Annotated in this window: 44 protein-coding genes and 1 pseudogene (2 of these 45 only partly in view); 25 read left to right on the top strand and 20 right to left on the bottom strand. The window is 69.3% G+C overall.

Going from position 1 to position 57,671, the window contains the following annotated elements; all coding sequences use genetic code 11:
• The 4 genes from mqo to MFF26_RS09920 all read left to right on the top strand — a co-directional run.
• Window positions 1–1,378 carry the 3' portion of a malate dehydrogenase (quinone) gene (gene mqo / locus MFF26_RS09935; protein ID WP_137830143.1) on the top strand. 284 nt of this gene lie to the left of the window's left edge, so the window shows 1,378 of its 1,662 coding nt (coding positions 285–1,662); its start codon lies beyond the left edge, outside the window; it ends in the stop codon at window positions 1,376–1,378.
• 210 nt (window positions 1,379–1,588) lie between these two features.
• Window positions 1,589–4,633: a penicillin-binding protein 1A gene (locus MFF26_RS09930; protein WP_137830097.1), complete on the top strand. Its 3,045-nt coding sequence runs from the start codon at window positions 1,589–1,591 to the stop codon at window positions 4,631–4,633.
• A gap of 43 nt (window positions 4,634–4,676) precedes the next feature.
• Window positions 4,677–5,771 carry a hypothetical protein gene (locus MFF26_RS09925; protein WP_137830096.1) on the top strand — a complete coding sequence of 365 codons (1,095 nt, stop codon included), beginning with the start codon at window positions 4,677–4,679 and terminating at the stop codon, window positions 5,769–5,771.
• A 17-nt stretch (window positions 5,772–5,788) separates the two neighbouring features.
• Entirely contained in the window at window positions 5,789–6,148 is a 360-nt protein-coding gene (locus MFF26_RS09920) for a winged helix-turn-helix domain-containing protein (RefSeq protein WP_137830095.1), read from the top strand.
• Window positions 6,149–6,281: 133 nt separating this feature from the next.
• On the opposite strand, the gene MFF26_RS09915 is transcribed toward MFF26_RS09920, so the two are convergent.
• From MFF26_RS09915 to ptsP, 4 genes are all read right to left on the bottom strand, one after another.
• Window positions 6,282–7,793 carry a carbohydrate porin gene (locus tag MFF26_RS09915; protein WP_238307930.1) on the bottom strand — a complete coding sequence of 504 codons (1,512 nt, stop codon included), beginning with the start codon at window positions 7,791–7,793 and terminating at the stop codon, window positions 6,282–6,284.
• Window positions 7,794–8,070: 277 nt separating this feature from the next.
• Window positions 8,071–9,786: a fructose-specific PTS transporter subunit EIIC gene (locus MFF26_RS09910; protein ID WP_137827595.1), complete on the bottom strand. Its 1,716-nt coding sequence runs from the start codon at window positions 9,784–9,786 to the stop codon at window positions 8,071–8,073.
• Window positions 9,787–9,865: 79 nt separating this feature from the next.
• Window positions 9,866–10,813 (bottom strand): 1-phosphofructokinase, encoded by a 948-nt coding sequence (pfkB, locus tag MFF26_RS09905; protein WP_137827594.1) that lies wholly within the window; start codon window positions 10,811–10,813, stop codon window positions 9,866–9,868.
• 3 nt (window positions 10,814–10,816) lie between these two features.
• Window positions 10,817–13,381 (bottom strand): phosphoenolpyruvate--protein phosphotransferase, encoded by a 2,565-nt coding sequence (gene ptsP / locus MFF26_RS09900; RefSeq protein ID WP_238307929.1) that lies wholly within the window; start codon window positions 13,379–13,381, stop codon window positions 10,817–10,819.
• A 181-nt stretch (window positions 13,382–13,562) separates the two neighbouring features.
• On the opposite strand from ptsP, the gene MFF26_RS09895 reads away from it, so the two are divergent.
• The 3 genes from MFF26_RS09895 to MFF26_RS09885 all read left to right on the top strand — a co-directional run bounded on the left by MFF26_RS09895 (window position 13,563) and on the right by MFF26_RS09885 (window position 15,232).
• Entirely contained in the window at window positions 13,563–14,549 is a 987-nt protein-coding gene (locus MFF26_RS09895) for a LacI family DNA-binding transcriptional regulator (RefSeq protein WP_137827592.1), read from the top strand.
• A gap of 70 nt (window positions 14,550–14,619) precedes the next feature.
• Complete coding sequence (locus MFF26_RS09890) at window positions 14,620–14,814, top strand: type II toxin-antitoxin system HicA family toxin (RefSeq protein ID WP_137827591.1); 195 nt, start codon at window positions 14,620–14,622, stop codon at window positions 14,812–14,814.
• Window positions 14,815–14,824: 10 nt separating this feature from the next.
• Complete coding sequence (locus MFF26_RS09885; protein ID WP_137827590.1) at window positions 14,825–15,232, top strand: type II toxin-antitoxin system HicB family antitoxin; 408 nt, start codon at window positions 14,825–14,827, stop codon at window positions 15,230–15,232.
• A gap of 173 nt (window positions 15,233–15,405) precedes the next feature.
• Here MFF26_RS09885 and MFF26_RS09880 read toward each other — a convergent pair whose 3' ends face one another.
• From MFF26_RS09880 to MFF26_RS09845, 8 genes are all read right to left on the bottom strand, one after another.
• The gene (locus MFF26_RS09880) at window positions 15,406–18,570 is read right to left on the bottom strand and encodes an efflux RND transporter permease subunit (RefSeq protein ID WP_137827589.1); all 3,165 of its coding nucleotides are present in this window, start codon (window positions 18,568–18,570) and stop codon (window positions 15,406–15,408) included.
• Between the two features lie 210 nt (window positions 18,571–18,780).
• The gene (locus MFF26_RS09875) at window positions 18,781–20,055 is read right to left on the bottom strand and encodes an efflux RND transporter periplasmic adaptor subunit (protein ID WP_137827588.1); all 1,275 of its coding nucleotides are present in this window, start codon (window positions 20,053–20,055) and stop codon (window positions 18,781–18,783) included.
• Window positions 20,056–20,255: 200 nt separating this feature from the next.
• Window positions 20,256–21,713, bottom strand: a complete 1,458-nt coding sequence (locus MFF26_RS09870) for a carbohydrate porin (protein WP_373324402.1) — start codon at window positions 21,711–21,713, stop codon at window positions 20,256–20,258.
• Between the two features lie 287 nt (window positions 21,714–22,000).
• Window positions 22,001–23,806 carry a translation elongation factor 4 gene (lepA, locus tag MFF26_RS09865; protein ID WP_137827587.1) on the bottom strand — a complete coding sequence of 602 codons (1,806 nt, stop codon included), beginning with the start codon at window positions 23,804–23,806 and terminating at the stop codon, window positions 22,001–22,003.
• Between the two features lie 288 nt (window positions 23,807–24,094).
• Entirely contained in the window at window positions 24,095–27,085 is a 2,991-nt protein-coding gene (locus tag MFF26_RS09860) for a response regulator (protein ID WP_137827586.1), read from the bottom strand.
• A gap of 167 nt (window positions 27,086–27,252) precedes the next feature.
• Window positions 27,253–29,061, bottom strand: a complete 1,809-nt coding sequence (locus MFF26_RS09855) for a DEAD/DEAH box helicase family protein (protein ID WP_137827585.1) — start codon at window positions 29,059–29,061, stop codon at window positions 27,253–27,255.
• A gap of 24 nt (window positions 29,062–29,085) precedes the next feature.
• Window positions 29,086–29,367, bottom strand: a complete 282-nt coding sequence (locus tag MFF26_RS09850) for a hypothetical protein (protein WP_137827613.1) — start codon at window positions 29,365–29,367, stop codon at window positions 29,086–29,088.
• 47 nt (window positions 29,368–29,414) lie between these two features.
• A complete protein-coding gene (locus tag MFF26_RS09845; RefSeq protein WP_238307927.1) occupies window positions 29,415–29,801 on the bottom strand; it encodes a CBS domain-containing protein in 387 nt (128 codons plus the stop codon).
• A 307-nt stretch (window positions 29,802–30,108) separates the two neighbouring features.
• Here MFF26_RS09845 and oxlT (MFF26_RS09840) point away from each other — a divergent pair, with 307 nt between their 5' ends.
• A complete protein-coding gene (gene oxlT / locus MFF26_RS09840; protein ID WP_137827584.1) occupies window positions 30,109–31,404 on the top strand; it encodes an oxalate/formate MFS antiporter in 1,296 nt (431 codons plus the stop codon).
• Between the two features lie 172 nt (window positions 31,405–31,576).
• Here the strand turns inward: oxlT (MFF26_RS09840) and MFF26_RS09835 are convergent, their stop codons facing one another.
• Complete coding sequence (locus MFF26_RS09835) at window positions 31,577–32,275, bottom strand: glutathione S-transferase family protein (protein WP_137827583.1); 699 nt, start codon at window positions 32,273–32,275, stop codon at window positions 31,577–31,579.
• A gap of 111 nt (window positions 32,276–32,386) precedes the next feature.
• Between MFF26_RS09835 and MFF26_RS09830 the strand changes: the two genes are divergently transcribed.
• From MFF26_RS09830 to MFF26_RS09815, 4 genes are all read left to right on the top strand, one after another.
• The gene (locus tag MFF26_RS09830) at window positions 32,387–32,962 is read left to right on the top strand and encodes a TetR/AcrR family transcriptional regulator (RefSeq protein WP_137827582.1); all 576 of its coding nucleotides are present in this window, start codon (window positions 32,387–32,389) and stop codon (window positions 32,960–32,962) included.
• A 322-nt stretch (window positions 32,963–33,284) separates the two neighbouring features.
• Entirely contained in the window at window positions 33,285–34,595 is a 1,311-nt protein-coding gene (gene oxlT / locus MFF26_RS09825; RefSeq protein ID WP_238307926.1) for an oxalate/formate MFS antiporter, read from the top strand.
• A gap of 274 nt (window positions 34,596–34,869) precedes the next feature.
• Entirely contained in the window at window positions 34,870–36,627 is a 1,758-nt protein-coding gene (gene oxc, locus MFF26_RS09820) for an oxalyl-CoA decarboxylase (RefSeq protein WP_137827580.1), read from the top strand.
• A gap of 177 nt (window positions 36,628–36,804) precedes the next feature.
• Complete coding sequence (locus tag MFF26_RS09815; RefSeq protein ID WP_137827579.1) at window positions 36,805–37,524, top strand: alpha/beta hydrolase; 720 nt, start codon at window positions 36,805–36,807, stop codon at window positions 37,522–37,524.
• Window positions 37,525–37,702: 178 nt separating this feature from the next.
• Here MFF26_RS09815 and MFF26_RS09810 read toward each other — a convergent pair.
• From MFF26_RS09810 to MFF26_RS09800, 3 genes and pseudogenes are all read right to left on the bottom strand, one after another.
• Window positions 37,703–38,657, bottom strand: a pseudogene (locus tag MFF26_RS09810) (IS110 family RNA-guided transposase).
• 330 nt (window positions 38,658–38,987) lie between these two features.
• A complete protein-coding gene (locus MFF26_RS09805; RefSeq protein WP_137827578.1) occupies window positions 38,988–39,947 on the bottom strand; it encodes an ROK family protein in 960 nt (319 codons plus the stop codon).
• Entirely contained in the window at window positions 39,913–41,310 is a 1,398-nt protein-coding gene (locus MFF26_RS09800; RefSeq protein ID WP_137827577.1) for a dicarboxylate/amino acid:cation symporter, read from the bottom strand. The genes MFF26_RS09805 and MFF26_RS09800 overlap by 35 nt, the downstream gene beginning before the upstream one ends.
• A gap of 563 nt (window positions 41,311–41,873) precedes the next feature.
• Here MFF26_RS09800 and ileS point away from each other — a divergent pair.
• The 8 genes from ileS to bioD all read left to right on the top strand — a co-directional run bounded on the left by ileS (window position 41,874) and on the right by bioD (window position 52,110).
• Window positions 41,874–44,870 carry an isoleucine--tRNA ligase gene (gene ileS / locus MFF26_RS09795; protein WP_137827576.1) on the top strand — a complete coding sequence of 999 codons (2,997 nt, stop codon included), beginning with the start codon at window positions 41,874–41,876 and terminating at the stop codon, window positions 44,868–44,870.
• Window positions 44,867–45,346, top strand: a complete 480-nt coding sequence (gene lspA, locus MFF26_RS09790) for a signal peptidase II (protein ID WP_137827575.1) — start codon at window positions 44,867–44,869, stop codon at window positions 45,344–45,346. The genes ileS and lspA overlap by 4 nt, the downstream gene beginning before the upstream one ends.
• A gap of 189 nt (window positions 45,347–45,535) precedes the next feature.
• Complete coding sequence (locus MFF26_RS09785) at window positions 45,536–46,237, top strand: hypothetical protein (protein WP_137827574.1); 702 nt, start codon at window positions 45,536–45,538, stop codon at window positions 46,235–46,237.
• Between the two features lie 240 nt (window positions 46,238–46,477).
• Window positions 46,478–47,860, top strand: coding sequence for a M16 family metallopeptidase (locus MFF26_RS09780; RefSeq protein ID WP_238307925.1), 1,383 nt, complete (start codon window positions 46,478–46,480; stop codon window positions 47,858–47,860).
• Between the two features lie 69 nt (window positions 47,861–47,929).
• Window positions 47,930–49,213 carry a M16 family metallopeptidase gene (locus MFF26_RS09775; protein ID WP_137827572.1) on the top strand — a complete coding sequence of 428 codons (1,284 nt, stop codon included), beginning with the start codon at window positions 47,930–47,932 and terminating at the stop codon, window positions 49,211–49,213.
• Between the two features lie 144 nt (window positions 49,214–49,357).
• A complete protein-coding gene (locus MFF26_RS09770) occupies window positions 49,358–50,290 on the top strand; it encodes a ring-cleaving dioxygenase (RefSeq protein ID WP_137827571.1) in 933 nt (310 codons plus the stop codon).
• A gap of 167 nt (window positions 50,291–50,457) precedes the next feature.
• On the top strand, window positions 50,458–51,231 hold the full coding sequence (locus MFF26_RS09765) for a ferredoxin--NADP reductase (protein ID WP_137827570.1): 774 nt from the start codon (window positions 50,458–50,460) through the stop codon (window positions 51,229–51,231).
• 207 nt (window positions 51,232–51,438) lie between these two features.
• The gene (gene bioD / locus MFF26_RS09760; RefSeq protein WP_238307924.1) at window positions 51,439–52,110 is read left to right on the top strand and encodes a dethiobiotin synthase; all 672 of its coding nucleotides are present in this window, start codon (window positions 51,439–51,441) and stop codon (window positions 52,108–52,110) included.
• Between the two features lie 7 nt (window positions 52,111–52,117).
• On the opposite strand, the gene MFF26_RS09755 is transcribed toward bioD, so the two are convergent.
• On the bottom strand, window positions 52,118–52,474 hold the full coding sequence (locus tag MFF26_RS09755) for a photosystem reaction center subunit H (RefSeq protein WP_137827568.1): 357 nt from the start codon (window positions 52,472–52,474) through the stop codon (window positions 52,118–52,120).
• Between the two features lie 31 nt (window positions 52,475–52,505).
• Entirely contained in the window at window positions 52,506–52,934 is a 429-nt protein-coding gene (locus MFF26_RS09750) for a response regulator (RefSeq protein WP_137827567.1), read from the bottom strand.
• Window positions 52,935–53,099: 165 nt separating this feature from the next.
• Here MFF26_RS09750 and MFF26_RS09745 point away from each other — a divergent pair, with 165 nt between their 5' ends.
• The 5 genes from MFF26_RS09745 to MFF26_RS09725 all read left to right on the top strand — a co-directional run bounded on the left by MFF26_RS09745 (window position 53,100) and on the right by MFF26_RS09725 (window position 57,051).
• Window positions 53,100–53,777: a YoaK family protein gene (locus MFF26_RS09745; protein WP_238307923.1), complete on the top strand. Its 678-nt coding sequence runs from the start codon at window positions 53,100–53,102 to the stop codon at window positions 53,775–53,777.
• A 17-nt stretch (window positions 53,778–53,794) separates the two neighbouring features.
• Window positions 53,795–54,796, top strand: a complete 1,002-nt coding sequence (locus MFF26_RS09740; protein ID WP_238307922.1) for a WD40 repeat domain-containing protein — start codon at window positions 53,795–53,797, stop codon at window positions 54,794–54,796.
• A gap of 6 nt (window positions 54,797–54,802) precedes the next feature.
• Complete coding sequence (locus MFF26_RS09735) at window positions 54,803–55,081, top strand: hypothetical protein (protein ID WP_238307921.1); 279 nt, start codon at window positions 54,803–54,805, stop codon at window positions 55,079–55,081.
• A gap of 81 nt (window positions 55,082–55,162) precedes the next feature.
• Complete coding sequence (locus MFF26_RS09730) at window positions 55,163–55,693, top strand: DUF2937 family protein (protein WP_238307920.1); 531 nt, start codon at window positions 55,163–55,165, stop codon at window positions 55,691–55,693.
• 125 nt (window positions 55,694–55,818) lie between these two features.
• Window positions 55,819–57,051: a peptide ABC transporter permease gene (locus tag MFF26_RS09725; protein ID WP_137827562.1), complete on the top strand. Its 1,233-nt coding sequence runs from the start codon at window positions 55,819–55,821 to the stop codon at window positions 57,049–57,051.
• A 47-nt stretch (window positions 57,052–57,098) separates the two neighbouring features.
• Here the strand turns inward: MFF26_RS09725 and MFF26_RS09720 are convergent, their stop codons facing one another.
• Both MFF26_RS09720 and MFF26_RS09715 read right to left on the bottom strand, forming a co-directional pair.
• On the bottom strand, window positions 57,099–57,527 hold the full coding sequence (locus MFF26_RS09720; protein WP_137827561.1) for a metallopeptidase family protein: 429 nt from the start codon (window positions 57,525–57,527) through the stop codon (window positions 57,099–57,101).
• Window positions 57,524–57,671, bottom strand: the end of a protein-coding gene (locus MFF26_RS09715) for a pyrimidine 5'-nucleotidase (RefSeq protein ID WP_137827560.1). It continues 593 nt past the right edge of the window; 148 of the gene's 741 nt are visible here — the last part of the coding sequence; its start codon lies off the right edge, out of view — the gene reads right to left on this strand; its stop codon occupies window positions 57,524–57,526. The genes MFF26_RS09720 and MFF26_RS09715 overlap by 4 nt, the downstream gene beginning before the upstream one ends.

The raw sequence follows: 57,671 nt of genomic DNA, 5'->3' as shown, positions 1-57,671 counted from the left end.
CCCCGAGGATTCGAAGGGGAACGTGAAGATCGAGAAGGCGGTCGAGATCAACGAGGCCTTCCAGGTCACGCGCCAGTTCCTCGCGTGGCAGGTCCAGCAGGGCGTGCTGAAGAACCCGCGCTCCTTCATCAACTCGACCCCGCATATGAGCTTCGTCTGGGGCGACGAGAACATCGCCTATCTGAAGAAGCGCCACGAGGCGCTCAAGGCGAGCCCGCTCTTTGCCGGGATGGAGTATTCGACCGATCCCGAACAGCTGAACAAGTGGGTCCCCCTCATGATGGAGGGCCGGGATCCGAAGCAGACGATCGCCGCGACCTGGACGCCGGTCGGCACCGACGTCGAGTGGGGCGAGATCACCCGCCAATACGTCGCCTCGCTGGCAAGCCGCCCGAATTTCTCGTTGCGCACCTCCACGGAGGTGGAGAGCATCGAGCGCAACAAGGACAACACCTGGCGCATCACCTCCAAGAACCTGAAGGACGGTTCGCGCCAAGTCGTCGACGCCAAGTTCGTGTTCATCGGTGCGGGCGGCGGCGCGCTGCACCTGCTCCAGGCCTCGGGCATCCCGGAGGCGGCCGATTACGGCGGCTTCCCCGTCGGCGGTTCGTTCCTCGTCAACGAGAACCCGAGCGTGGCCATGCGCCACCTCGCCAAGGCCTACGGCAAGGCCTCGGTTGGCTCGCCGCCGATGTCGGTGCCCCATCTCGACACCCGCGTGCTCGGCGGCAAGCGCGTGATCCTGTTCGGGCCGTTCGCGACCTTCTCGACCAAGTTCCTGAAGGAGGGCTCGTATTTCGATCTGCTGACCTCCACCACCACCAGCAATGTCTGGCCGATGGTGCGGGTCGGCGTCGATCAGTATCCGCTGATCGAGTATCTCGCCGGTCAGGTGATGCTCTCCGACGAGGACCGCTATCAGGCCCTGCGCGAGTATTTCCCCAACGCCAAGAAGGACGAGTGGCGCCTCGTCCAGGCCGGTCAGCGGGTGCAGATCATCAAGCGCGATCCGGAGAAGGGCGGCGTTCTGAAGCTCGGCACCGAGGTCGTCGCGGCCAAGGACGGCACCATCGCGGCGCTGCTGGGCGCTTCGCCCGGCGCCTCGACCGCCGCGCCGATCATGCTGACCGTGTTGGAGAAGGTCTTCGCCGATCGGGTGAAGAGCGCCGAGTGGCAGGAGAAGATCCGCAAGATCGTCCCGAGCTACGGCACCAAGCTCAATGCCGATCCGCAGAAGGCCTACGAGGAACTCGCCTATACCAGCGAGCACCTGCAGCTCACCCCGCCGCCGAAGCCGGCCGCCGTCACCGTTCCGGTGAACGCCGCCCCCGAGACCACGGGCGGCGTGGTGAAGGCCGTGCCGGACATGGCGCCGTAAGCGCTCTGGCTCTCCCGCCGCCCCCTGCTGCGGGGGCGGCGACGGGCGCGGGACGCTCCGTGGTGCCGCCGGCGGCACCCTCACCCTGACCTCTCCCCACACGGGGGAGGGGACAGGCTGCGTTTCATCATAAATCAGCCGCGTTGTGCGCCGCATGATCGGCGTTTCGGGCGTTGAGGCCCAATCGCCCCGGGTTCCCGCGCAGGCTCGATGAACGCCATCCTGATCAAGCTGTTCGCGACCGCGCTGACGCTGAGCCAAGTCACGACGCGGCCCGACGCCGTGCGCACGCAGTTCGACCCGGCGACCGACGGGCCGGAGGTGGTCCGCATCCTGCGCGACGGCTGCGCGCATATGCGCAAGAGCTTCGACATCGAGGACATCAACCTCGATGAGCTGATCACCACCGCCATGGAGGATCCGAGCGCGGTCGCGGGCGACAATGCGCCCAAGATCCTGCACGGGCTCGACATCAACGAGCTGAACACGAGCTACAAGCAGTTCTGCAAGGGCGAGAGCCCGACCAATTCCCCGTTCGAGGCGGGGGCGGTGATCGCCTTCTACAACAACGCCGTGAAGGACCTGCCCTCGGCCGAGGCCCTGCGTGACATCAAGCTCGCCAGCGCCAGCGTGATCCTGGATGCGGCCGGCAAGCCCTATTCGGAGACCTTCGAGCCGAACGGGCGGCGCCTCGTCGTGCCGATCGAGGGCGTGCCGGACCTCGTCCGACAAGCCTTCGTCGCCGCCGAGGACAAGCGCTTCTACACCCATCACGGCATCGACGAGCGCGGCGTGATCCGCGCCTTCGTCGGCAATCTCGCCTCGCCGGGGCGCCCGGCCGGCGGCTCCACCATCACGCAACAGGTGGTCAAGAACCTCTCGGTGGGCGACGACGTCACCTACGAGCGCAAGATCCGCGAGATGATCGTGGCCTCGCGCCTGGAGCGCCTTCAGACCAAGCCCAAGATCCTCGGTCTCTATCTCAACGGGATCTATCTCGGACGCGGCGCCTACGGCATCGAGATGGCCGCCCGCTCGTGGTTCGGGAAATCGGTGGGGCAATTGACCGTGCCGGAGGCGGCCCTGCTCGCCGGCCTGCCCAAGGGGCCGAACTACTACAGCCCCGACAAGTACCCGGACCGCGCCCGCGAACGCCGCGCCTACGTGCTGACCCGCATGAAGGAGGACGGCGCGATCACCGAGGATCAGATGAACGCGGCGCTGAGGAGCGACCTCGGCATCAAGCCGCCGGACACGGCGCGACGCGAGTCCGGCTTCTACCTGGTCGATCATCTGGCGCGGGAATCCCGCACCTTCGCCGGGCTGGAATCGCTGACGAACGCCTCCTACACGGTCCATGCTACGGTCAATGCCGGGCTCCAGAGTGCGGTCGAGGGCGCGATTCAGGAAGGACTCTCGACCTATGAGCGCGGCACCGGCCGCGCCCGCTACGAGGGGCCGGAGCTGAACCTTGCCGACGCCGTCAAGCGCTTCGAGGCCGCCGCGCCGGTGGCCGAGCCCGCGCCGGAGACGCCGCCCGCCGTGCCGCTGCCGAAGGGCGTGAAGGGGGCCAAAGCCCTGTCCGTGGCGAAGGCGCCCGTCGTCAAGCCCGCATGGCAGCGGGCGCTGGAATCGACGCGGGCCCCCCTCTACGATCTGCGCTGGCCGCTCGCCGTGGTGCTCCAGACCGGCAAGAACGGCATCAAGGTCGGCTTGGCGGACGGCCGGGTCGCGAGCCTCGACCCCGGTCCCGCCCGCGGAAGGCTTCAGCTCTACGACGCGGTGCGGGTGCGCCTGCGGGAGGGCAAGGGCAGCCTGCGCGCCGACCTTCGGGTGCGTCCCTCGGTCCAGGGTGCGGCCATCGTGCTGGAGAATCGCACCGGAAAGATCCTGGCGATGACCGGGGGCTTCTCCTATCCCCTGAGCCAGCTCAACCGGGTGACGCAGACCGTCCGCCAGCCGGGATCCACCCTGAAGCCGCTGACCTATCTCGCCGCGCTGAATGCCGGGATGCAGCCCAACACCCTGGTGATGGACGCGCCCGTGACGCTGCCGCCCATCGGCGGCATCGGCGCCTCGTGGTCGCCGAAGAATTACGACGGCGGGGGCTCGGGGGCGACGACGATCCGGCGCGGCCTCGAATTCTCGAAGAACCTCGTCACCGCACGCCTGCTGGAAGGCGGCATCGCCAAGAACGCGCCGCAGAGCCTGCAACGGGTCTGCGACATCGCGCTCGAAGCGCAGCTCTACGCCGAATGCGAGCGCTACTATCCGTTCGTCCTCGGCGCCCAGCCGGTGCGGATGATCGATCTGGCGAGCTTCTACGCGGCCATCGCCAACGAGGGCGCGCGGCCTTCAGCCTACGCGCTCGAATCGATCGAGCGCGACGGCAAGCCTGTCTATGCCCGTCCTCCCAAGGCGCCGGTGCGGATCGGCTCGGCCGACCGGGTCGCGTTCTATCAGCTCAAGACCATGCTGCAGGGCGTGACGCAGCACGGCACGGCGGCTGCCCTGTCGGGCGTCTCCGCCTATGTGGCGGGCAAGACCGGCACCTCGGAGAACGAGAACGACGCATGGTTCGCCGGCTTCTCCAACGAGATCACCGTGGTGGTCTGGGCCGGCTACGACAACGCCGACGGCGTGCGCAAGACGCTGGGCCGTGGCCAGACCGGCGGGCATGTGGCTGTGCCGATCGCCAGGACGATCTTCCAGGCCGCCTGGGCGAACGGCGTGGCGCGCACGCCGCTGGCCCCGCCCTCTCCGGAGGCGAAGGCCCTCATCGCCGATCTGCCGATCGAGCCCCGCAGCGGCCAGCGGGTCGCGGGCGGCGGCTTCATCGAGCATTTCCGGCTCAAGGACGGGCGCGTCGCCGACACGCAATATGCCCTGGTGCCCCGCGAGACGCTCTACGCCATGCGCCCCGATGCGGAGGACGGCGATTTCGGCAATTCGGAGGACGGGGCGGACGTGGCCGGCGACATCCTCGGCAACATGATGGGCGAGGGCCGGCGTGACGCCTACGACCCCTATGGCCGCGAGTCGCGCTCCGCCGATCCCCAATATCCCGATCGGCGCACTGACGATCCCTGGGGCCTGCGCCGCGACCGGCGCGAGGAGGAGCGCCCCTGGCCCGGCCGCGACCGCTACGGGCAGGCCAATCCCTCGCCGTTCGGCTCGCCCTTCGAGGACGAGCCGCGCCCCCGCCAGCGCCGCCGCGATCCCGACTACTTGTTCGGCGACGACCCGCGCTACTGACGCGGGCCCGGTCCCGCCTCCCATCGTCTTCCCGAGGTCCGTTGTGTCCAGGCATTTCCCGGCAACCCTGCTCTTCGCCTTCGCCCTGGCAGGCCCGGCCCACGCGCAGGAGGCGGCGAAGGGAGCGACCACGGGGGCGGCTACGGGGGCGACAACCGGCGTCCCGATGCCCGCCGCGATCTCCGAGCGGGTGAAGGATGTGGCGGCGCTCAGCCCCGCCGACGCCACGACCCTCAAGCCCGGCACGGTGCTGTTCCGCGATTCCCGCGAAACGGCGTCCACCAATCCCGAGAACGGCCTCATCGCCTTCGAGGCATGGCGGAAGGCCCGCCCCGCGGAGGCCGCCGCGCTGTCGCCCTGGCCCAATTACAGCGAGCCGGACTACGTCCAGACGGTCAATGGCGTGACCAAGCAGCGCCACGAGACCCTCAAGGTCTACGTGGCGGAGGGCCGCTTCGTAGTGGCCAAGCCGGCCTCCGCTATCGACCTGTCGGCCTTCGCCAATCTCGACTTCCTCGCCAGGATGGACCCGGTGATCCGGCACAAGCGCCTGGAGCCGGCGGATGCCACGCCGACCAAGGATCCGGCCGCCAGCTTCGCCAAGCGCCCGGACCGGCCCTGGTGCGGCGGGGGCGGCAGCTGCATCGAGTCGCGCTACGATCTGGAGGGCAAGCTGCCCCTGGGGGTGAAGCTCGCCAACAAGCTCGAACTCGGCTCGTCCAAGAAGATCGCCGAGTTCGTCTCTTTCCAGAGTGAATTGCGGGTGCTACCGCCGGCCGAGGCGGCGGGGCTGACCGCACTCACCCGGATCGAGACGCCGGTGGCGGGCGGGCTCGAACAGACGATCTTCTGGGTCAACCAGATCCTGCGCTTCGGCAAGTTCCTGGCGGTGCTGCAACCGGTCCCGAATGATCCGAACGCGACCGTGGTGACGACCTACATGGCTCTGGCCATCAAGGCCGACGTGCTCGACCGCAAGCAGGAATATGCCCGTGTCCCGGTGCTCAAGAACCTGCTGCCGGTGCAGGTGCTGATGGGCAATTCCTCGTTCAACACCGGCTCCTCGATCAGCGCGGGCGTGCCGACCTATGCCCGCAACCGCATCGTCGCCTTCGCCGACGCCCTGGCGAAGAAGTAAGCGCCGCGGGACGGGTCGTGGCACGGCTGAGCATCCGCATCGATCTCGGGCCGGATCACCGGCTCGGGCCGGGCAAGGTGCGGCTCCTCGAGGCCATCGCCGAGCATGGCTCGATCTCCGGCGGAGCGCGGGCGCTGGGCATGTCTTACCGCCGCGCCTGGATGCTGGTGGAGGCGATGAATCGCGGCTTCGGCGCGGCGGTGGTCGAGTCCCAGGCCGGCGGCCGGGCCGGGGGCGGTGCGCGACTCTCCGATCTCGGCACCGAGATCGTGGCGGCCTACCGCGCGGTCGAGCAGGCCGCGGAGGATGCCACGGCAGCGGCGCTCCACCGGCTCACGGCGGCGTGCCGGGTGGGGCCGGCGAACACGGAAACGTGAGAAATCGTTCCGAATGTTACTCCGGGCGGTGGACGCCTACTGGTATATTGCATACTGTTCCCGCACTCGTTCCTGAGACCGCGAGTCACCTCAACCGGCGCGCCCTCGATCGGCGCGCCGTTTTTCGTGGTGCTCACCGGCTCCCGGGGCCCTGGGCGAGCCCGGCCAGCGTGAACAGATCCACCGAGAGCTTGGCGCCGACGACCAGCGCGTCGGGAATGTTCCGGGTGCGGTACGGGAAGCGGGTCTGATCCGGGTTGACGATGTATTGAAGGTTCGGCGTCAGCCGGATCGCGGGCGTGACCTGGATCCCGTAATTCAGCTCCATCATGATCTGGTGCTCGGGGATGTTTCGCGCCACGCCGAGCGAGGCTTGGGCGGCGTAGATGTTTGAGAGCGCCAGCGGCGAAAACTTCTGCGTATTGATGACGAAGCCGACGGTGTCGTAGGGCCGCCCGGCGAAGGTGCCGGTCTGCAAGGCGCCGATCTCCAAGAAATAATCCTCGACGAGCCGGCCCCCGGTGCCCGTCATGGCGACGCCGAACAGGGTCAAGCCCTGGATGGCGGTCGGGTCGGGGCGCCACACCATCTGGTCGAAGCGGGCATACACACCGGAGCGCCCGAACCGGGTGCGTGGATCGAGCCCGGTCAGTACCGCGCGACCGCCGGTCACGTCGCGCACGGGGTCGGGATAGTCGGAGCGGTCGATCCAGCCGCCGACGCCGTAATTGCGCGGCAGCACGTCGTTGGCGAACGTCGTCGTGTAGCCCAGTTCGAACGGCACGATCGCGCCCGTGGCCCCCTTGGTCGAGAAGTCGAGGCCGTTGTCGCCGGGCTGCTGGTGCAGCGGGTTCACCTCGTAGGCACCGACATGGAAGAACACCTTGTCGGTCAGCCATGCCTTGGCGTGTCCACCCCAGCTCGACACCGGCCAGAAGGTGAAGTTCGAGGTCTTGAACACGAAGGTCGGGTTGCCGCAGGCCGAGTTTGTCTGAAAATTGCAGTAGATCGGCGAGTTGAGGAAGTTGATGTTGGCGACCAAGCGCCCGACCTCGATGTCGAGGCGGTTGTCGAACAGCTTCTGCTGGTAGGACAGCAGCGTGAGGCGGGTGGTCTGGCCACCGCCATAGATCTCTTGGACGCTGGTGTTGTTGCCGATCAGGTCCTGGGCCAGGCTGCGGCCGTGGCGATTGGTGACCGCGATGTGGACGGAGGCACCGTCGAGCCCGGCCAAGCGGCTGAGATCGGCGTCGATGCCGAAGAACAATTGGCCCGCCCAGGCCGTGCCCTGACGGATACCGCCGACCGGATTGGCCGCACCTTGGCCAGTGTAGTTCAAGAGAAACGACAGGCCATTGCCGAGATCGAACGTGCCCGGTGGCAACGTCGGGGGCGTCGCGCTCTGGCCGAGCACGTCGGCGGCGGCCGCCGCGCTGCCATCGTCGCCAAAGGTGCGGCGGGGGGGAGCCCGGCGCACGACGCGGCGGAGCGCCGGGCGACGCAGGGCGGCGGGACCGGCGACGGGGGCGACGGCGAGGGCGGGTAACGGGTCGTTGGGCGCGGGCGCAGCCTCCTGAGCGTGAGCCGGTCCCCCGAGCACGGCGCCGAGGCCGAGCATGGCCCAAGCTGCTGTCACCGCCTTCATGTCGTCCCCCTCACGTAAGCGAGTTCTTGCGTTGATGTGTAAGAGTTCCCGATCTGTGCCGGATGCTCTGATGAGAGCGGGCGATGGGCGCGGCACGTGTCACCTTCGCCGGACGTCCCGAGCCGTTTCGGGCGTGAGGGCGGACGGCTCCGGTTGCTGCATTCACGATCGCGGCGGATAGGCTGCTCACCGTTCCGGGCGGGGTTGAGGGAGGCGCCTGGACAGTGCCGCCCCTCAACGGGCCGGTTTCACCCCACCTTCCCTCGGTGGGAGATGCTTACGCCGCCCGTTTCTTGAGGAGGCCCACCAGCAATCCCGTCACCAGCGTGCCGGCGACGAGGGCGATGAGGGCGCCGGGCAAGTTCGTGACCGCGTTCGGGATCGGCAGGACGAACAGGCCCCCATGGGGCACCTTCAGGGTCACGCCGGAGGTGAGCGCGATGGCGCCCGCCACCGCCGAACCGGCGACCATGGAGGGGATCACCCGCAGCGGGTCGGCGGCGGCGAACGGAATGGCGCCTTCGGTGATGAAGGCCGCGCCCAATACGGCGGCCGCGCCGCCGGCCTCGCGCTCCGGCTTCGTGAAGCGGTTGGGGAACAGGCGGGTGGCGAGCGCAATCCCGAGCGGTGGGGTCATGCCGCCGAGCATCACCGCGGCCATCGGGGCGTCGACGCCGGACGAGAGCAGCGCGGCGGAGGAGGCGTAGGCCGCCTTGTTGATCGGTCCGCCCATATCGACCGCCATCATGCCGCCGAGGACGAGGCCGAGCACGAGGGCACTCGCCCCCTGCATGCCCTTGAGCCAGTCGGTGAGCGCGGCGAGCACGGCGGCCACCGGCACACCGACGACGTAGACCATCAACAGGCCGGTGATCGTGGTGGCGAGGAGCGGCAGGATCAGGACGGGCTTCAGCCCCTCGAGGTTCCGGTGCAGGCGGATCTGCTTGTTGAGGAAGGCGGTGACGGTGCCGGCGATGAAGCCCGCCGCGATGCCCCCCAGAAAGCCCGCCTGAAGATTGGCGGCGAGCATGCCGCCGATCATGCCAGGCGCGATGCCGGGCCGGTCGGCGATCGAGTAGGCGATGTAACCGGCCAGCGCCGGGACGATCAGGGCGAAGGCCGCCTTGGCGCCGATTTCCCCGAGCGCGTAGCCGAGCGTGCCGGCATTCTCCGGCTTCATCGCGTCGATGCCGCCGAAGGCGAAGGCCAGCGCGATCAGCAGGCCGCCCGCCACCACGAAGGGCAGCATGAAGGAGACGCCGGTCATCAGGTGCTTGTAGGCGCCGGCCTTCTTCTCGGCGGCGGCCGGGCGGGCCGGGCCGGCGGCTTCGGCGGCAGCGCCCGTATCCTGAAGCTGCGCCTCGGCCAGCGCGGTGGCGATCAGGCCCTTGCCGTCCCGGATCGCCGCCTTGGTGTTCGTGGCGTAGAGCCGTTTGCCGGCAAATCGCGCGCGGTCGACACCGGTATCGGCCGCGATGATGACCACATCGGCGGCCGCGATTTCCGTGGGGGTCAGGGCGTCGCGGGCGCCGACCGAGCCCTGCGTCTCGACGCGGATGTCGTGGCCGAGGGCCTTGGCGGAGGATTGAAGCCCCTCCGCCGCCATGAAGGTGTGGGCGATGCCGGTGGGGCAGGAGGTGATCGCGACGATTCTTTTGGGGGCGGCCGCCGCCGCCGCGCCCGGCGCCGCGGATGCTCCAGCGAGGAGCCGGTCGAGCACGGCGTTCACGTCGGTGAGCACGTCGTCGATGGCGGCCCGCGCACGGGTCAGCGCGCCGAACCGCCCCTCACCGAGATCGCCCTCGCCGACGAGGAGCACGGCCCTGGCCTGCGCGATCGTCGCCTCGGGGATCGGGTTGCCCCCGCCCTTGCCGCGGATCTCCAGCGCCAGCGGCGCGTTGCGCCGCCCCGCCGCCTTGCGCAGGGCTTCGGCCGCGAGAACGGCGTGGGTGGAGAGGTCACCGCCTCCCACCACGGCCAAGAGCTGTGCCATGGGTTCCTCCTGTCGCCTGTCGTTCGTGCGGGGCGTTCGCCGACCGCCGGGTCCATCGCGCCCCTGAGGGCGGCCTTGTTCAGTCGAGAGGGTCGACCCGGATCTCCCGGGCGATGCCGTCCACGGTCTCGCGCCCCGGCAGGTTGGCCCCCGTGCGGCTGAGCTTGCCCGCGGCGAAGGCCAGGGCCCGGCGGGCGAGCTCGGGCAGCGGCAGGGCGTCGTGGAGGCCGGCGACGAGGCCGGCGACCAGGGCGTCGCCCGCGCCGACGGTGCTCGCCACCCGTGTCGCCGGGGGGAAGGCATGCAGCGCGCCCTCGCCTGAGACGAACAGGGCGCCCGCCTCGCCCAGCGACACGCAGACCAGCGCAATGCCCAAAGCCTGAAGCCGTCGGGCCGCGTCGAGCAGGGCGGCGGGCTCGCCGAGCGGGCGGCCGGCCCATTCCTCGAGCTCGTGCCGGTTCGGTTTGATGGCGTAGGGGAGGGCGCCCGGGCCGGCGGCCAGAGCCGCGGCCAGGGCTGGGCCGGAGGCGTCGAGAACCACACGGGCGCCGCGGGCCCGCACTTCGCCCGTCAGCCGGGCATAGGTCTCGGGGGGCAATGAGCGCGGCAGACTGCCGGCCAGCACCACGAGGCTGCCGTCGCGGGCAAGATCCAGGAGAACGGCCCGCACCGCCTCGAGCGTGGAAGGGCCGATATCGAGACCCGGCAGGTTGATGTCGGTGGTGTCGCCCGTGCCGGCATCCAACAGTTTGAGGTTGGTGCGCGTCTCGCCCGGAATCCAGACGAAGCGGTCGTCGATGCCTTTGGCCGAAAGAGTCTGGGTGAAGGGAGCGGCGTTGTCCTGACCGAGGATGCCGGTCGCGGCGACGGGCAGGCCCCAATCGGCGAGGCAGCAGGCGACGTTGACGCCCTTGCCCCCGGCATCCGACCAGACCGAGCGGGCGCGGTGGACCGATCCGGGCTTCAGGGCGTCGAGGGTGACGGTCTGATCGATCGCCGGGTTGAGGGTGAGGGTGGAAATCGTCATGGCTCAGGCTCCCGGCGCGAGGGAGGCGTCGAGGGCGCGGACAGAGGCCGCGTCCTCCTGCTCGCAGGCGCGCAGGGCCAGCGCCTTCAACGCGGCCATGTCGGAGGCCCGCAGCCGCGCCTTCACGCCAGGCAGGTCGCGGGGCGTCATCGACAATTCGTCGACCCCGAGCCCGGCCAGGAGGCAGGCTCCGAACGGATCGCCCGCAATGCCGCCGCAGACGCCGACATAGCGTCCGTGCCGCGCCGCGCCCTCGCAGGTCATGTGGATGAGCCGCAGCACCGCCGGATGGAGCGAATCCGCCTCCGGGGCGAGGTCGGTGTTCTGCCGATCGATGGCCAGAGCGTATTGCGTCAGGTCGTTGGTGCCGATCGAGAAGAAGTCGCAGTGCCGCGCGAGTGCGTCGGCCTGGATCGCGGCGGCGGGGACTTCGATCATGATACCGAGGGGCACCGGCGGCGCGCCGACCTCGCCGCGGATGCGCTCGCAGATCTCGCGGAGCTTCAGCACCTCGGGCACCGAGGTGATCATCGGCATCATGATCGAGAGCGGCGCGTCCTTGCCCGTCGGTGCGTCGGCGGGCACGTGGTCCTTGGCGGCGCGGTAGAGGGCGCGCAATTGCGGCTCCATCAGATCGGGCCGGCGCAGCAGGAGGCGGGCGCCCCGCACGCCGAGGAAGGGATTTTCCTCCTTCGGCAGGTGCAGGTGGGCGACCTGCTTGTCGCCGCCGATATCGAGGGTGCGCACGATCAGCGGGCGCCCGGCGAGCGCCTTCAGCATGGCCGCGTAGGTCTCGTACTGGTCGTCCTCCGAGGGCGTGTCGCCGCGCTCCAGGAACAGGAATTCGGTGCGCATCAGGCCGACGCCTTCGGCGCCCTGATCGAGGGCGAGCGGCACCTGATCCGGATTGTTGACGTTGCCGCCGATGGCGATGCGGTGGCCGTCGCGGGTCTCGGCGGGCTTGGCCCGCTCCCGCGCCTCGGCCTCGGCCTGTTCGCGTTGCCGGGTTCGCCACGCCTCGGCCGCGGCGATGTCGGCCTCGCTCGGATCGAGGTAGAGGCGGCCGGTGGTGCCGTCGAGGATCGCGCGGGTGCGGTTCTCGACCGCGAGCAGGCCGGGGCCGCCGGCCACCATCGCCGGGATGCCCAGCGTCCGCGCCAGGATCGCGGTATGCGAGGTCGGTCCGCCCTGGGCGGTGGCCAGCCCGATGACGCGGGTCGGGTCGAGTCCGGCGGTGTCGGAGGGGGCGAGGTCGGGAGCGATCAGGATGCAGGGCACGTCCGGCAGATCGTGGCCGCTCGTCAGGGCCGGGTCGATCTGCGCGAGCACCCGGCGGCCGACATCGCGGAGATCCGCGGCGCGGGCGGCCAGCACGGGGTTGCCCAGAGCCGCGAGCCGGTCCGCCATCCGCTCCACGGCTTCATTCCAGGCAAACGCCACGCCGTGGCCCTCGACCATGAGCTGGCAGGCGAGCGTGATGAGGTCGGTGTCCGCGATCAGCTCCGCCTGCGCGGAGATGATGCCGGCATCCGCCTTGCCGAGGCGGCGGGCGGTGTCGTCGGCAAGCGCCTCGAGCTGGCCGCGGGTGACGGCGAGCGCCCGGTGCAGACGGTCTGCGCCGGAGGTCAGGGGCTCGGGCGCGTCCGGCACCACAATCTCGGCGGCGGCGAGCACATGAACCGGCCCGATGGTGAGGCCGGGGCTCGCCCCGATGCCGGCCAGGGTCTGCGGCCGATCCGACGGGTTCCAGCCGGCCACCGGGGCGGCGGCCTTGGCCGCGGCCTCCGCCGCGCGCTGCGCCGCCGCCTTCTCGCCCGCGCTCAGGCCGGTCACCGCGGCGCAGATCCTGGCGAGGGCCCCGGCCTCGTCGTCGCCTTCCGCCGAGATCGTCACCTCGTCGCCGCAGCGCAGGCCCAGTTGGAGGAGCGCGATCAGGTTCTTGGCATCGGCCACCTGATCGCCGTGCCGGACCTGGATGCGGGCCGGGCAGGCCCGCGCCGTCTCGACCCAGTGAGAGGCCGGCCGGGCATGCAGGCCGGTCGGATAATCGACCGTCCAGTCGAAGCGCTGGCGCAGATCGGTGGCCGGGCCCGTGCTGGCGGGCGCCGCCGAATCCTCGGTCAGGGCCGTCGCGATCTCCGCCTCGCTCGCGGTGGAGCGCAGGCGTTCCAGCCGGTCCTCGTCCTGGATGAGGCGGGTGAGGCGGCGCAATACGGTGATGTGGGCGTCGGACTGCGCCGCGATGGCGACGATGAGATGGGCGATCTGCCCGTCGTGCCATGCGATGCCGCCGGGCACTTGCAGGACGGCCAGCCCGCTCTCCCGCACGAGATGACGGTCGTCGACCATGCCGTGCGGAATGACGACGCCGTGGCCGAGATAGGTGTTCGATACGCCCTCGCGGCGCAGCATGCTCTCGCCATAGGGCGCTTCGATGCAGCCGGCGGCCGTTAACAGCGCGGCCGCCTCGCGGATCGCCGCTTCCTTGTCGGCAGGCGCGGCGCCCAGGCGGACGAGCAACCGCGGGCTCGTGCGGAGGCTCGGAAAGTGCGGCGTCGGTGCGAGCATGGCGTGCTCTCCTCCCTGTCGCACCGGGCGGCACGGAGGCCGTCGGCGTTGTTGTGCCGAATGAAAACGTTTTCACAAGTTCTGTCAAGCGTACTCAGCATGAAAGTGCAGGGGGGCCGCTTGCTGTGCTGGTCACGGGGTGGCAGAACATCAATATGCATCTGAAAACGTTTTCCCGCGGATGACCGTCGGTATCCGCGATGTAGCCCGCGCGGCGGGCGTCTCGACGGCGACCGTGTCCCGGGCGCTCGGCCGTGGCCCGGTCAGCGACGCGGTGCGCGAGCAGGTCGAGGCGGCGGTGCGTGCCACCGGCTACCGGCCGAACCTCTCGGCCCGGCGGCTGCGCTCGAAATCGGCGCAGACGATCGGCCTGATCGTGGCCGACATCCGCAACCCGTTCTTCACGGCGGTGAGCCGGGCCGTGGAGGATGCGGCTTACGCGGCGGGCATGCGGGTGATCCTGTGCAACACCGACGAGGATCCGGCCCGCGAAGCCCTGTATCTCCGCCTGATGGAGGAGGAGCGCGTCACCGGCGTGATCTTCGCTCCCACCAAGGCGACGGCCGACGCGCTGACCTCCGAGAGTCTCGGCTTCCCCACCGTGTTCATCGACCGCTCGGGCCTGCCCGGTGCCCATGACAGCGTCGTGCTCGACAATGTCGCTGCGGCGGCGGCTCTGGTCGATCACCTCGCGGCCCAGGGCTTCTCGCGGATCGGCGGCCTGTTCGGCTCGACCAGTTCCACCGCGCGCGAGCGTCAGGCCGGTTACGAGGCGGCCATGAGCCGCCACCGCCTCGCGCCGCTCGTCCGTTCGGTCGCCCCCAATGCCGCCGCCGCCGAGGCGGAAGCCACCCGCTGGCTCGGCCAGTCCGACCGGCCGGAGGCGCTGATCCTGTCGAACGGCCTGATCCTGATGGGTGCCGTCCGCGCCGCCCGCGCCCGTGGCCTCGCCGTGCCGCAGGATCTCGCCCTGGCCGGTTTCGACAACGAGCCCTGGACCGATCTCGTCGAGCCCGGCCTCACCGTGATCGAGCAGCCGGTCGCGGAGATCGGCGCCCAGGCGATGCGCCTGCTGTTCGAGCGCATCGAGAGCCCGGACCAGCCGGTGCGCAAGGTGGTGCTGAGCGGACGGGCGGTGTTGCGGGGTTCGACGCGGCGGCAAGCCTGAGCAAGGCAACTGACGGGAGATTGTGGATTGGCCGATTTGGCGTGTAGATTTAAATACACACGAGAAGGCCATGCCGAAGGTTGAGACCAGCTTCAGGGCCATCATCGACCGCTTGATGGCGGAGGGCTGGGTGAGCGAGGGCGGAACCAAGCACGAAAAGTTCGCCCATGCCGCCAAGCCTGGCACCAAGATCATGGTGCCGCGCCACCGCGTCCTGTCGCCGGGTGTCGCCCGCAATATCGCCAAGGCTGCCGGCTGGCTCTGAGGAGGGAGCGATGGCCCGCTATATCGCACTGATCGACGGGGAGGCAGGCGCCTACGGCGTCGCCTTTCCCGATTGTCCCGGCTGCACCGCCATGGGTGAGACCGTGGACGAGGCTTTGAGCAACGGGGCGGAGGCTCTGCGGGAATGGATGATCGACCGCGTCGCGGCCGGCCTCGCGCCGACCCCTGCGCGCTCCGCCGATGCGATCCTAGCCGATCCGACGGAGGCCGAAATGGTTGAGGGCGCCGTCATGGCGAGCGTGCCGCTGTTCCTCGACGCCGGTCGCGCCGTGCGGGTCAACCTCTCGCTCGATGCGGCAGCCCTCGCCATGATCGACGAGGCGGCGGGCAAACGCGGGCTCACCCGCAGCGCGTTCCTCGTCTCCGCTGCGCGCGACAAGGTACTGGCAGAGGGTTGAAAGCCTGTCGGACAGGCTCATCCCATCCATCCCCTCATCCTTAGGGGCCCGCGTGTTGCGGGTACGTCAGGATGAGGGTGGGGGATTGGAGTTGGCGCAGCATCGCACGGATCTGACCTCGGAAAGGCAGCCGCAGCGGCTCCGAGACGCCTCCCGCCGCTTTCCCTCTGACCTCAATGCGCCGAAGCAGGGGAGGGCGCCTGCATCGATGCGCGCTCCGCAGCCACCGGACGGCCCGGCTGGCGCCGGGAGAAGGTCAGGATCAGCACCGGCAGCACCAGCAGGATCAGCAGCGGCGCGAGGCACATGCCGCCGACCACCACCAGCGCCAGCGGCTTCTGGACCTGGGAGCCGACGCCCTGCGAGAAGGCTGCGGGCAGGAGGCCGACGCCGGCCACCACGCAGGTCATCACGACGGGCCGCATCTGCGTGTAGCAGGTGCGCAGCATGGCCGGCACGCGCTCGACCCCCGCCGCGATGAGCCCGTTATAGTGGGTGAGCACGATGATGCCGTCCATCACCGCGATGCCCAGCAACGCGATGAAGCCGATCGCCGCCGAGACGCTGAACGAGGTGCCGGTGACGCTAAGGGCGACGATGCCGCCGGCCATGGCCATCGGAATCACGCTGAGCGCGAGCAGCGAGTCGATCACGGACGAGAAGTTCATGAACAGCAGGATCGCGATCAGCCCGATCGCCACCGGCACGGTGACCGAGAGCCGGGCGATGGCGCCCTTCATGTTGTTGAACTCGCCCACCAGCTCCAGCCGGTAGCCCGGCGGCAGCGGCACCTCGGCGGAGACCCGGCGCTGCGCTTCCTCGATGGTGCTGCCGAGATCGCGCCCGCGGACGGAGAACTTGACCGGCAGGTAGCGTTCCTGGCCCTCGCGATAGATGTAGGCGGGGCCGGAGACGAGCTGCACGCTCGCCACCGCGCTCAGGGGCAACTGCACCGGCGGTCCGCCGCCGGGATTCTGGCCGGCGATGCGGAGGTTGGCGATCGCCTCGATGCTCTGCCGGTATTGCGGGGCGAGGCGCACGACGATCGGATAGTGGCGCTCGGAGCCCGGATCGTAGAGATCGCCCGCCGAATCGCCGCCGATGGCGGTGCGCACCGTGGTGTTGATGTCGCCCGGCGTCAGACCGTAACGGGCGGCCCGCACCCGGTCGACATCGATCTCGATGGTCGGCTGGCCGAGGGACTTGAACACCGCCAGATCCTCGACGCCGTGGATCGAGGCCAGCACCTTCTCGACCTGCTTGGCCGTCTCGGTCAGCTTCCGCAGATCGGGCCCGAACAGCTTGAACGAGTTCTCGCCCTTGATGCCCGAGACCGCCTCGGCGACGTTGTCCTGGAGGTATTGCGACAGGTTGAACTCGACGCCGGGGAAGGCGGCCTGCAGCTTCTGCAGCATCTCCTCGGTGAGCTTGTCCTTGTCGATGCCGGGGCGCCACTGCTCCAGCGGCTTCATCGGGGCGAAGAACTCGGCGTTGAAGAATCCGGCGGCATCCGTGCCGTCGTCGGGGCGCCCGTGCTGGGAGACGACGCGCTCGACCTCCGGGATCTGGGCGATGATCTTGCGCATCTCGTTGACGTAGCCGTTGCTCTCGCGCAGCGAGATCGTCGCCGGCATGGTCGCGCGGACCCAGAGATTGCCCTCCTCGAGCTTGGGCAGGAACTCCGAGCCCAGATTGCGGGCGGCGACGCCGACCCCCACCGCGATGAGCGCCACGATCGCGACCGTGACGAGGCGGGCGCCGAGGGCGGCGCGCACCGCCGGGCGATAGAGCCGGTCGAGCACGCGCACGAGCAGCGTCTCGGTCTCCTTCACATGGGCGGGCAGCAGGTAGGAGGCGAGCGCGGGCGTGACCGTGAAGGTGGCGATGAGGCCGCCCAGCAGCGCGTAGGCGTAGGTCGTCGCCATCGGCCCGAAGATGTGGCCCTCGACGCCGGTGAGGGTGAAGAGCGGCAGGAAGCCGGTGACGATGATGGCGGCCGCGAAGAAGATCGAGCGGGAGACGTCGCTGGCGGCCAGCGCGATGCGCCCATCCTTCTCGCCCAGTCCCTGCGGGGGATAGCCGGGGATGCCGTGGCCGGAGAGGCGCCGGAAGATCGCCTCGACCATGATGACGGTGCCGTCGACGATCAGGCCGAAATCGAGCGCGCCGACGGAGAGGAGGTTCGCCGACTCGTCGCGCGCCACGAGGATGATGACGGCGAAGAACAGGGCGAAGGGGATGGTGGCGACGACGATCAGCGCCGAGCGGAGGTTGCCGAGGAACAGCCACTGGATCGCCAGGATCAGCAGGATGCCGACCACCATGTTGTGCAGCACGGTGTGCGTCGTCACCGCGATCAGGTCGGCGCGGTCGTAGATGCGCTCGATCTTGACGCCGGGCGGCAGCAGGCCCGCGGCCTCGATCTCGGCGACCTCGGCCTTCACGGCCTCGATCGACGGCGTGCTCTTCTCGCCGCGGCGCATCAGGACGATACCCTGGACGATGTCGTCCTCGTCGTTCATGCCGGCGATGCCGAGCCGGGGCTGATGGCCGATGGTGACGGTGGCGACATCCTTGACCAGCACCGGCGCGCCGCCGACCTGAGCCAGCACCGTGCCGTTGATGTCGTCGATGTCGCGAATGAGACCGACGGCGCGCACCACCGCCGACTGGCCGCCGATGGCGACGCGGTTGCCGCCGACATTGAGGTTGCTGTCGTTGAGGGTCTTCACCACGCCCGACAGGGTCAGGCCGTAGGCCATCAGTCGATCGAGATCGACCGACATCTCGATGGTCTTGGTTTTGCCGCCCCAGCCGATGGCGTCGATCACCCCCGGCACCGAGCGGAAGCGCTTCTTCAGCGTCCATTCCTGGAGCGTGCGCAGGTCGAGCACGCTGTAGCCGGGCGGCGCGGTGAGCTTGTAGCGGAAGATCTCGCCGATCGGGCTCATCGGCGAGATGGTGGGCTTGGCGCCCGCGGGCAGCGGATCGAGCTGCTGAAGGCGGTTCAGCACCTGCTGCTCGGCCTGGAGGTAGTCGAACTCGAAGCCGAATTGCAGCTTCACGTCGGACAGGCCGTAGAGCGAGATCGTGCGCACCTGCTTCAGGTTCGGCATCCCCGAGGTGATGAGCTCGATCGGGATGGTGACGTAGCGCTCCATCTCCTCCGCGGAGAGGCCGTCGGTCTGGGTCACGACATCGACGAGGGGCGGCGTGGGATCGGGATAGGCCTCGATGTTGAGGCTCTGGAAAGCGGCGACGCCCCCGACCACGAAGAGCAGGAAGAACAGGACCACGAGGGGGCGCTGCCGGAGCGCCAGGGCGACGATGCCGTTCATGCCGTTGGTTTCCGAAGCTTATGCCCGAACCTCGCTCCGCGAGGTCGGGCAATCTTTTAGATTTTGGCCTCAATCGCCGGCGCCCGCCTCCGCGGGCTCAGGCTTTCGCTCCGCCGGATGCCTCGGCTGATGCCGAGGGCCGCCTCGCGCGGCGCTCTTCGCACCGTGGGCCGCTCGCGCGGCACCGGAATCGTCCCATCGTGTCCGCTCTCAGCCGGGATCGACCATCCCGTCGATGAAGAGCGAGCCCTTCGAGATCACCCGCTCGCCGACCGAGAGCCCGTCCGTCACCTCGATGTCGTTGCCGTCGACGAGGCCCGTCTTGATCGCGCGGCTCTCGACCGCGTTGTCGGCCTTCAGTACCCAGACCCGCGCCTTGTCGCCCTCGAAGATCACCGAATGACGCGGGATCGCGCGGGAGACGTTCTCGCGCTCGTTGATGATGTGGACGCTGGCATACATCTCGGGCTTCAGCAGGCCCTTGCTGTTGTCCACCTCGGCCCGCATGTAGATGCGCCGGCTGCTCGGATCGACCGAGGACGAGATGAAGTTGATCCGGCTCTCGAAGGTCTGGTTGGGATAGGCCAGAACCTTGAAGCGGATGCGCTCGCCGAGATCGACCTTGGCCGCGTCGGTCTCGCGCAATTGCGCGATGATCCAGACCTTCGACAGGTCGCCGATGATGTAGGACGGATCGGAGCCGCCGGTGTTGACGTACTGGCCCGGGCCGATCTTACGCTGGATGATGGTGCCGGACAGCGGCGCGTTGATCGTCGTCTCGGGGTTGATCGCGCCCTTGGTCTGGAGCGCCGTCATGTCGTCGTCGCGAAGGCCGAGGATGCGCAGGCGGTTGCGCACCGCCTCCAGTCCGACTTCAGCCGTTTTGGCGTCGTTCTGCGCCGTGGCGAGATCGTTCTGCGCGGTCTGGAGCTCGCGCAACGTCGTGACGCGCGAATCGTAGAGGTCGTGCAGGCGCTTCTCGGTGTTGGTCGCGTAGGAGAGCTGCGAGCGCGCCTTGTTGAGCACGTTGAGGGCGGCCAGGTAGTCGTTCTGTGCCTGGACCATCTCGTTGGCTTGGAGCGAGAACAGCTTGTCGCCCTGGCGCACGCGCTCGCCGGAGCGGGCGAAGATCGAGATTACCCGGCCCGGATAGGGCGAGAAGACCGGGGTGGCCCGGTACTCGTCGACGCCGATCTTCCCCTCGGTGGCGATGTCCTCGAAGAACAGGCGCTGCTCGACCGGCGCGGTGGTGACGGTGGCGAGCTGGGTGGGATTCAGCACGAACCGCCCGTCCGCATTGGCCCCGGCGGTGACGGCGGCGGGCGTCGGCACCGCCGCGTCGACCTCCTTCGGACGACCGTACCAGATCGCGGCTCCCGCGCCCGCGCAGAGCACGAGCGCCACGACGATCTGCGCCGGCCAGCCCATGCGCTTCGGCGTCAAGCTCTCGGCCGTCAGGTTCTCTTCCCCGTGCGATCCGCTCATCGACCCATCATTCCCGGCTGATCCGCCTTGGGGTAGCCGATTCGCTCGGCCATTCGGTTGTGCGCGACCGAAGCTCTCGAATTGCGCCGTTACCGTGGCGACTTGACGGGCGCATGACGACGCCTTTCGCGTCGTGCGATCGACCGAGCCACCGCAGGACGGATATCAGGGCATATGAAGCGTTTTCGGACCGTTGACGATCAGTATTGAACCGTCGCACGCAGCCCGAAGACACCGGCGTTGCGCAGGCGCCCCCCCTGCGGGTCGCGCGGATTGGCGATGCCGCCGCCCGGATGCAGAATCAGCTGCACGTCCGGCTGCAGGGTGAAACCCGGGACCACGACCGCCTGATAGGTTGCCTCGATCACCGTCTCGGCCCGCCGCCGCGGCATCGGCATGCCGCTGAAGACGATGGCGTCGGTGTCGGACCGGCGCGCGTCGTCGGAGATCCGGGCATGGGCGAGGCTGATGCCGATCGTGTCGTTGTCGCGACCGGGGAACAGGCCCTTATAGGCCAAGCCGGTATCGACATAGGCCGAGATCAGGCTGGAGCGGGTCGGCGACCACGCCGCGCGCACGAAGAAGCCCAATCCCTCGTCATCCTTGCCGGTCTCCCGGAAGAGGGTCTGATCGTAGACGGCGTAGATCCCGGCATTGCCGCGCAGGGGGCGGCCGATGCCGGTCGAGTTCGGGTCGGCGAGCGGCAGGCCTGTATTGTCGAAACGCAGGGAATCGAAGCGCCCGAAATGCTGCCAGCCGCCGAGCGTGATGTCGCCGGGCAGGCCCTTGGCGCCGTCCTCGGTGTTGAAGGCGTAGGTCGCCTCCGCGACGATCAAGGCCGGGTCGCGCGTGCGGAAATTGGTGCCGGTGCGGTCGAGACGCTGGGCCTCCGGGTCGTCCCCGGGCCGGTTGGCCCCGGCCGGATCGCCGTCATAGAGCCCGGCCTGGAGCGAGAAGCCGTTGCCCGGCACGTATTTGGCGCGGATCGCGGGCGCCGCCAGCGGATAGGCCGGGCCGCCGCTCGGCAGGTCGAGCCCGGTGATCGCCGGCCAGCCGAAGGTCGCGTTCACGAAGAGCGTCGCGGTCTGGCTGACGAAGAACTCGGTGTCGGCGGCCTGCTGGCCGATGCGGAGGCCGAGCTTGCCGTCGAAGAGCTGCTGGTCGAGCCACAGCACGTAGAGGCGCGAGGAGGGCAGCGCCTCGATCACGCTCGTGGTCAGCAGGTTGCCGACATAGTAGCGCGACAGGCCGGTGCCGTGGATGAAATAGGCATTGGCGTGCACCGTCGCCCCATCCCAGCCGGCGAGTTTTTGGAGGTCGAGGTTGAGCCGCAGGTTCAGGCGGTCCTGCACGATCGCCCCCTGGCGGATGCCGCCGAAGGCGTTGCCGAGGGTCTCGGCGATGTAGGTCAGGCTGTACTCGATGCCCTTTTCCTTGAGCACCGGCCGCAGGCCGAGCGGATCGCCGAAGGGTCCGAGCGAGGGCTCGATCGAGCGCACGTAGCCGCCGGAGGCTTGGCTCGTGGATTCCGGCTGGGAAACCGAGATGCGCGGATCGCCGCCCGCACCCTCGTAGACGGGTTTGCCGGTCGGTTGCGCCAGGGCCGGACCGGTGACGAAGGCGGCGACGAGGAGAGCAGGAGCCGAACTTCGGAACACGTGGCGAGGCCTCACGGGGAGGGCGAGGCGGGAGTCTTACGGAGTGCGGCTCAGAGCTGCCAGAGCGTCAAAACAGACTGTCGCAGACAGCGCGTCGTCGGCCGCTCTGCGTTGCCGGTTTGCGACACCTGCACGGCCATCGTGAGGTGGAGCCGAAACAAGGGTGCCGGGCGACGTTCTCGGGGCGCGTCGCCCTTCGTGTCTTCCACCCCAAACCCTCATCCTGGGGTACTGCGAAGCCTCCGCTGCGCTCCAGCACTCAGATAAGGGGGAAGGGCTGCCCCCGATCAATCGTCCATCTTCAGCGCGGCGATGAACGCTTCCTGCGGAATCTCCACCCGGCCGAACTGGCGCATGCGCTTCTTGCCTTCCTTCTGCTTGTCCAGAAGCTTGCGCTTGCGCGAGATGTCGCCGCCGTAGCACTTCGCGGTCACGTCCTTGGACAGCGCCCGGATGGTCTCGCGGGCGATGATCTTGCCGCCGATGGCCGCCTGAACCGGGATCTGGAACAGGTGGCGCGGGATCAGGTCCTTGAGCTTCTCGCACATGGCGCGGCCGCGGGATTCGGCCCGGGTGCGGTGGACCAGCATCGAGAGGGCATCGACCGGCTCGGCGTTCACGAGGATCGACATCTTCACGAGGTCGCCCTCGCGGTAGTCGGAGACGTGGTAGTCGAACGAGGCGTAGCCCTTCGAGATCGACTTCAGGCGGTCGTAGAAATCGAACACCACCTCGTTGAGCGGCAGGTCGTAGACCACCATGGCCCGCTTGCCGACGTAGTTGAGGTCGATCTGGATGCCGCGCCGGTCCTGGCAGAGCTTCAGCACGCCGCCGAGGTAGTCGTCGGGCGTGAGGATGGTGGCCCGAATCCAGGGCTCCTCCACCGTCTCGATCTTCATCGGATCGGGCATGTCGGCGGGGTTGTGCAACTCCTTGAGCTCGCCGTCGCGCATCAGCAGGCGATAGACCACCGACGGGGCCGTCGAGATCAGGTCGAGGTTGAACTCGCGCTCCAGCCGCTCCTGAATGATTTCCAGGTGCAACAGGCCGAGGAAGCCGCAGCGGAAGCCGAAGCCGAGGGCGGCCGAGGTCTCCATCTCGTAGGAGAACGACGCATCGTTGAGGCGCAGCTTGCCCATGGCGCCGCGGAGCGATTCGAAGTCGGCGGCGTCCACGGGGAACAGGCCGCAGAACACCACCGCCTGGACTTCCTTGAAGCCGGCGAGCATCTGCGTGGTCTGGCGCTTGTCCTCGGTGATGGTGTCGCCGACGCGGGTGTCGGCCACTTCCTTGATCGAGCCGGTCAGGAAGCCGACCTCGCCGGGGCCGAGTTCGGCGATGTCGGACATCTTGGGGCGGAACACGCCGATGCGGTCGACGCCGTAGGCGGCGTCCGCGCCCATCATGCGGATGGTCATGCCCTTCTTGAGCACGCCGTCGACGATGCGCACGAGCACCACGACGCCGAGATAGACGTCGTACCAGCTGTCCACCAGCAGCGCCTTGAGGGGCGCGTTGCGGTCACCCTTGGGCGGCGGCAGCCGGGTGACGATGGCCTCCAGCACCGCCTCGATGTTGAGGCCGGTCTTGGCCGAGATCGGCACCGCCTGCGAGGCGTCGAGGCCGATCACCTCCTCGATCTGCTCCTTCACCCGGTCGGGCTCGGCCGCCGGCAGATCGACCTTGTTGAGGACCGGCACGATCTCGTGGCCGGCATCGAGCGCCTGATAGACGTTGGCGAGGGTCTGCGCCTCGACGCCTTGGCTGGCATCGACCACGAGGAGCGATCCCTCGCAGGCCGCGAGCGACCGCGAGACTTCGTAGGCGAAGTCGACGTGGCCGGGCGTATCCATCAGGTTGAGGATGTAGGTCTTGCCGTCCTCCGCCGGATATTCGAGGCGCACGGTCTGCGCCTTGATGGTGATGCCGCGCTCCTTCTCGATGTCCATCGAGTCGAGCATCTGCTCGCTCATGTCGCGCAGGGCCACGGTGCCGGTGGTCTGGATCAATCGATCGGCGAGCGTCGACTTACCGTGGTCGATATGCGCGACGATGGAGAAGTTGCGGATCAGGTCGATGGGCGAGGTGGTCATGGATCTCTCCGGCACGGCGCGGCTCAGCGGGGCTCGCGCGGCGCACGGCAAGGCTGTCGGGAATGGCAGGGCGGGGAATAGCAGCGGCGAGCGGGCGCGCCAAGGCGGGGCGTCGTCGCGGCGTCTCCACCTCGACGAATCTCAAGCGCCCATCCCCGTGAGGCCGTGACCTGAACCGGGCACCGTGCCGGAAAGCGGTCCTTCGCCTCGCCGCTCCTGGGCATGTCCGCCGGGCAGGGCATCGATGCCCCGGAGTTTCCGCTCCGACGCGGTCGGAGCGGAGCGACGTCAGAGATGGGCAATCAGGGCGGAAACCTCGATGGGCTCCACGCCGACGAGCTCGTCCATCGCGCGGCCGACGAGGTCGCGGGCCACCTGGCACCGGCGCAGGGCCTGCGCGCCATCATCCGCCATGAGCCCGTCGAGGGCGGCGGCGAGATCGATGAGGCCGAAGCGGCGCGCCCCGGCGGCGATGGTGGCGGCCTCGGTCCGAAGGGTCGCCGGGTCGGCGAAGGTGGCGTCGAGCAGGGCGAGGAAGCCCCGGAGCGCCCGGCGGGCGCTGTCGCCTCCGAGCGAGGCCGCGAGCCGATCATAGGCAGCCCGGTCGATGACCGGGATCGGGCCGGGCTCGCTCGCCTGGGCCGACCGCTCGACCGGCTTCTCGGCCATCATCACCGCCGGCAGGTGGTCGGCGATCATCCGGCGCATCTGGGCCCGGTCGATGGGCTTGGCGATGTAGCCGTGCATGCCCGAGTCCCGGATCGCCTGCACCTGATCGGGCATGATGTTGGCGGTGAGGGCCAGGATCGGCACGTGGCGGCAGGGATGGGCCATGGCACGGATGCGGCGGGTGGCCGTGAGCCCATCCATGCCGGGCATCTGCACATCCATCAGGACGAGGTCGTAGACCCGTCTCTGCACCGCTTCCAGGGCGGCCGCGCCGTCGTCGACCACGTCGACCCGGCAACCATCCTGTTCGAGGAGGCGGCAGGTCAGCTCCTGGTTGATCGAGTGGTCCTCGACCAGCAGGATCTGGGCGCCGGCGATGTTCGCGCGGGCGGCGGGGAGGACGACCGAGGCTGCGGTGGTGGACGACGCTTGGACCTCGGGCCGTTCAGCGGCGGGCACGGTCGGTTCGAGCGGCCCGGCGACGACCTCCGGCGCGGCGAGGGGCGGAGCGATCTCGGCGACGGGCAGGCGCAGGCTGAAGCGATAGCTCGACGATTCCCCCGCGATCGACATCGTCTCCAGCCGCCCGCCCATCCGGGCGATGAGGCGCCCGGCGATGGCGAGGCCGAGACCGTCCCGTTCGGTCGGGCGGGCATGGCCGCCGCTCCCGGTCACGGCGAAGCTGATCCGGTTCTCCTCGCCGTGCGGGGCATAGAGCGAGAGGGTGACGAGCCCCCCTTGGCGCTCGCGCAGGTTGACGTTGAGCAGGTTGAGAAGCGTTTGGCGCAGGCGCCGCGCATCGCCGCGCACCGCCTTCGGCAGGGTCGGGTCGATGCTGAGCCCCAACGTCAGGCCCTTCTCGGCCGCCGTGGGCCGGACGAAGGCCGTCACGCTCTCGATCGTCTCGGCGAGCCCGAACGGCTCTTCCCGGAGCTGGAAATCGCCGGATTCGATCCGGGCGAAATCGAGGATGTCGTCCACCGCCGTCAGCATCGTCCCGGTGGCCTCGCTCACCAAGGAGAGGCAGCGTGCCTGGTCGCCGCTTAGGGGACCGCTCGCACCGAGAAGCTCGGTATAGCCGCGGATGGTGGCCAGCGGCGTGCGGATCTCGTGGCTCACCATCGCCAGGAATTCCGACTTCGCCCGGCTAGCATTCTCGGCCTTCGCCTTGGCAAGCTCGGCCATGTCGCAGGCGATGCGGAGTTCGTCGGCCTGCTGCAGGCGCGCGGTCACATCCCGCATCACCGCGATGGCCAGGGGTTCGCCCGGTGCCGCCCCGGCGATGCGGCTGCTCACGCATTCGAGCCAGAGCCAGTGGCCGTCGCGATGGCGGACACGGAACAGGCCGGTGGCCGGGGATTGCCCCTCGGCCAGGGCGGCGCGCATCTCGTCCACGACCCGGCCATCCTCCGGATGCACGACGGCCGTGGGTGTGAGAGTGGCGCAGGCGGCCTCGTCGTAGCCGAGCATCCGTTCGAAGGAGGGCGACACGTCGACGATCGAACAGGCCTCGCCGCCGAACAGGACGATGATGTCGCCGGCATTGTCGGCCAGCATCCGGAAGCGGTTCTGGGTCGATTCGGCCCGCGCGGCCAAAGCCGCCTGCGCGGCGTCGAGGGTGGCGCGCTGCTCGGACAGGGTGCGCGAGGCCGAGGCCAGGGCATGCTCGATGACGTGGATCTCGCGGATCGCGCAATCCTGGGCCGTCACGATCTCACCCCGCCCGATCGCTTCGGCCTTTCCGGCGAGCCGGGCGGCGGCCCCGGCGAGGCGTCGGGCCATGCCGAGGGCGAACCAGCCGCCGAGTCCGATCAGGGCCAGGGCGACGATCAGGAGCAGCAGCAGTGAGCGCTTGAGCGGCGCCTCCAGCGCATCCCGCGCGACCCCGGCCGTGAAGCGCCATTCGGACAGGTGCGAGGTGCCGTCGATCCGCAGCACGCCGCCGGTGCCCGCATCCGCGGTCGAGGCGGGAGTGGCGCGGTCCGCGCCCTGATCCGCCGGGTCACTTTGCCCGATCTGAGCCACGACGTTGCCGTCGCGGTCGCGCACGCTCGCCCAGTAGGGGGCGGCGATGTGAGGGTTGCGGATCAGTGCCTCGAAATGCTCGGCGAGCGTCACCAGGGCGACCGTCTTCACGATCACGCCGTCGCGGATCACCGGGGCGACGACTTTGACGATCGGACGCCCGGTCAGGCTACTGACGCTCCGGCCGGAGATCACCGGCCGGCGGGTCGCCAGGAGTTGCGCGAGCAGTTCCGGCTGCGCCATGGTCGGCAGCGCCGTGTCGTCGGGGGCACGGGTGTTGACGAGCTGGCGTCCATCCAACTCGGCGAGGGTCACGGTCGTGTCGTCGGGCCCGACGCTGGCCAGAGCCTGGGATCGGAACGCGCGCAGATCCGGGCCGTCGATCGCGGGCGAGGCCGCCAGGGTCCGGGCGATGGCCTCCATCCGGGCGAGATCGTGATCGATCCGGTCGCGGATGCCGTCGCCGATCAGCGCGAGGGTATGGCTCACGCGCTCCTGCTCGCTCGCCATGTACCAATGGGTGGCGACGATCGCGACGGCCACCGGGGGTACCATCAGTGTCAGCACGAAGCGTGCAAAGGACACGATCAGCGGTCGAGAGCGCATACCTCCGGTCATCACGCGGCCACGCCATCCCTCATTGCGATCCGGAGGCGCTTCTACCCGAGCAGCCGTTAACGCTTCGCCCTCCGGTGGTGGAGGCCCGCCCCGATGACAGCCCGGAGCGCGCGTGGAGCGTATTCAGGCCGGTTTCAGGCCCTCCCGGACGCTGTCCTTCGCAGCCCCCAATCACCCAAGGTTGCGACGTCGCCGGGCGCGAGGCGCTCGTCGAGGGCCGGCAGGTCGGCATGCTCCGGACCCTCCGCGATGCCGGCGGCGGCGAGCGCCCGCGCCATCGCCGGATCGGCGCGCATCGCGGCGAGGCGCGCCCGGTCGAGGCCGACGAGGCGACCCTGCTCGAAGCGAGCGAAGACCCGCCCGCTGTCGTGCTCGGCGAAGCGCACCACTGCGAGCCGGCGCAGGATCGCCCGGAGGAAGGCCGCGTCGCGCTCCGGTTCGGCCCCGGCACCACGATAGACTTGCGCCGGCGCGCGAGCCCCGATGTCGATCCGGCGGTAGCGCTCGATCGCCATCAGGGCGCGGGCGTCGAGGATCGTCATCTCGCCGTTCTGGCCGAAGGCGATGGTCGATGGCCGGGCGCCCTTCGGCACGCCGTTGTCGAGGAACTCGTAGAACACCGCCCGGTCGCGGCGCAGCGCCCAGGTGAAGAACAGCCGCGGCATGCCGGTGAAGGCTTCGACATTGTGGGCGAGCAGATCCTCCACCGCCTTGTAGCGCCCGAATTCCTCACCCCGCTTCCAGGCCCGCTCCACCGTCTCCTCCGGCGGCGTGACCATGAATTGCAGGTAGACGCTCTGGCCGAACCGCGTCAGCAACTGGCCGGTGCCATCGCCGTTCGGCTCGGTCGAGAAGCTGTCGAAGCGGAAGCGGTCGATCAGGAGATGCGAGAGGCGGCCCGCCGCCGCCTTGGCGGTGATGTGCCGGTCGAGCTTGGCATCGACGATCTCGACCTCGTGCCCGGCGAGCGGCCCGGCATAGCGGCGCTGGGGGCCGAGGCTGTCGTAGTCGAGCAGGAACTTGCGCCAGACATCCGGCGTGACGACGGCGAAATCGGACCACCCCGCCCCGATTCGTCCGGCGAGGTCGCGCTGGTAGGGGCGGATCGTGCTCTTGCCCGAAGCCGAGGCGCCCTTCACCGTCATGACCACCGGCTCGGCCTGGGGGGCGAGCCGGCGGTAGCCGTGGGCCTGCGCCACCGCCGTCACCCAGGGGTCGATCAGGGCGCCGATGCGCCGGCTGCCCTCGCGGTTGGCCACCAGGATCAGGGCCAAGCGCGCGAGCAGGGCGCGATCGCGGATCAAGGTTCCCTGCCGGGCGATCACCGCGGAGACGACGGTTCGGAGGGCATCCCGCACCGCGCCCTCCGGCCCGTCCGCCTCGCAGGGCGTCTCGCGCCGGGCGTCGAGCCGGGCGAGCGCCCGGGCCTGCCAATCGCCCGGATGCGGCGGAAGGCTGGGCTTCGGCGGCAGCAGGCCGAGCAGGCGGCGGGGCGGGGGCGGTTCCAGCGGCTCGTCGAGGAGAATCGATAATTCCTCGGCTAGGCGCGAGGCGGCCTCCGACCGTACCGTGTCGAGGCAGGCCTCGACCTCCGCCATGCGCGGGGCCACGCCCTCGCGCAGGAGGGTGGCGACCATGGCGCGGAAATTGACGCCGAGATCGGCGTAGACCTCGCCGACCGGCACCGACAGGTCGGCCATCACCCGGATCAGGATCTCGTGCACCGCCAGGCGCTCGGCCCGGAAAGGGGCGAGCCGCGTCGGGGGCAGGCCGCTGAGATCGGACAATTCCAGGATCTCGGAGAGCGGCAGCGCGACGTTCTCGGGCCGGAACAGCGTGGCGAGCGGCATCAGCGACCGCGGCAGGCCGGGTTCGAGGCCGGGATTCCAGGCGTGGAAGGCGCTCTCGGCCTCCTGCTCACTCACGGGCGCGGGGGAGGCCATCGCGGGTCCGCCGCGCCGCCGGGGTCAGGCCGCCGAGGCGTTGTCGATCGCCTCGAAGCGGATCTGGTAGCGGTCGCCCCACAGCGTGTCGGCCCGCTCGATCCAGGCGGCGTCGAAGAAGAGCTTGGCGCAGAAGGTGCTCTTGAAGATGCAGACCGCGATGATCCGCTCGTCGAGCACGCGGAGGTGGCGGCTCTCGAGGCCCGCGGCGATGCCGAGGCGGGGCAGCATGTCGACGCTCGACATCCCGAACTCGTTCTCGCCGGGGAAGACGATCGGGCATTCGACGACGGTCAGGTGCTTCATCTCGGGAGCCTGCTGCGGCGGGGGGACAGGGGGCGAGGCAATGTCGGTCATGAAGCGGCTCCGGCAGGTTCGCCCGCGCAGTCCCAGATGCTCAGGATGGCACTGATGCGGCAGGATTCCATCAGGGCGATGTGATCGACCTGCCGGTCGCAGAAGGCGCGCATGCGCTCCTGAGGGGAGGCGCCGATATCGACGGCGGGGAAATCGTGGTCGGTGATGAGCCAGACGCTGCGACCATAGACATCCGGCCCTTCGGCGGCGACCGCCCGGAAGATGTCGCGCTGGGTGAGAAGGCCCGTGACCGGCGCATCCGCCGCCGCGCCCTCGACCACGACCACGGCGCCGACGCCCGGCTCGGCGAGCAGCTGCATCGCCTCCGCCACCGAGCGGTCGCGGTGAAGGGTGCGGATGCGGGCGTTCCGGCCGAGGGCCACCCCTCCATCCGGGCATTCTGCAGCGTGGCGCATCGATGCCGACACGGCGCTCCTCCGATCCGGGCGCTCTGGCGGCGTCCCTGATGGGAAACTGGTATACAGAATACCTGTTGTCAATTCTGGATTTTGAATTATGGTGCCGGTCAGCGGGGTACCACGATTGAGCCCGGTGCTTAATCCGCGTCTCGCTGAATTAACTTGCCGGCCACCCACCCGTGCCCGCATGCCCTCTCCGCGAGGACCGTGTTGAGCCGGCCCGTGGCCGAAGAAGCCCGGACAACCGGGCAATGCCTTTGGAGAGACGTCCATGTCCACCCTCACAGCGACACCCGTATCCCCACCCGTGAACCGCTGGCTTCAGCTCGTTCTCGGCGTCGTCTGCATGTGCATGATCGCCAACATGCAGTACGGCTGGACGTTCTTCGTCAACCCGATCCAAGAGCGGCACGGCTGGGACCGCGCCGCGATCCAGGTCGCCTTCACGATCTTCGTCGTCACCGAGACCTGGCTGGTGCCGATCGAGGGCTGGTTCGTCGACAAGTACGGCCCGCGGATCGTCACCCTCGTCGGCGGCCTGCTTTGCGGGCTCGCCTGGGTGATCAACGCCTATGCCGACTCTCTGTTCATGCTCTATGTCGGCGCCGCCATCGGCGGAACCGGCGCGGGCGCGGTCTACGGCACCTGTGTCGGCAACTCGCTCAAATGGTTCCCGGACCGCCGCGGCCTCGCCGCCGGCCTCACCGCCATGGGCTTCGGCGCGGGTTCGGCGCTGACCGTGGTGCCGATCCAGGCGGTCATTCACCATTACAGCTACGAGCACGCCTTCTTCTGGTTCGGCCTCGGCCAGGGACTCGTGGTGATGGCGGTGGCGCTCCTCCTGTCCGCACCGAAGAAGGGTGACGTGCCCGCAATCGCCCGCGTCAGCCAGAGCCGGCGCGACTACGCCCCGTCCGAGATGGTGCGCACGCCGATCTTCTGGGTGATGTACGCGATGTTCGTCATGATGGCCGCCGGCGGCCTAATGGCGACCGCTCAGCTCGGCCCCATCGCCAAGGACTTCCACATCGCCGACACCCCCGTGAGCCTGCTCGGCATCACCCTGCCGGCGCTGACCTTCGCCGCCACCATCGATCGGGTGCTCAACGGCGTGACCCGGCCGCTGTTCGGCTGGATCTCCGACCATATCGGCCGCGAGAACACGATGTTCCTCTCCTTCGGCATCGAGGGCATCGGCATCTACATGCTGAGCCAGTTCGGCCAGGACCCGTTCATGTTCGTGATCCTGACTGGCCTCGTGTTCTTCGCCTGGGGTGAGATCTACTCGCTGTTCCCGGCGACCTGCGGCGATACCTTCGGCTCGAAATATGCCGCGACCAATGCGGGCCTGCTCTACACGGCCAAGGGCACCGCGGCGCTGATCGTGCCCTATACCAGCATCCTCACCACGATGACCGGATCCTGGCACGCGGTGTTCCTGGCGGCGGCCGCCCTCAACATCCTGGCGGCCCTGATGGCGATCTTCGTCCTCAAGCCGATGCGCCAGGGCTACACCAAGGCGCAGGCCGCCAGCGAGGCCGAGGTGAAGACGGCCACCGCCCACTGACACGTTCCCGGCCGGCACCCGCCGGCCGGACCTGAGGAGCGCGCCGCGGCGACAGACGCCCGGCGCGCTTTTTCGTGCGCGACGCGGGCAGGGTCGCGCAGGCGTCGGCCGTGCCTTTGCCCCGACCCGCCGCGCCGCGTTCGGTCGGGCGTCGAAATCGACGACCGGACGATCACGCGCGGTTGTCGATCTCCGCGACGCCGCTGCTGCGATCGGCATAGGCCGAGAGGAATGCCGGCCGGGTCAGCCAGCGCTGCCAGAAGGCGTCGAGATGCTCGAAGCGCTCGTCGAGGGGCATCGCGTTGACGGGGAACTTCGAGAACGCGATCGCCGTCGCCAGGGTGATGTCCGAGAATGTCGGTTGATCGCCGCCCAGCAGCCACGCGCGGCCGTCAGCGAGATGCCGATCGACCAGACCCGCATGCGCCAGAGCCACCTTGCGCGAATGCTCGCCCCAGGCGGGGTTGTGGGTCAGTTCGAGCTTCGGGCCCAAACCCTGATGCTGGACATGGAAGGCGGTGACGATGGGATACAGGATGTGCACCCACACCCGGCTGTCCCACATCTGATCCAGGCCGCGCTCATGCGCCGTCGCGCCCATGATCTTGCGGCCTTCGAACGTGTCGTCGAGGTATCGGGCGATGGCGGTGGTCTCGCTGAGGTAGGAACCGTCGGCGAGCGCGAGGGTCGGCGTCTCGCCCCAAGGGTTCATCTTCAGGTGTCTCCATCCCCGCTGCTCGCCGACCGGCGACATATCGTAGATCGTCTCGTCGAAGTGATCGGCGATGCCCTTCTCGTGCATGAAGAGCCGCAAGCGCTGCGGATTCGGGAAGGCCGAGGGAGAGGTGAACAGCTTGAGCTTGTCGGACATCGTCGTCTCGCTTTCCGCAGATTCCACCTGTCTGTCAGATGGCAGGTGCGGGCTACGACCCATGCCTTGTGACGTCAACCCCTGTCTGCCATATGGCAGACGGAGGTTGCGATGGCAGCGACGCTGAAAGGCAATGTCAGGGAAGCGATCCTCGCGGCCGCGCGGGAAGCCGCGATGGCTTACGGCTATGGCGGTTTGAACTTTCGCGACCTCGCCGGGGCCGTCGGCATCAAGGCCGCGAGCATAAATTACTACTTCCCCAACAAGGCTCTCCTCGGTGAGGCGGTGGCACGCCGCTATTGGGAAGACATTGCCCGCGATCTCGAGGCGATTTCGGCTAACGCTCCGAGCCCTATTGAGGCACTGAAGAAGTATCCCGGGATCTTTCGGCTCTCGCTGGAGCGCAGCAACCGGATCTGCCTCAGCAGCTTCATGGCTGCGGAATACGACGAATTGCCCGAGCCGGTGCTGAAGGAAGTGCAGGCCTTCGCCGACGTCAACACGGCATGGCTGTGCGGGCAACTGGTCGCCGCGCGACTGGTCGAACCGACCGACGGCGAGTCGCGGGCCCGTGCCATCTATGCCGCTGTCGCCGGGGCCCAGATCGTCGCCCGAAGCCGCTCGGACATCCACCTGTTCGACACGTTGATCCAGAGCTATCGCGCGGCGGGGTTGCTCCCGAACTGACCGGGTTCATCTGCCCGATCCTGCGTTTCAGACGGTCTCCGCTGCGCCGACGGCGCGACATGACCAAGCTCGGCCGTCGCATGCGGTCTGACGTTCCCAGCGGTCGCGAAGACTCGCGGGCCCGCGTCCTCCTTCCAGACTTTCCGAGAAAGCGCAGGGGTCTGCACCAACCGTCAAGGGTGGCAGAGGCGCGCGCCGTCCCATGAGGGACAGCATGCCCGCACGTTCGACCTGCTTTTTTATTCCTGGTATATTGTATGCAAAGCGCGATTATGCATGATGCCGCCTCGGGGGCACCGGACGCCATAAGAGGAATACCGGGATGGAACGCCAGACGGCACCGCAGGAGGCGCGGGACGCCTCGTCCGCCAAGTGGTGGCAGCTCACCTTCGGCGTGCTCTGCATGGCGATGATCGCCAACCTGCAATACGGCTGGACGCTGTTCGTCGATCCGATCGACCAGACGCATCATTGGGGTCGCGCCGCGATCCAACTCGCCTTCACGATCTTCGTCGCCACCGAGACGTGGCTGGTGCCGGTCGAGACGTGGTTCGTCGATCGCTACGGTCCGAAGATCGTGGTCTGCTTCGGCGGCGTCATGATCGCCCTGTCCTGGGTGCTGAACGCCTACGCGGATTCGCTCTTCCTGCTCTACACGGCGGCGGTGATCGGCGGCATCGGCGCCGGCTCGGTCTACGGCACCTGCGTGGGCAACGCGCTGAAATGGTTCCCGGATCGCCGCGGTCTGGCCGCCGGTGCCACCGCCGCGGGCTTCGGCGCGGGCGCGGCGGTCACGGTCGTGCCGATCGCGAAGATGATCGCCGCGCACGGCTACGAGCAGGCCTTCCTCACCTTCGGCATCGGCCAGGGCCTCGTCGTGATCGCCCTATCCTTCCTCCTGCGCAAGCCGTCGGTCGCGGTCCCCGTCAAGCGCAAGAGCCTGCGCCTGCCCCAGACCAAGGTGGACCGCACCCCGCGCCAGGCCGTGCGCACCCCCGTCTTCTGGGTGATGTACGCCATGTTCGTGATGGTAGCCTCCGGCGGCCTCATGGCGGCGGCGCAGATCGGCCCGATCGCCCATGACTTCAAGGTGGCCGATGTGCCGGTCAGCCTGTTCGGCCTGCAGATGGCCGCACTGACGCTCGCGATCTCCCTCGATCGCATTCTCGACGGCTTCGGCCGTCCGTTCTTCGGCTGGGTTTCCGACAATATCGGCCGCGAGAACACGATGTTCATCGCCTTCACGGTCGCGGCGACCGCCTGCCTGGTGATGTACGGCTACGGCCGCAATCCCTACGTCTTCGTCTTCGCCACCGCGGCCTATTTCGCGGTGTTCGGCGAGATCTACTCGCTGTTCCCGGCGACCTGCGGCGACACGTTTGGTTCGAAGTTCGCCGCCAGCAATGCCGGCCTGCTCTACACGGCCAAGGGCACCGCGGCCTTCCTCGTGCCGATGGCGAGCCTGCTCTCGGCGGCCTATGGCTGGTCGGCGGTCTTCGCGCTCATCATTGCGCTCAACATCACGGCGGCCGCGCTGGCGATGTTCGTGCTCAAGCCCCTGCGCCGCCGCTATCTCGCCGCCGAGGCCGAGGCGGGCGAGGTCACGGAGGCCGGAGCCGTCCGCCTCGCCTGAATCCCGGCGGGCCGCTGTTGGACCGCCTTCAGGTCACTCACCATCGAGAACACTTGGAAACGCGCGGCCTGAACCCCCGCGCGTTTCGTTTGACCGGCCAATTGGTATTTGGTATACCAAGCTTGTCGCAACAAGACCTGCCGCCGGAACGAGCGGCTCCGGCCCTCGCGGTGCCGATGAGACGAGACCCGCGGACCGCCCCGAGCGGTCCCGTCCGGCCCAATTCGCCAAAAAATCAGCGACGAACACGTCAAGCCAAAAGGGAGAACGCCGCATGACCGTCCAGGCCCAGAACATCGACGCGATCACCGCGGGCGCCATGCCCCACGAGGAAGCGGAGCTGACCGACGGCTTCCACCTCGTCATCGACGCGCTCAAGCTCAACGGCATCGAGACGATCTACAACGTCCCCGGCATCCCGATCACCGATCTGGGCCGCCTCGCCCAGGCCGAGGGCCTGCGCGTCATCTCCTTCCGCCACGAGCAGAACGCCGGCAACGCCGCCGCCATCGCCGGCTTCCTCACCAAGAAGCCGGGCATCTGCCTCACCGTCTCGGCGCCGGGCTTCCTCAACGGCCTGACCGCGCTGGCCAACGCCACCACCAACTGCTTCCCGATGATCCTGATCTCCGGCTCCTCCGAGCGCGAGATCGTCGATCTGCAGCAGGGCGACTACGAGGAGATGGACCAGCTCGCCATCGCCAAGCCCCTGTGCAAGGCCGCCTTCCGCGTGCTGCACGCCGCCGACATCGGCATCGGCGTGGCGCGTGCCATCCGGGCCGCCGTCTCGGGCCGTCCCGGCGGCGTCTATCTCGATCTGCCCGCCAAGCTGTTCTCGCAGGTGATCGATGCTGGTCTCGGCGCCAAGTCGCTGGTCAAGGTGATCGATGCGGCCCCGGCCCAGCTCCCGGCCCCGTCCGCCGTCGCCCGGGCCCTCGACCTGCTGAAGACCGCCGAGCGCCCGCTGATCGTGCTGGGCAAGGGCGCGGCCTATGCCCAGGCCGACGAGGCGGTGCGCGCGCTCGTCGAGGAATCCGGCATCCCCTACGTGCCGATGAGCATGGCCAAGGGTCTCCTGCCCGACACCCACCCGCTCTCCGCCGGTGCCGCCCGCTCGACCGCGCTGAAGGATTCCGACGTCGTCGTGCTGGTGGGCGCCCGCCTGAACTGGCTGCTCTCGCACGGCAAGGGCAAGACCTGGGGCGAGCCGGGCTCCAAGCGCTTCATCCAGATCGACATCGAGCCGCGCGAGATGGATTCGAACGTCGAGATCGCCGCGCCGCTCGTCGGCGATATCGGCTCCTGCGTCGAGGCGCTGCTCGACGGAATCCGCAAGGACTGGAAGGGCGCGCCGCAGGGCTGGCTCGAGACCATCCGGGGGAAGCGCGAGGCCAACATCGCCAAGATGGCCCCGAAGCTGATGAAGAACACGTCGCCGATGTGCTTCCATTCGGCGCTCGGCGCGCTGCGCACCGTCATCAAGGAGCGGCCCGACGCGATCCTCGTCAACGAGGGCGCCAACACCCTCGATCTCGCCCGTGGCATCATCGACATGTACCAGCCGCGCAAGCGCCTGGATGTCGGCACCTGGGGCGTGATGGGCATCGGCATGGGCTTCGCCGTCGCGGCGGCCGTCGAGACCGGCAAGCCGGTTCTGGCGGTCGAGGGCGACTCGGCCTTCGGCTTCTCCGGCATGGAGGTGGAGACCATCTGCCGTTACGACCTGCCGGTCTGCATCGTGATCTTCAACAACAACGGCATCTACCGCGGCACCGACACCGACCCGACCGGCCGCGATCCCGGAACCACCGTGTTCGTGAAGGACTCGCGCTACGACAAGATGATGGAGGCCTTCGGCGGTATCGGCGTCAACGTCACCACTCCTGACGAGCTGAAGCGGGCCGTGGACGCAGCCATGGACTCGGGCAAGCCGACCCTCATCAATGCCGTGATCGATCCGACCGCCGGCAGCGAGAGCGGCAATATCGGCAGCCTCAACCCGCAGAGCACCCTGAAGAAGAAGACGGCCTGAGACTTTTGGGCCTCCGTCCCTGAGTAAACCGGACCGCGGTGCCGAGAGGCGCCGCGGTCTTCTTCGTTTTCCGGCCCGACCCGCCCTCCGAGCGCCCGCCGCGACATCCGGTGCACCCTCGTCCCCGAAAAGGCAGGGCGCCAGGCAGCTTGGCCGGCCTTGCGCGAAAAGCACCCCATGGCCTCCTCCGCGATCGATCCGACCCTTCCCCTCGACCCGCGGCTGACCGGACGGCTCGCCTTCCTGCCGCGGCTGCCCTCGAAGCCCGCGCTGCCGCCGGGCCGCCATGCTCTCGGCCTGTTCGACATCCGCGACGCCGTTCTCTCCGTGCCCGAGCACGTCGATCCGCGCCTGCCGACCCCTCTCGTGGTGCTGTTCCACGGCGGCGGCGGGCACGCGGAGAAGATCCTGCCGATGCTCGAAGGGCATGCCCGGTCGCGGGGCTTCCTGCTGCTCGCGCCGCAATCGCTCCATCCGACCTGGGATCTCGTCATCGCCGGCAACGGCCCGGATCGCGAACGGCTCGACCGGGCGCTGGCAGAGGTCGCCGACCGCTTCCTGATCGATCCGCGCCATCTCGCTTTCGCCGGCCATTCCGACGGAGGCAGCTACGCGCTCTCCCTCGGCCTCACCAACGGCGACCGGATCAGCCACGTCATCGTGTCGTCGGCCGGCTTCATGTCCGTGCAGGTGCAGGCCGGCGCCCCGAAGATCTTCGTGTCGCACGGGACCCGCGACGAGCAGATCGGGATCGATCGCAGCGCCCGCCGCCACGTTCGCCTGCTGCGCGAGGCCGGCTACGACGTCACCTATGTCGAGTATGACGGCCCGCACGCCTACGATCCGGGCGTGGTGACCCAGGCGGTGGACTTCTTCCTCGGCGACTTTTTCGCGTAGGTCGGAACTCAGGCGGAAGATGCGGAGAGCCCGTGCAACTGGCTCATCCCACCCAACCCCTTCATCCTGAGGTGCCGCGAAGCGGCCTCGAAGGAGGATTCCAGATGTCTCTGCGATCCCTGGAGCCCTCCTTCGAGGGCGCCGCTTCGCATCTCCTCCACGGCGACTGTGTTGGCGGTCAAGCGGTCTGCCATGGTTTCTGATCCCGGATCATGGCGTTGAGGATAGTCAGGAGCTTGCGGGCTACGGCCACGACGGCGACCAGTTTGGGCTTGCCGAGGGCGGCGAGCCGGTCGCGGAAGGCCTTGAGCACCGGGTTGTGACGCGCAGCGGTCAGGGCGGCCAGGAACAGGGCGGTGCGCACCGTCTTGCGCCCACCCGCCACCATCGCCCGGCCCTTCCACTGGCCCGATTGCCGCACGAACGGCGCCAGTCCGGCCAGCGCGGCGATCCGCTTGGCGTCGAGCCGGCCGAGTTCGAGCAGTTCGGCCAGCAGCGTGCGGGCAGTGACCGGCCCGACCCCCGGTACCGAGGCGAGCAGATCCTCGGTCGCCCGCCAAGCCGGCGAGCTGCGGATGCCGTCATCGATCTCGCCGTCGACGCTGGCCAACTCCTTTTCCAAAGCCTTGATCAGGCGGGCGATGCTCTTGGCGATCCGCGGTACCTGGGTGCGGTGGGCGCGGTTCTTCTCGGCGGCGATCATCTCGACGATCTGCCGACGGCGCGCGACGAGATCGGCCAGCATCTGCGTGGCCGCGTCCGGCAAGGGTCGTACGGCCGGCTGGGTGGCCGCCGCGAAGCGGGCGATCACCGCCGCATCAATCCTTCGACAGGCTCAGGATGAGGGGGTCCGTCTTGGCCCGCTGGCCCAAGGCCTGGGCGAAGTGCCGGACCTGGGCCGGGTTGACCACTACCAGCGGCAGACCCGCCCCGGCCAGGGCCGCTGCCGCCACCGTCTCGAAGCCACCCGTCGCCTCGATGGCGACCAAGTCCGGTGACAGGCCCTGAAGCCGCGCCACCAGGTCGCTCAGGCCATGCCCGTCCCGCGTCACAGCGAACGCCTGACCCTGCGGCAGGACATGCACGTCCAGCCGCTCCTTGCTCACGTCGATGCCGACACACACCAGCGCTATCCTGCCCCACCCTTGCGCAACCGGGCTCTGGTGGCCCGAGCGACTGTCCGGGGTCGTTGGATGGACAGGCAGGCAACCCTGCTGAGGTACGGGCTGCAAGGCCCCAGGATAAGCCGGCGTCCTACCCGTCGCCGCAGACCCGATCTGAGCAGATCCGCGCCGGAGAGACTTACAAGGATGAGAGGATGGGATGGGAGTGTCGCCGACTCAAAGCAGCTTCCGTTCGTAGAGCCAGTCAAACAGACTCTGAGTGTGGAGCGCGGGCATGCTTCAGCTTCGCCGCGCGAAGACGCTGCCGATTTTTTCCCAGCCGGCGGTCCGGAATGTCGCCTACGACTCCGGTCCCCACAGCCAGGCAGCCCCCCGGACGCCGGAGGCGTCGCCGTGCCGGCTCGTCCGCACCGGCGTGTCGAACGTATCGGAGAAGACATGGGGCGCGATGCGTTCGGGCAGGGCCGCCACGACGCTCTCGATGCGCGACAGGCCGCCGCCCAGCACGATCACGTCGGGATCGAGCAGGTTGACCACGTGGGCGATGCCGCGGGCGAGACGGTCGAGGTAGCGCGCCAGGGTGGCGGCGGCGCCCGGTTCCCCCTGGAGCGCGGCGGCCACGATCTGTTCGCCGCTCAGCCGCTCACCGGTGCACGCGAGGTGGTCGGCGGCGAGGCCCGGGCCGGACAGCCAGGTTTCCAGGCAGCCGCGTCGCCCGCAATAGCAGGCCGGGCCGGGGCGCTCGTCGTCGCGGGGCCAGGGCAGCGGATTGTGGCCCCATTCCCCGGCGATCGCGTTGCGGCCTGTGAGCGCCTGCCCATCGACGGCGACGCCGGAGCCGACGCCGGTGCCGAGGATCACCGCCCAGACGAGGCGTTCGCCGGCGCCCGCCCCGTCCACGGCCTCCGACACCGCGAGGCAATTGGCATCGTTCTCGACCCGGACCGGGCGACCGAGCCGCGCCGCGATGTCCTGGGCAAAGGGCCGTCCGTTGAGCCAGACCGAATTCGCGTTCTTGATCAGGCCGTTGTGGCGCGACACCGCGCCCGGCATGCCGATGCCGACGCTCGCCCCCTCGGTGCCGGCCTCGGCTTCGAGGGTCGCGACGAGGCCGGCGATGGCATCCAGCGTGCCGGCGTAGTCGCCCTGCGGGGTCGGCACGCGCGTTTCCGCCCGCGTCGTCCCGTCGGGGCCTAGGGCGATCCCGGCGATCTTGGTGCCGCCGAGATCGATCCCGATCCGGATGTCTTGCGCCCTCAAGCCCTTACTGCGCCGCCACGGCCTTCGGGGCCGGTGCATTCGCCGCGTCGCCGGGGGCGACCGGATCCTCGTCCGAGATCTCGGTGCCGATCGAGACCGGGTGCGCCATCACCTGGGCGAGCTTCTCCTTGTCGAGTTCGCCCTCCCAGCGGGACACCACGACCGTCGCGACGCCGTTGCCGATGAGGTTGGTGAGCGCGCGGCACTCCGACATGAACTTGTCGACGCCGAGCACCAGCGTCATCGCCGCCACCGGGACCGGGTTGCCCGGAATGGCGGCCAGCGTCGCCGCGAGCGTGATGAAGCCGGCGCCAGTGACGCCCGAGGCGCCCTTGGACGTCAGCATGGCGACGAGGAAGATCGTCGCGTACTGGCCGATCGAGAGATCGGCGCCCACCGCCTGCGCCAGGAACAGGGTGGTGAGCGTCATGTAGATGTTGGTACCGTCGAGATTGAACGAGTAGCCGGTCGGGATCACGAGGCCGACGACCGAGTCCGAGGCGCCGAGGCGCTTCATCTTGGTCATCATGTGCGGCAGCACCGTCTCGGAGGACGAGGTGCCGAGCACGATCAGGAGCTCGTCCTTGATGTAGGCGAGGAACTTGAGGATCGAGAAGCCGGCGAACGCCGCGATGCCGCCGAGCACGACGAACACGAACAGCAGCGAGGTGGTGTAGAAGGTGCCCACCAGCCACGCGAGGTCGATGACCTTGCCGATGCCGTACTGGCCCACCGTGAAGGCCATCGCGCCGAAGGCGCCGATCGGGGCGAGCTTCACGATGAGGCCGATGATGCGGAAGAACACCTGCCCCGCCGCGTCGATGCCGTGGGTGATGCTCTCGCCCTTCTTGCCCATGCCGGTGAGCACGACGCCGGTCAGGATCGAGATCAGCAGCACCTGCAGCAGGTCGCCGGTGGCGAAGGCGTCGAAGAAGCTCTTGGGGATGATGGCCATGAGGTGGGCGACGGTGGAATCGGCCGCCGCCTTGCTGGCATAGCCCTCGACCGCCTTGGCATCGAGCTTCGTCACGTCCGCGCCGAAGCCGGCGCCGGGCTGGATGATCTCACCCACCAGGATGCCGACCAACAGCGCCACGGAGGAGACCACCTCGAAATAGATCAAGGCCTTGAGGCCGACGCGGCCGACCTTCTTGAGATCGCCGATCGAGGCAATGCCGTGGACGATGGTGCAGAAGATGATCGGCGCGATCATCATCTTGATCAGCGCGATGAAGGCGTCGCCCATCCACTTGAACGACTTGCCCCAATCGGGCGCGAGCCAGCCGACGAAGATGCCGAGCGCGATGGCGATCAGCACCTGGATGTAGAGCACTTTGTACCACGGCGTGTGCGCGGCGGGCGCACCCGCACCGTGGGGCGCGGCGTGAGCGGAATGAGCCATGTTTCCTCACCGATACCGTGTCGCGCGGCCTCGACCGGGCGGCTTGACGCGACGCTAGTCCGTTTAATCCCGCCCCTCAATCGCATCGCGGTAGTCGGCCACGGCTTTGTAACCCGCCAGCGCCGCCGAGAACCCCGATCACGGCCTTTCGCCTCGAAACGCCAGCGCAATCAAGGGGAAGCGTTCGAGCCGGCGCCGGACCGGCGCGCGGCGCGCGGAAAGCGTGCCCGGTCCAACCGAGGAGCGGTCGAGACCGGGGCGGGCCTATGAAGCCAATGCGGCGCTCGCGCAAGGATCACAGGACACGGATCGCCGGACTCGGATCGACGACGGCGCGCGGTTGGGGGGTGCCAACCGAGTGAAGCCCTGATCGGGAGGCTTTCCCTTTGCCGGAGCGCATTCTAGAAGCGCTTCCATGTTCGGCTTGATCCCCTCGGCGTCGCGAATTACCGGCCCGGCCTCCGCGTAGGCACCGCCTCCTGGCGGCCGCCGGATGCCGGGTGATCCTGTGCCCGCCCCGCCCCATCTCGCCCGTCGAGCCTGAAGAAGACGCCGAATCCGCCATGAGCGACCAGCCCGATGCCGCCGCCGCGGCCGCCCGCGACTATTCCAAGACCCTCTTCCTGCCGAAGACCGAGTTCCCCATGCGCGCCGGCCTGCCAGCCCGCGAGCCGCTCCTCTTGGAGCGCTGGGCGAGGATCGGCCTGTACGAGAGGATCCGGGAGGCCGCGAAGGGCCGCCCGCGCTTCGTGCTCCATGACGGCCCGCCCTACGCCAACGGCAACATCCATATCGGGCACGCGCTCAACAAGATCCTCAAGGACGTGATCGTCCGCTCGCAGGGGGCGCTCGGCCACGACGCCGATTACGTGCCCGGCTGGGATTGTCACGGCCTGCCGATCGAGTGGAAGATCGAGGAGCAGTACCGCGCCAAGGGCAAGAACAAGGACGAGGTGCCGGTGCTGGAGTTCCGCCAGCAATGCCGGGCCTTCGCGGCGGAATGGCTGAACGTCCAGCGGGACGAGTTCAAGCGCCTGGGCGTCACCGGCGACTGGGATCGACCCTACTCGACCATGGCCTATCCGGCCGAGGCGCGCATCGCCGCCGAACTCATGAAATTTGCGGCGAGCGGCCAGCTCTATCGCGGCTCGAAGCCGGTGATGTGGTCCGTGGTCGAGAAGACCGCTCTGGCGGAAGCCGAGGTCGAGTACGAGGAGCATGTCAGCGACACGATCTTCGTCGCCTTCCCGATCCGCGCCGGGGCTCCGGCGGAATGGTCCGGCGCCCGCGTCGTCATCTGGACGACCACGCCCTGGACGATCCCCGGCAACCGCGCCGTCGCCTATTCCAAGAAGGTCGCCTACGGCCTCTACCGGGTGACCACGGCGGCCGAGGACAATTGGGCCCGCATCGGCGACACCTACCTGCTCGCCGATGCGCTGGCCGAGGGCGTGTTCAGGGCCGCCCGCGTCGAGGCCTTCGAACGGGTCGCGGACGCGCCGACCGAACGCCTGGCCGGCCTGACCCTGTCGCACCCCCTCGCGTCCTTCGATCCGGGCTACGGCTTCGCTGTGCCGATGCTCGACGGCGAGCACGTCACCGACGAGGCCGGAACCGGCTTCGTCCACACGGCGCCGAGCCATGGCCGCGAGGATTTCGAGGTCTGGATGGCCAATGGCCGTCGCCTCACCGAGGCCGGCATCGAGACCCGCATTCCCTACACCGTCGATGCCGACGGCGCCCTCACCAAGGAGGCGCCGGGCTTCACGGGCCGGCGCGTCTTCAACGACAAGGGCGACAAGGGCGATGCCAACAAGGCGGTCATCGCCGCCCTGACCGAGGCGGGCGCCCTCGTGGCCCGCGGCGTGCTGCGCCACCAATACCCGCATTCCTGGCGCTCGAAGAAGCCGGTCATCTTCCGCAACACGCCGCAATGGTTCATCGCCATGGATCGGCCGGTGGACGCGCTCGGCAATCGCACCCTGCGGGAGGTCGCCCTCCAGGCGATCGAGGACACGCAATGGGTCCCGCCCCAGGGCAAGAACCGCATCAACGGGATGGTCTCCGGCCGGCCCGATTGGGTGGTCTCGCGCCAGCGCGCCTGGGGCGTGCCGATCACGGTGTTCGTCCATAAGGACAGCGGCGAGGTGCTGCGCGACGCGGCGGTCAACGCCCGGATCGCCGAGGCCTTCGCCGCCGAGGGGGCCGATGCGTGGTTCGCCGAGGACGCAACCGCCCGCTTCCTCGCCCCCGAACACGATCCGGCCGCCTACCAGAAGGTAACGGACGTCCTCGACGTCTGGTTCGATTCCGGCTCGACCCACGCCTTCGTCCTCGACGACGCGCAGGCCTTTCCGGGCCTTGCCGGCATTCGCCGCGCCGTCGATGGCGGGCCCGACCGGGTGATGTATCTGGAGGGCTCCGACCAGCATCGCGGCTGGTTCCAATCCTCGCTGCTCGAATCCTGCGGCACCAAGGGCCACGCGCCCTACGACGTGGTGCTGACCCACGGCTTCGTCCTCGACCCCAAGGGCGAGAAGATGTCGAAGTCGAAGGGCAACGTCGTCGCGCCCCAGACCGTCATCAAGGAATCCGGCGCCGACATCCTGCGCCTGTGGGTCGCGGCCTCCGATTACTCGGACGATCTGCGGATCGGCCCGGAGATCGTCAAAACCTTCGCCGAGACCTACCGCAAGCTGCGCAATTCCCTGCGCTGGATGCTCGGTTCCCTCGCCCACCGGGTGCCGGGCGACGACGTCCCGTTCGCCGAGATGCCGGAACTGGAGCGCCTGATCCTGCACCGCCTGGCCCAGCTCGACGGAGAGATCCGCGAGGGCTACGCGACCTACGACACCAAGCGGATCGTGGCCCTGCTCAACGGCTTCATGACCGGCGACCTCTCGGCCTTCTACTTCGACGTGCGCAAGGATGCGCTCTACTGCGACCCGATCTCGTCGGTGACCCGGCGGGCGTCGCTGCAGGTCATCGATGCGGCCTTCGCGCGCGTCACGGTCTGGCTCGCGCCGGTTCTCGCCTTCACCGCGGAGGAGGCTTGGCTCGACCGCTCGCCCTCGGAGGACGGCTCGGTCCATCTCCAGACCCTGCCGCAGACGGATGCCGCGTGGCGCGACGACGCGCTCGCCGCGCGCTGGCAGAAGATCCGGCGCGTGCGCCGGGTCGTGACCGGCGCGCTCGAGATCGAGCGGGCGGCCAAGCGCATCGGCGCGAGCTTGGAGGCGGCGCCCGTCGTCTACGTGTCCGATCCCGACCTGCTCGGGGCGCTCGACGGCGTCGATTTCGCGGAGGTCTGCATCACCTCCGCCATCACGGTCCGTGCGGGCGAGGGGCCGGCCGAGGCCTTCCGCCTCGACGACGTGAAGGGCGTCGCGGTGGTGCCGGAGCGGGCGGAAGGGCGCAAATGCGCCCGGTCCTGGCGCGTCACCGAGTCGGTCGGCGCCGATCCGGACTATCCCGACGTGACGCCCCGCGACGCCCAGGCCCTGCGCGAGTGGGATGCGGCGCACGCGAATGCGGTGCACCCGGAGGCGGGCGCGGCGTGAGCCCGTTCCGCGCCGGGCTGCTCGCCGCCCTCGTCACGCTGCTGCTCGACCAAGCCACGAAGCTCGGGCTGTATTTCGGCACCGATCTCGTGATGACCGGGCCGTGGCGGGTCGCCCCCTTCGCCGATCTCGTCGTCGTGTGGAACCGGGGCATCTCCTACGGTCTGTTCCAGCAGGAGGGCGGGCTCGGGCGCTGGCTCCTCGTCGCGCTCTCGCTCGTGGCCTCGGTCGGCCTGTCGGTCTGGATGAGCCGTGCGGCCACGCGGCTCCTGGCCGTCGCCCTCGGGCTCATCGTCGGCGGCGCGCTCGGCAACGCCATTGACCGGGCGGCCTACGGGGCCGTGTTCGACTTCGTCCACCTGCATGCGGGCACGTGGTCCTGGTACGTGTTCAACGTGGCGGATGCCGCCATCGTGGCCGGCGTCGTCGGTCTGATCCTCGACAGCCTACTCCCGGCCTCGCGCCGCCATTCCTGACGGGTCGGTCGCGCGGCCGGACGGTTTTCAACCCGTGATCGGCGGGCGGGTGCGGCAAAGCGCTCCCCTGCCATATGATCGCCCGAAACCCGGCCCACCCCGTCCCTGGGGATCGGGGCACAACGTCCGGAACACGGTCCGGCCGACCGGCTCCGCCAGAGAGCCGGCCCGAAGGCGGGAGAGGGCGAGATGAGCGGTCGGCGCGGTGTGTCTGTGGCCTGGGCGTCTCCGGCCGTCCGGTATCTTCTGGCCAGTGCGGGTCTGTCCGTCTGTCTCGCGACCGCCGCACCGGCCTGGGCCGAGGGCGAGCTGATGCGCGACGCGCTGAGCGGCATGGGCCTGATTGAGCCCGAGCGCCCCGCCATCACCTACCGTGAGCGCGCACCCCTCGCCATGCCGCCCAAGCTCGGCGGCCAGCAGGATCTCACCGCCGGGTTGCCGGTGCCCCGTGCCCGTCAGGCCGATCCGGCCTGGCCGAAGGATCCCGAGGTGATCCAGCGGGAGCGCGCCGCCATCGAGGCGAAGAAGCCGATCGTCCGCGGCGCCCAGGGCCGCATGAACGACAACAACGAGACGCTCTCGATCTACGAGATGGAGGCCGGCCGGAAGGCCGGCGCGGGCGGGCTGACCGGCCCGGCGGGAACGCCCGGACAGGGCGACACCCGCGACTCGACCTGGCTCAATCCGTTCGAGATCTTCAGCGGCAAGGCCGAGAAGACCGAGCCGTCCGTGGCCGAGCCCGACCGCGACACCTTGACCGACCCGCCCAACGGCTACCGGAAGGCCCCCGTCAAGGTCGCCAAGCCGCAGGGCACGCCGGTGGGTGGCCCGATCAGCGATCGTGAAGAAGCCGATCCGCGTGCCTATCTGAGAAGCCCGGGCCGTTACTGAGGCACGGGACGAGACGGAAGCCGCCGCTGGGGCCCATGCCCCTTTGTCGGCGAGCGTCCCGTTTCGGCACCGAATCCCGCCCTGGTGCGGCGGCGATTCACCGACGGAACGATGGGAAGTGGCCGCGCGGACACGACGCGCGGTACGGTATTTGCGCCCGGCATCAATTCTCGGGAGAATGCCGGGCATTCGGGACGGAAAGCGCGGACGGGCGGAAGTGCCCTCGCACAGGAACAGACAATGCATCTCTACCGGAAGGCCATCACCCCTCTGGGACCGCAGCGCGGCTTCGCGCATGCCGGTCGGGTGGAGGCCGCCCCGTTCGGGCGATCCGAGGCGGGCGGACCGGAGGTCTCGGCCTTCGCCCTCGACAACGGCCTCGACGTCGTGGTGGTGCCCGATCACCGCGCCCCGGTGGCGACCCACATGATCTGGTACCGCAACGGCTCGGCCGATGATCCGATCGGCCAGTCGGGCATTGCCCACTTCCTCGAGCACCTGATGTTCAAGGGGACGGAGCGGCACCCGGCCGGCGCCTTCTCGAAGGCGGTTTCGGGTCTCGGCGGCCAGGAGAACGCCTTCACCAGCTACGACTACACCGCCTATTTCCAGCGCGTCGCCCGCGATCATCTCGCGACCATGATGGAATTCGAGGCCGACCGGATGAGCGGCCTCGTCCTCGACGATGCCGTGGTGGCGCCCGAGCGCGACGTGGTGCTGGAGGAGCGCCGCATGCGGGTCGAGACCGATCCGTCCGCCCAGCTCTCCGAGGCCATGGCGGCCTCGCTGTTCGTGCACCATCCCTACGGCATCCCGATCATCGGCTGGATGCACGAGATCGAGGAACTGAACCGCACCCACGCGATCGATTACTATCGCCGCTTCTACACCCCCGAGAACGCGATCCTCGTCGTCGCGGGCGACGTGACGCCCGACGAGGTCCGGCGCCTCGCCGAGGACACCTACGGCAGGGTGACGCCGCAGGGCGCGCGCCCGATCCGCCACCGTCCGCGCGAGCCGGAGCCGCGGGCGATGCGGCGCCTCGCCGTCGCCGACCCGAAGGTCGAGCAGCCGACCCTGCAGCGGCTCTACCTCACCCCCTCCTGCATGACCGCCCGCGACGGCGAGGGCCACGCCCTCGAGCTGCTCGCCGAGGTGATCGGCGGCGGCGCGACCTCGTTCCTCTACCGCCAGCTGGTGCTCGAACTCGGCGTCGCGGTGAATGCGGGCGCTTGGTACATGGGCTCGGCGATGGACGACACGCGCTTCGCGGTCTACGCGGTGCCCGCCGAGGGCGTGAGCCTCGAGGCCTTGGAGGAGCATGTCGACCGCGTGCTGCGCCGCGCGGCCGAGGCCCTCGACCCGGAGGCGATCGAGCGGGCCAAGATCCGGCTCGTGGCCGAGACGGTCTATTCGTCGGATTCGCAATCCTCGCTCGCCCGCATCTACGGCTCGGCCCTCGCCATCGGCGAGACCGTCGAGGAGGTGCGCCGCTGGCCGACCGACATCGAGGCGGTGACCCGCGACCGCCTCGTGGCGGTGGCCGCCCGTTACCTCGTGCCCGCCCGCTCGGTGACCGGCTACCTCACCAAGGCCCGCGACCCCGAGGTCACCCTGGCCTGACGCAGCCCTCCGCCCCTTTCTCGGCGCCCTGAGCGTGGCGCCCCTCGATATTGAATCAAGGACGTACCGATGAACCTCGCCGAGACTGGCACCCGCGCCGCGACCTCGCCGACCCAGGCGCTGCCGGTGGCGGCCGCCCCCGGCATCGAGGCATGGCACGTCGCCTCGCCCGTGGTGCCGATGATCGCCCTGTCCTTCACCTTCGAAGGCGGGGCGGCGCAGGATCCGGAGGGCAAGTCCGGCACCGCGCAGATGCTCGGGCGCCTGCTCGACGAGGGCGCGGGCGACCTCGATTCCGACGCCTTCCAGGAAGCGCTCGCGGCCCGGGCGATCGAGTTGAGCTTCCACACCGGTCCCGACTCGATCGGCGGCTCGCTCAAGACCCTGCTGACCCATGCCGACGAGGCGATCCGCCTCCTGGCGATGGCCCTCGCCGAGCCGCGTTTCGATGCCCCGGCCATCGAGCGGGTGCGGGCGCAGATGATCGCGAGCCTGCGCTATCAGCAGAACGACCCCGGGGTGATGGCCTCCCGCCGGTACTTCCGCGAAGCCTTTCCGGGCCATCCCTACAGCCGCCCGTCCTCGGGAACGATCGAGAGCGTCTCGGCCATCACCCGCGACGACCTCGTGGCGATGCACCGGGCCCTGATCGGCCGCGGCGGGCTGAAGGTCGCCGCCGTCGGTGCCTTCGACGCGGACGGCATCGCGGCCATGGTCGCGCGCGCCTTCGGCGGATTGCCGGAGGCCGGGCCGCTCAAGCCGGTGCCGCCGACCCGCATCCACGCACTCGACCGGCGCATCGTCGTCGATCTCGACGTGCCGCAATCGGTGATCCGCTTCGGCCTGCCGGGCATCGCGTGGCGCGATCCGGACTTCATCCCGGCCTACGTGCTGAATCACATCCTGGGTGGCGGCGCCTTCACCTCGCGCCTGTTCCAGGAAGTGCGCGAGAAGCGCGGGCTCGCCTACACGGTCGGCACCTCGCTGACCTCGCACCGGGCGGTCGCGATGACCTGGGGCTACACCGCGACCAAGAACGAGCGGGTGACCGAGGCCCTCGACGTGATCGGCGACGAGATTTCCCGTCTCATCACCGACGGTCCCTCCGACGAGGAACTGCAGAAGGCCAAGGATTACCTCACCGGGTCCTACGCCCTGGGCTTCGACACCTCGACCAAGATCGCCGGCCAGCTCGTGCAGATCGCCTTCGAGGGGCTCGGCATGGACTATATCGCCCGCCGCAACGACCTCGTGGCGAGCGTGACCCAGGCGGATATTCGCCGCGCCGGCGCCCGCACCCTCGGCGACGGCAAGATGCTGGTGGTGGCCGCCGGGCGGCCGACGGGGATGTAAGGCGGCACGCTTTTGGACGTCTAGGGCCGGCACGCGGGGACGCGGTGCCAGCCTTTTCGTTTCACGTTCAGGACGGGTGATGCCTTGGGCTCCCGGCTCGATTGCCTATCTGCAAGCCTACCGGCTTTCCCCGCGAGGCACGCGATGCAACTCACCGGACTTCACCACGTCACCGCCGTCACGGCGCAGGCGGCCGACAACCTCGCCTTCTACACGCGGGTGTTGGGCCTGAGGCTCGTCAAGAAGACGGTCAATCAGGACGACGTCTCGGCCTACCACCTGTTCTATGCCGACGGGCGCGCCTCGCCGGGCTCCGACCTCACCTTCTTCGACTGGCCGGCGCCGCCCGAGCGTCGCGGCACCAACAGCGTCGCGCGCACCGCCTTTCGCGTCTCGGGGGATGGGACGCTCGATTGGTGGCGCGAACATTTCGGGCGCCAGGGGGTAGATCACCATCCGGCGGTGATGCGCGACGGGCGCCTCACCCTCGATTTCGAGGATGGTGAGGGGCAGCGCCTCAGCCTGATCGACGACGGCGGCGCGGGCGAGGCCCATCCCTGGGAGGCAAGCCCGGTTCCGGCCGCCCACCAGATCCGCGGACTCGGCCCGATTCGTCTCGCCGTGGCCCAACCCGAGCGCACGGCGGCGGTGCTGACCGAGATTATGGGCTTTCGCCGGTCCCGCACCTTCGAACTGCCCGAAGGGCAGGTGACGGTGTTCGAGACCGGGCCGGGCGGCCCGGCGGCGGAGGTCCATCTCCTGCAGGATACCGCGGCGCCCGCCCGCCAGGGCGCCGGCTGCGTCCACCATGTCGCCTTCCGGGTGCCGGATGCGGATTACGATGCCTGGGCCGATCGGCTCCGGCAGCGCCGGGTCCCGTCCAGCGGCCCGGTGGACCGCTACTATTTCCGCAGCCTCTACTTCCGCGAGCCCAACGGCATCCTGTTCGAGATCGCCACCGACGGCCCCGGCTTCGCCACCGACGAGCCGATGGAGACGCTCGGCGAGCGCCTCGCCCTTCCCCCCTTCCTGGAGCCGCGCCGGGCCGAGATCGAGGCAGGGCTGAAGCCGCTGTAACGGCCGCATTCGATGCGCCCTGCCGAGGGCAGGCAGGCGTCGTTTCAAGAACAGTTCCAGACAAAGGCATAATCCCGTGTCTGTGGCATCCCTGCGTCTTGACGGGGATGCTGCAACTGCGAGATGACCCCGCGTTCGACGCTGAAGATTCGGGAAGCCCGCGGCCGATGAGCAAGTACTACGAGGAGCGCGTCCTCTCCGTCCACCATTGGACCGACACCCTCTTTTCCTTCCGCACCACCCGCGATCCCTCGTTCCGCTTTCGCAACGGCGAATTCACGATGATCGGCATCGAGGTCGAGGGGCGCCCGCTCCTGCGGGCCTATTCGGTGGCCTCGGCCAATTACGAGGAGGAGCTGGAGTTCTTCTCGATCAAGGTGCCGAACGGCCCGCTCACCAGCAAGCTCCAGCATTTGAAGATCGGCGACCCGATCATGGTCGGCAAGAAGCCGACCGGTACGCTGGTCCTCGACAATCTCCTGCCCGGCAAGCACCTCTATCTGCTCGGCACCGGCACGGGGCTGGCCCCGTTCATGTCGATCATCAAGGACCCGGAGACCTACGAGCGCTTCGAGAAGGTCGTGCTGGTCCATGGCTGCCGTCAGGTGCAGGAACTGGCCTATGGCGAGACCATCACCGAGACCCTGCCGAACCACGAGTTCCTCGGCGAGATGATCTCGAATCAGCTGATCTACTACCCGACGGTCACCCGCGAGCCGTTCCGCAATCGTGGCCGCATCACCGACCTGATGACCTCGGGCAAGCTGTTCGAGGATATCGGCCTGCCGCCGATGTCGATCGAGAACGACCGCTTCATGCTGTGCGGCTCGCCGGAGATGATCAAGGACACCCGCGAGATGCTGACCGGCCTCGGCTACGAGGAAGGCAATCACGGCGAGGCGGCCCATTACGTGATCGAGAAGGCCTTCGTCGAGAAGTGATTTTGGGGAGTGGAGCGGCGCGCCGCCGTCTCCATCCATGCTCCTACCCATCCCCTCATCCTGAGGTGCCGAAGCGAAGCGGAGGCCTCGAAGGAGGGCTCCAGAAATCGTAGCGCGAACTGGAGCCCTCCTTCGAGGCCGCTTCGCGACACCTCAGGATGAGGGGGTGGGTAGGACGATCGTCAGTCAAGGTCCTCCCGAGCCGCCATGCCGCTTCCGCCCGCCCTGTTCATCGCCGGCGCCGGCACGGAAATTGGAAAAACCTACGTCACCGCCGCCCTCGTCCGGTCACTCCGCGCGAAAGGGCGCCGCGTCCGCGCCCTGAAGCCGCTCGCCAGCGGTGTGCCTCCCCTGCACGACCCCACCTTCGCCGAGAGCGACACTGGTCGGCTGCTCGCCGCGCAGGACATCGCGATCACCCCCGTTGCGGTCGACGCCTGCTCGCCCTGGCGCTTCGCCGCCCCGCTCGCCCCTGATCTCGCCGCGGCGCGCGAGGGGCGCAGCCTCGCCTTCGACGACCTCGTCGGCTGGTGCCGGGCACGGCTGGGTGAGGCGGAGGCCGATGAGACCGTTCTGATCGAGGGCGTCGGTGGGGTGATGAGCCCGGTGACGGATGCGGCGACCGGGCTCGACTGGCTGAAGGCGCTGGGCCTGCCCGCGCTTCTCGTCTCGGGAAGCTATCTCGGCGCGATCAGCCACGCGCTGACCGCGGTCGAGACGCTGCGAGCGCATGGCGTGACGTTGAGCGGCGTCGCCGTCAGCGAGAGCGAGGGGGCACCGACCTCGCCGGAGACGGTCGCCGCAGCCATCGCCCGGCACGGCGGCGTGACGGTCGGGATCGTCCGCCGCGGGGGCGACTTCCCCGGCAACCTCGTCTGAGCGGGACCTACCGCGCCCGCGGATCCTTCGGACCGGCCTTGGGCTCGCGGGATTCCTGAATTTCCTCCGCCTTCTCCTCGTCGGTGTCGCTGCTGCGCTTGATCGTACCGTCGGGATTGGCGGTCAGCTCCTTGAGGATGCCGACGAGTTCCTTGCATTCCTTGGGGAAGCCGTAGGACTCGAGCACGATGGCGGCGTCGCGCAGGGTGCGCAGATCACGCACCACCTGGGCGTTCTTGGCCTCCTGCAATTCCTTCTTGGCGGCGATGGCCGGCTCGAGCCCGGCATCCTCGACGGCGCAGGCGGCCTGCGCCGAGGGGGTCAGTGCGAGCAGGAAGAGGGCGCAGGCGAGGGGGCGGCGCATGGGAGGGCTCGTTGGCTCGGAGGAGAGATCGTCAGCCGCGGCTGCGCAGCAGGTCGTTGGTTACGGCCACGATCTGCGCGGTGCGGTAAGGCTTGGGCACGAACACGGAGCGGGAGACGGCCTCGGTCGGCGACAGGCCGTCGCGTCCGCCCGAAGTATAGACCACCGGCAGGCGCGGCAGGGAGCGGCGGGCGCGGTGAGCCAGGGCGATCCCGTTCGTGTTGCGGGCGAGATCGATATCGGTGAAGAGCAGATCCACCTGCTCGCTCGACAGAATCGCCTCGGCTTCGTCGGCATCGGCGGCGGTCAGCACCCGGTAGCCCTCATCGAGCAGGGCCTCGGCGGCGAGTTCGCAGACGAAGGCCTCGTCCTCGACGACCAGGATCGTACCGGCGCCGGCGCCGGGGGCGAACGGGAACGACGGGGCCAGGGCGGCGGCGGTGCACGCGAAGGGGATCATGGCAGAACTCCAACTCACCCGGGCTCGGGCAACGGCCGAGCTTGCGGATCGCCGGACCAACGGGGCCGTGGAGGCCCGCGTTCACCGTGATTGCTTCGATTTGCGCGCAATTGGTAACCAGTTGGTTAACCTTGACGGGACGGCCGTCGGAGCCGTGTTCGAATCGTGACACGCCGCTGGCAACTCGGCTTCGGCGTCGTGCTGACGATGCTCGCCGGCTTCATCGACGCGCTGGGCTTCATCCGGCTGGGCGGGTTCTACACATCGTTCATGAGCGGAAACACGACGCAGTTCGCGGTCGCCCTCGGTCGCGGCGACCTGTTCCATGCCGTGCTGCCCGCCGTGCTGATCGTCGCCTTTCTGACCGGCGCCGTGACCGGCGGGGCGCTGGCGGCGCTCACGCCTACCCGCTGGGTCACGCCCGCGGTGCTGGCCTTCGAGACCGTCGCGGTCACCGCGGCCCTCGTCACCGCGATCGAGGACGTCCATATCGGGACCGCCTCGCTGTTCCTGGCGCTTGCCATGGGCGGCCAGAACGCCGTGCTCGCCCATGTGCAGGGGTTTCGCGCTGGCACCACCTTTATCACGGGCGCCCTGTTCTCGTTCGGGCAGAAGGCGGCCCTGGCACTCGCCGGCCGCGCGCCGCGCATGGGCTGGTTCGGCGACGCCGCGGTCTGGATCGCTCTGCTCATCGGGGCGGTTGCCGGTACGCTCACCCACGCGCATCTCGGCGCCGCGGCGCTGGCGATTCCGGCCTGCGTGGCCGGGGGGCTCTGTCTCGGCGCCTGTCTCGTCGTTCTCTCGGCTCGGCCCGGCTCCGGCCAAGCCCCGTCACGATTCTAGAAGAAAGGTTGGTCCGGATGAGTGTCTCCGCCCCCTCGCTCACCGAGCATGTCGCGCCGATCGCGGCGGACGCCCACGTCACCGCCGCGCGCTGGCTCGGCGAGGTGCTCGCCCTCGCCCTCGGCGACGGACGGGTGCTGCTGGTGCGCGACGGCGCGGTCGAGGCCGTGGCCGCCCACCCGGACGGGGCGATCCTGTCGGCGCTCGGCGAGGCCCGGCGGCTCGTGAGCGGCGGCGACGATGGACGCGTGGTCGCCACCGATGCGAAGGGCACCGCGGAAGAGCTGGCGCGGGTCAAGGGATGGGTCGACGCCCTGGCGCTCCATCCGGACGGGGCGGTCGCCTTCGCCAGCGGGCGCGCCGTCGTCGCCCGCGACGCCAAGGGCCGCGAGAAGACCTTCACCGCGCCCTCGACGGCGCGGGGCCTCGCCTTCGCCCCCAAGGGCTACCGCCTCGCCGTCGCCCACTACAACGGCGTCAGCCTCTGGTACCCCAATCTCGAGACGCCGGCGGAATTCATCGAGTGGAAGGGCTCGCATCTCGACGTGACATGGTCGCTGGACGGCCGCTTCGTGGTCTCGACCATGCAGGAGAACGCCCTGCACGGCTGGCGCCTCCAGCCCGATCGCGGCCATATGCGGATGTCGGGCTACCCCGCCAAGATCCGCTCGCTGTCCTGGTCGTCGGATGGGAAATGGCTCGCCACCAGCGGGGCCGAGGCCGCCATCGTCTGGCCCTTCGACTCGAAGGAGGGGCCGACCGGCAAGGCCCCGCGGGAATGCGGCGTGCGTCCGGCCCGGGTCTCGCAGGTGGCGTTCCACCCGAAATCGCCCGTGCTCGCCATCGGCTACGAGGATGGCTGCGTGCTGCTCGTGCGATTCACCGACGCCGCCGAACTGCTGGTTCGTCCGGCCACGAAGGGCGGCGGGGTCTCGGCCCTGGCCTGGGACGCGGCCGGTCGGCGCCTCGCCATCGGCTGCGCCGATGGGCAGGTCGGCGTGCTAACCCTCCCGGCTTGACCCGGCATGGCTCTGTTCGGAGGGCGGCGTCCGCGGCCCGACGCCTCGGTCCGGCGGCGGGTCGAGGGCTGGGCGCGCGTGGCCGGCGGCTTCGGCCCGGACACGGCGATGACCGTCAGCGAGATCGTCTGCGCCGATCCGGCTTGCCCCGGCTTCGAGACGGTGATCCTGATCCTGACGCCGGGTCAACCGACCCGCGCCGTGAAGGTCGCGGGGGCGATGGATGCGATCGACGAGGCGGCGGTCGCCGCCGCGATCGCGACGCCGGAATCGGCGGGCGGCTGAGCGGCCCGCTCTCCCCGCAGGGGGCGTGCGCCCTAACTGCCGGAATGCGTCGATCGACGCGCGACCCGAGGAGATGAGCCCGTGTTCCGCGTCGTCCGTACCCTCGGCCTCGCCTTCGGCCTGCTCGCCGCGATCCTGGCCGCGCAGGGACCGGAATTCGCCCAGCAATACACCCAGCGCCTCGGCGGGGCCCTCGATGAACTGCGCCGCTCCATCGCCGCCCTCGATGCCGATGCGCAGGCGACCGGCAGCAGCCGCGAGGCGGCCCTGGATCGGTTGCGCGCGAACCCCGATGCCTTCGCGGCCCGGCGGGGCGAGGCGGCGCGGGCGGATATCGAGCGGTTGAAGACGCTGGAGGCACAGAAGCAGGCGCTCGACTCGGCCCAGAGCCCGCTCGGCCGCCTCTTCGTCATCGCGCGCGATCCCGATCTGGGCATCGCGCAGGCCGCCTATGGCGATTACCGGCCCGCCGTGCCGACCACCGCCGACGGTATCGTGGCCGGTCTCCTGGGCTTCTTCGCCGCCTGGGCCGGCTGGCGCGTCACCGCCGATTTCGGCCGTCACATGGCGCGTCGCAGCCGTCGCCGACGGGTGGAAACCACGCCGGTCTGAGCGGGAACACCGCGGGGGCTCCCTGCGGGTGTGTTGCACGACGTCTACAGCCGCCCAACCGTGGCTGCACTAGGTAGGGTCAGGGCGAGCGCGCTGCGCGTCTTCGCCGGACCCGGTCCCCACGCATGGCGCGCTCACCCAACACGACCGTGGATCCCGCCCTCGACGCGGCGGCTCTTCTGCGTCGCATGGGCTTCTTCGGCCTCTTCGTCGCCCTGCCGGTGGCCGCGCAGGTGTCGCGGCGCGCCACCGTGGTGCTCGCCCCCATCGCCGTGGTTCTGCTCATCACCGCGAGCGCCATTGATCGGCGCCAGCGCGCGGTCCAGCCGTCCCTGCGGCGGCTGCTCACCGCGCCCTCGTTCCTGGCCGGGCTGCTGGTGGTGTTCTGGTGCGGCCTCACCCTGATCTGGACGCCGTTCCCGGGGCCGGCGAGCGAGCGTTTCGGCAATCTGATCGCCACCATCGTGATGACGCTGCTGGCCTATCTGGCGCTTCCCGACCGGATGCGCTCGGCCAATCTCTACCTCCTGCCGCTCGGCGTCGGCACGGCCTCGATCGTCGCCATCCTGATCGGCCTCGTCGGCGACGCCATGCTCAAGGGCAACCCGAACGGCGACAGCGCCCTGGAGCGGGGGGGCGTGCTGCTCGCCCTGCTGGCTTGGCCCGCGGTGGCGTGGCTGCGCTCGCGCCGCCGCGACACCGAATCCCTGGTGGTGGCGGTGCTGGTCGCGGGCGCATTGCTGACGGCGCCGGGTTCGATGCCGCTCTTCGCCCTCGCCATCGGGGCGCTCGCCTTCGCGCTCACCAACTGGCGCCTGTCGCTCGGCGTGAAGGTCACGGCTTTCGCCGCCGCGGGCCTGCTGGCGATCGCGCCGCTGCTGCCTTTCCTCGCCCGGCCGATCGGGGTGGCCCTGTTCGGCCCGGTGGCGCCGGGCGTGCTGGCCGTCAAGGCGTGGCAGAAGCTGGTGGCGCTGGAGCCCCTGCGGCTCATCACCGGGCATGGCCTGGAGACGGCCCTGCGCGGGCGCGTCTTCGGCATCGTGCCGGCCAACGCGCCGACCACGATGCTGTTCGAGGTCTGGTACGAGCTCGGCATCGTCGGCGCCTTCGCCATCGCCTTCATGCTTCATGGCGCGATCCGCCGGGCGGGCCGCGACGCGACCGCCCTGGTGCCCTGCGCCATGGCGGCCTTCGCAGCCGCCTTCGTGGTCGGCTGCGTCGGCGTCGGCCTCACCGTCGGGTGGTGGCTGACGACGCTGGCGCTGACGATCTTCACCTTCGTGGCGGTCGAGCGCGGACAGTTCCGCCACAAGCGCCCGAAGGTCGGGCTGATTCCGCGCCTGCCCGCCCAGGGCTGAGGCGCGCCCGCGCCGCCACCGGTCGCGCGGTTCCGGATTGCCGCCGGTCAGGGCTCGCGGATCGTGTCGGCGGCGGCCTCGATCGCCGCCATGTCGTCGTCGGACAATCCGAAATGGTGCCCGATCTCGTGGACGAGGACGTGGGTCACGAGATGGCCCAGGCTCTCGTCGTGCTCGGCCCAATAGTCGAGAAGCGGCCGGCGATAGAGCCAGACCGCGTTCGGCATCTGACCCGTGGCGACCTCGCCCGCCTGTGCGAGGCCGACGCCGCGGAACAGCCCGAGGAGATCGAACGCGGTCTCGCATCCCATCTCGGTCAACGTCTCCTCGTCGGGGAAGTCGTCGACATGGATGCGCACCCCGGTGCAGAGGCGCCGGAACGCGTCCGGCAAGGCGGCGAAGGCGGCGTCGGCCAGGGCCTCGATCTCGGCGAGATCCGGCGCCTTCGCGCTCGCCCAATCGGCGGAGGGGCTCACGCCTCCGGCTCCCGCGCGACCGGGAGCACGCAGCTGCGCAGGAAGGCCGCGAGGTCGCTGGTGATGTGGTCGATATGCGGCTCCTTGACCGCCTCCTGCTCGAACTGCTCGCGGAACGGATCCGGCGTTGGCGGGACCACCAGC

Origin of the sequence: Methylorubrum suomiense, from assembly GCF_022179765.1 — a bacterium.
In the GTDB taxonomy this organism is placed as follows: domain Bacteria; phylum Pseudomonadota; class Alphaproteobacteria; order Rhizobiales; family Beijerinckiaceae; genus Methylobacterium; species Methylobacterium suomiense.
The sequence above is the reverse complement of the archived record's forward strand: the minus strand, read 5'-3'. Positions and strand labels throughout refer to the sequence as shown.

Excerpts from the sequence above, each read along its gene's own strand:
- MFF26_RS09800 (WP_137827577.1), bottom strand. The coding sequence starts at position 41,310 with ATGGCTCATTCCGCTCACGCCGCGCCCCACGGTGCGGGTGCGCCCGCC.
- oxc (WP_137827580.1), top strand. The coding sequence starts at position 34,870 with ATGACCGTCCAGGCCCAGAACATCGACGCGATCACCGCGGGCGCCATG.
- MFF26_RS09805 (WP_137827578.1), bottom strand. The coding sequence starts at position 39,947 with ATGCACCGGCCCCGAAGGCCGTGGCGGCGCAGTAAGGGCTTGAGGGCG.
- MFF26_RS09835 (WP_137827583.1), bottom strand. The coding sequence starts at position 32,275 with ATGTCCGACAAGCTCAAGCTGTTCACCTCTCCCTCGGCCTTCCCGAAT.
- MFF26_RS09830 (WP_137827582.1), top strand. The coding sequence starts at position 32,387 with ATGGCAGCGACGCTGAAAGGCAATGTCAGGGAAGCGATCCTCGCGGCC.
- pfkB (WP_137827594.1), bottom strand. The coding sequence starts at position 10,813 with ATGACGATTTCCACCCTCACCCTCAACCCGGCGATCGATCAGACCGTC.
- bioD (WP_238307924.1), top strand. The coding sequence starts at position 51,439 with ATGCCGCTTCCGCCCGCCCTGTTCATCGCCGGCGCCGGCACGGAAATT.
- MFF26_RS09885 (WP_137827590.1), top strand. The coding sequence starts at position 14,825 with ATGGCCCGCTATATCGCACTGATCGACGGGGAGGCAGGCGCCTACGGC.
- MFF26_RS09815 (WP_137827579.1), top strand. The coding sequence starts at position 36,805 with ATGGCCTCCTCCGCGATCGATCCGACCCTTCCCCTCGACCCGCGGCTG.
- MFF26_RS09890 (WP_137827591.1), top strand. The coding sequence starts at position 14,620 with ATGCCGAAGGTTGAGACCAGCTTCAGGGCCATCATCGACCGCTTGATG.
- MFF26_RS09735 (WP_238307921.1), top strand. The coding sequence starts at position 54,803 with ATGGCTCTGTTCGGAGGGCGGCGTCCGCGGCCCGACGCCTCGGTCCGG.
- MFF26_RS09875 (WP_137827588.1), bottom strand. The coding sequence starts at position 20,055 with ATGAGCGGATCGCACGGGGAAGAGAACCTGACGGCCGAGAGCTTGACG.
- oxlT (WP_238307926.1), top strand. The coding sequence starts at position 33,285 with ATGGAACGCCAGACGGCACCGCAGGAGGCGCGGGACGCCTCGTCCGCC.
- MFF26_RS09855 (WP_137827585.1), bottom strand. The coding sequence starts at position 29,061 with ATGGCCTCCCCCGCGCCCGTGAGTGAGCAGGAGGCCGAGAGCGCCTTC.
- MFF26_RS09765 (WP_137827570.1), top strand. The coding sequence starts at position 50,458 with ATGAGCAAGTACTACGAGGAGCGCGTCCTCTCCGTCCACCATTGGACC.
- ileS (WP_137827576.1), top strand. The coding sequence starts at position 41,874 with ATGAGCGACCAGCCCGATGCCGCCGCCGCGGCCGCCCGCGACTATTCC.
- lepA (WP_137827587.1), bottom strand. The coding sequence starts at position 23,806 with ATGACCACCTCGCCCATCGACCTGATCCGCAACTTCTCCATCGTCGCG.
- MFF26_RS09910 (WP_137827595.1), bottom strand. The coding sequence starts at position 9,786 with ATGGCACAGCTCTTGGCCGTGGTGGGAGGCGGTGACCTCTCCACCCAC.
- MFF26_RS09750 (WP_137827567.1), bottom strand. The coding sequence starts at position 52,934 with ATGATCCCCTTCGCGTGCACCGCCGCCGCCCTGGCCCCGTCGTTCCCG.
- MFF26_RS09775 (WP_137827572.1), top strand. The coding sequence starts at position 47,930 with ATGAACCTCGCCGAGACTGGCACCCGCGCCGCGACCTCGCCGACCCAG.
- MFF26_RS09880 (WP_137827589.1), bottom strand. The coding sequence starts at position 18,570 with ATGAACGGCATCGTCGCCCTGGCGCTCCGGCAGCGCCCCCTCGTGGTC.
- oxlT (WP_137827584.1), top strand. The coding sequence starts at position 30,109 with ATGTCCACCCTCACAGCGACACCCGTATCCCCACCCGTGAACCGCTGG.
- MFF26_RS09740 (WP_238307922.1), top strand. The coding sequence starts at position 53,795 with ATGAGTGTCTCCGCCCCCTCGCTCACCGAGCATGTCGCGCCGATCGCG.
- MFF26_RS09780 (WP_238307925.1), top strand. The coding sequence starts at position 46,478 with ATGCATCTCTACCGGAAGGCCATCACCCCTCTGGGACCGCAGCGCGGC.
- MFF26_RS09895 (WP_137827592.1), top strand. The coding sequence starts at position 13,563 with ATGACCGTCGGTATCCGCGATGTAGCCCGCGCGGCGGGCGTCTCGACG.
- MFF26_RS09725 (WP_137827562.1), top strand. The coding sequence starts at position 55,819 with ATGGCGCGCTCACCCAACACGACCGTGGATCCCGCCCTCGACGCGGCG.
- MFF26_RS09850 (WP_137827613.1), bottom strand. The coding sequence starts at position 29,367 with ATGAAGCACCTGACCGTCGTCGAATGCCCGATCGTCTTCCCCGGCGAG.
- MFF26_RS09770 (WP_137827571.1), top strand. The coding sequence starts at position 49,358 with ATGCAACTCACCGGACTTCACCACGTCACCGCCGTCACGGCGCAGGCG.
- ptsP (WP_238307929.1), bottom strand. The coding sequence starts at position 13,381 with ATGCTCGCACCGACGCCGCACTTTCCGAGCCTCCGCACGAGCCCGCGG.
- MFF26_RS09755 (WP_137827568.1), bottom strand. The coding sequence starts at position 52,474 with ATGCGCCGCCCCCTCGCCTGCGCCCTCTTCCTGCTCGCACTGACCCCC.
- MFF26_RS09785 (WP_137827574.1), top strand. The coding sequence starts at position 45,536 with ATGAGCGGTCGGCGCGGTGTGTCTGTGGCCTGGGCGTCTCCGGCCGTC.
- MFF26_RS09930 (WP_137830097.1), top strand. The coding sequence starts at position 1,589 with ATGAACGCCATCCTGATCAAGCTGTTCGCGACCGCGCTGACGCTGAGC.
- MFF26_RS09915 (WP_238307930.1), bottom strand. The coding sequence starts at position 7,793 with ATGAAGGCGGTGACAGCAGCTTGGGCCATGCTCGGCCTCGGCGCCGTG.